Annotated in this window: 47 protein-coding genes (2 of these 47 only partly in view); 26 read left to right on the forward strand and 21 right to left on the reverse strand. The window is 72.0% G+C overall.

Features of this window, described 5'->3' with window-relative positions; genetic code table 11:
• The 3 genes from FCH28_RS32090 to FCH28_RS32100 form a co-directional block, all read left to right on the forward strand.
• Positions 1-76, forward strand: the 3' end of a protein-coding gene (locus FCH28_RS32090; protein WP_425472047.1) for a hypothetical protein. It extends 1,052 nt beyond the left edge of the window; only the last 76 of its 1,128 coding nucleotides appear in the window; its start codon lies beyond the left edge, outside the window; its stop codon occupies positions 74-76.
• A gap of 297 nt (positions 77-373) precedes the next feature.
• On the forward strand, positions 374-1,333 hold the full coding sequence (locus FCH28_RS32095) for a helix-turn-helix transcriptional regulator (protein ID WP_136743723.1): 960 nt from the start codon (positions 374-376) through the stop codon (positions 1,331-1,333).
• Between the two features lie 646 nt (positions 1,334-1,979).
• Entirely contained in the window at positions 1,980-2,195 is a 216-nt protein-coding gene (locus FCH28_RS32100; protein ID WP_136743724.1) for an I78 family peptidase inhibitor, read from the forward strand.
• A 103-nt stretch (positions 2,196-2,298) separates the two neighbouring features.
• Here FCH28_RS32100 and FCH28_RS32105 read toward each other — a convergent pair whose 3' ends face one another.
• The gene (locus FCH28_RS32105) at positions 2,299-3,336 is read right to left on the reverse strand and encodes a phosphatase PAP2 family protein (protein WP_187363977.1); all 1,038 of its coding nucleotides are present in this window, start codon (positions 3,334-3,336) and stop codon (positions 2,299-2,301) included.
• 251 nt (positions 3,337-3,587) lie between these two features.
• A complete protein-coding gene (locus tag FCH28_RS32110) occupies positions 3,588-4,781 on the reverse strand; it encodes a glycosyltransferase family protein (RefSeq protein ID WP_136743725.1) in 1,194 nt (397 codons plus the stop codon).
• A gap of 211 nt (positions 4,782-4,992) precedes the next feature.
• Between FCH28_RS32110 and FCH28_RS32115 the strand changes: the two genes are divergently transcribed.
• Together FCH28_RS32115 and FCH28_RS32120 are read left to right on the forward strand one after the other, a co-directional pair.
• A complete protein-coding gene (locus FCH28_RS32115) occupies positions 4,993-6,636 on the forward strand; it encodes an MFS transporter (protein WP_136743726.1) in 1,644 nt (547 codons plus the stop codon).
• Positions 6,637-6,773: 137 nt separating this feature from the next.
• Entirely contained in the window at positions 6,774-7,988 is a 1,215-nt protein-coding gene (locus FCH28_RS32120; protein ID WP_136743727.1) for an acyl-CoA dehydrogenase family protein, read from the forward strand.
• Positions 7,989-8,099: 111 nt separating this feature from the next.
• Here FCH28_RS32120 and FCH28_RS32125 read toward each other — a convergent pair whose 3' ends face one another.
• Positions 8,100-8,543: a cell division protein SepF gene (locus tag FCH28_RS32125; RefSeq protein WP_136743728.1), complete on the reverse strand. Its 444-nt coding sequence runs from the start codon at positions 8,541-8,543 to the stop codon at positions 8,100-8,102.
• Between the two features lie 353 nt (positions 8,544-8,896).
• Here FCH28_RS32125 and FCH28_RS32130 point away from each other — a divergent pair, with 353 nt between their 5' ends.
• The 4 genes from FCH28_RS32130 (at position 8,897) to FCH28_RS32145 (ending at position 13,571) form a co-directional block, all read left to right on the forward strand.
• On the forward strand, positions 8,897-9,682 hold the full coding sequence (locus tag FCH28_RS32130; RefSeq protein ID WP_136743729.1) for a DUF1684 domain-containing protein: 786 nt from the start codon (positions 8,897-8,899) through the stop codon (positions 9,680-9,682).
• Positions 9,683-9,969: 287 nt separating this feature from the next.
• Positions 9,970-10,878 (forward strand): S1 family peptidase, encoded by a 909-nt coding sequence (locus FCH28_RS32135; protein WP_136743730.1) that lies wholly within the window; start codon positions 9,970-9,972, stop codon positions 10,876-10,878.
• A gap of 197 nt (positions 10,879-11,075) precedes the next feature.
• Positions 11,076-11,999 (forward strand): slipin family protein, encoded by a 924-nt coding sequence (locus FCH28_RS32140; RefSeq protein ID WP_136743731.1) that lies wholly within the window; start codon positions 11,076-11,078, stop codon positions 11,997-11,999.
• 504 nt (positions 12,000-12,503) lie between these two features.
• Complete coding sequence (locus FCH28_RS32145) at positions 12,504-13,571, forward strand: S1 family peptidase (RefSeq protein WP_246103422.1); 1,068 nt, start codon at positions 12,504-12,506, stop codon at positions 13,569-13,571.
• A gap of 128 nt (positions 13,572-13,699) precedes the next feature.
• Here FCH28_RS32145 and FCH28_RS32150 read toward each other — a convergent pair whose 3' ends face one another.
• Positions 13,700-14,140, reverse strand: coding sequence for a subtilase-type protease inhibitor (locus FCH28_RS32150; RefSeq protein ID WP_136743733.1), 441 nt, complete (start codon positions 14,138-14,140; stop codon positions 13,700-13,702).
• A 367-nt stretch (positions 14,141-14,507) separates the two neighbouring features.
• Positions 14,508-15,593 (reverse strand): ABC transporter permease, encoded by a 1,086-nt coding sequence (locus FCH28_RS32155; protein WP_136743734.1) that lies wholly within the window; start codon positions 15,591-15,593, stop codon positions 14,508-14,510.
• Positions 15,594-15,853: 260 nt separating this feature from the next.
• On the opposite strand from FCH28_RS32155, the gene FCH28_RS32160 reads away from it, so the two are divergent.
• The gene (locus FCH28_RS32160; RefSeq protein WP_136743735.1) at positions 15,854-19,642 is read left to right on the forward strand and encodes a DNA polymerase III subunit alpha; all 3,789 of its coding nucleotides are present in this window, start codon (positions 15,854-15,856) and stop codon (positions 19,640-19,642) included.
• The gene (locus FCH28_RS32165; RefSeq protein ID WP_136743736.1) at positions 19,639-20,754 is read left to right on the forward strand and encodes a DNA polymerase Y family protein; all 1,116 of its coding nucleotides are present in this window, start codon (positions 19,639-19,641) and stop codon (positions 20,752-20,754) included. The genes FCH28_RS32160 and FCH28_RS32165 overlap by 4 nt, the downstream gene beginning before the upstream one ends.
• Before the next feature lie 83 nt (positions 20,755-20,837).
• Here the strand turns inward: FCH28_RS32165 and FCH28_RS32170 are convergent, their stop codons facing one another.
• On the reverse strand, positions 20,838-21,476 hold the full coding sequence (locus FCH28_RS32170) for a pyridoxamine 5'-phosphate oxidase family protein (RefSeq protein WP_187363978.1): 639 nt from the start codon (positions 21,474-21,476) through the stop codon (positions 20,838-20,840).
• A 400-nt stretch (positions 21,477-21,876) separates the two neighbouring features.
• On the opposite strand from FCH28_RS32170, the gene FCH28_RS32175 reads away from it, so the two are divergent.
• On the forward strand, positions 21,877-22,734 hold the full coding sequence (locus FCH28_RS32175; protein ID WP_136743737.1) for an esterase/lipase family protein: 858 nt from the start codon (positions 21,877-21,879) through the stop codon (positions 22,732-22,734).
• Positions 22,735-22,937: 203 nt separating this feature from the next.
• On the opposite strand, the gene FCH28_RS32180 is transcribed toward FCH28_RS32175, so the two are convergent.
• Entirely contained in the window at positions 22,938-23,558 is a 621-nt protein-coding gene (locus FCH28_RS32180) for a TetR/AcrR family transcriptional regulator (protein ID WP_136743738.1), read from the reverse strand.
• A 159-nt stretch (positions 23,559-23,717) separates the two neighbouring features.
• Between FCH28_RS32180 and FCH28_RS32185 the strand changes: the two genes are divergently transcribed.
• A complete protein-coding gene (locus FCH28_RS32185) occupies positions 23,718-24,200 on the forward strand; it encodes an SRPBCC family protein (protein ID WP_136743739.1) in 483 nt (160 codons plus the stop codon).
• A 167-nt stretch (positions 24,201-24,367) separates the two neighbouring features.
• Here FCH28_RS32185 and FCH28_RS32190 read toward each other — a convergent pair whose 3' ends face one another.
• A complete protein-coding gene (locus FCH28_RS32190; protein ID WP_246103423.1) occupies positions 24,368-25,663 on the reverse strand; it encodes an APC family permease in 1,296 nt (431 codons plus the stop codon).
• An 80-nt stretch (positions 25,664-25,743) separates the two neighbouring features.
• Between FCH28_RS32190 and FCH28_RS32195 the strand changes: the two genes are divergently transcribed.
• Positions 25,744-26,211 carry an Lrp/AsnC family transcriptional regulator gene (locus tag FCH28_RS32195; RefSeq protein ID WP_136743740.1) on the forward strand — a complete coding sequence of 156 codons (468 nt, stop codon included), beginning with the start codon at positions 25,744-25,746 and terminating at the stop codon, positions 26,209-26,211.
• Between the two features lie 126 nt (positions 26,212-26,337).
• Here FCH28_RS32195 and FCH28_RS32200 read toward each other — a convergent pair whose 3' ends face one another.
• On the reverse strand, positions 26,338-27,375 hold the full coding sequence (locus FCH28_RS32200; RefSeq protein WP_136743741.1) for a lytic polysaccharide monooxygenase auxiliary activity family 9 protein: 1,038 nt from the start codon (positions 27,373-27,375) through the stop codon (positions 26,338-26,340).
• 732 nt (positions 27,376-28,107) lie between these two features.
• On the opposite strand from FCH28_RS32200, the gene FCH28_RS32205 reads away from it, so the two are divergent.
• Both FCH28_RS32205 and FCH28_RS32210 read left to right on the forward strand, forming a co-directional pair.
• Positions 28,108-29,349, forward strand: coding sequence for a DNA sulfur modification protein DndB (locus FCH28_RS32205; protein WP_136743742.1), 1,242 nt, complete (start codon positions 28,108-28,110; stop codon positions 29,347-29,349).
• Between the two features lie 218 nt (positions 29,350-29,567).
• Positions 29,568-30,791 carry a methyltransferase domain-containing protein gene (locus FCH28_RS32210; protein WP_187363979.1) on the forward strand — a complete coding sequence of 408 codons (1,224 nt, stop codon included), beginning with the start codon at positions 29,568-29,570 and terminating at the stop codon, positions 30,789-30,791.
• 22 nt (positions 30,792-30,813) lie between these two features.
• Here the strand turns inward: FCH28_RS32210 and FCH28_RS32215 are convergent, their stop codons facing one another.
• Positions 30,814-31,743: a GNAT family N-acetyltransferase gene (locus FCH28_RS32215; RefSeq protein ID WP_136743743.1), complete on the reverse strand. Its 930-nt coding sequence runs from the start codon at positions 31,741-31,743 to the stop codon at positions 30,814-30,816.
• 212 nt (positions 31,744-31,955) lie between these two features.
• Between FCH28_RS32215 and asnB the strand changes: the two genes are divergently transcribed.
• The 4 genes from asnB to FCH28_RS32235 all read left to right on the forward strand — a co-directional run bounded on the left by asnB (position 31,956) and on the right by FCH28_RS32235 (position 36,364).
• Positions 31,956-33,899: an asparagine synthase (glutamine-hydrolyzing) gene (asnB, locus tag FCH28_RS32220; protein ID WP_136743744.1), complete on the forward strand. Its 1,944-nt coding sequence runs from the start codon at positions 31,956-31,958 to the stop codon at positions 33,897-33,899.
• A 201-nt stretch (positions 33,900-34,100) separates the two neighbouring features.
• Positions 34,101-34,490, forward strand: coding sequence for a GntR family transcriptional regulator (locus tag FCH28_RS32225; protein ID WP_136743745.1), 390 nt, complete (start codon positions 34,101-34,103; stop codon positions 34,488-34,490).
• Positions 34,491-34,606: 116 nt separating this feature from the next.
• A complete protein-coding gene (gene ddaH, locus FCH28_RS32230) occupies positions 34,607-35,383 on the forward strand; it encodes a dimethylargininase (protein ID WP_136743746.1) in 777 nt (258 codons plus the stop codon).
• A gap of 18 nt (positions 35,384-35,401) precedes the next feature.
• Complete coding sequence (locus FCH28_RS32235; protein WP_136743747.1) at positions 35,402-36,364, forward strand: pirin family protein; 963 nt, start codon at positions 35,402-35,404, stop codon at positions 36,362-36,364.
• Between the two features lie 82 nt (positions 36,365-36,446).
• On the opposite strand, the gene FCH28_RS32240 is transcribed toward FCH28_RS32235, so the two are convergent.
• The gene (locus FCH28_RS32240) at positions 36,447-37,574 is read right to left on the reverse strand and encodes a DUF5925 domain-containing protein (protein WP_136743748.1); all 1,128 of its coding nucleotides are present in this window, start codon (positions 37,572-37,574) and stop codon (positions 36,447-36,449) included.
• Positions 37,575-37,700: 126 nt separating this feature from the next.
• Here FCH28_RS32240 and FCH28_RS32245 point away from each other — a divergent pair, with 126 nt between their 5' ends.
• Positions 37,701-39,017, forward strand: a complete 1,317-nt coding sequence (locus tag FCH28_RS32245; RefSeq protein WP_246103424.1) for a glycoside hydrolase family protein — start codon at positions 37,701-37,703, stop codon at positions 39,015-39,017.
• Between the two features lie 24 nt (positions 39,018-39,041).
• On the opposite strand, the gene FCH28_RS32250 is transcribed toward FCH28_RS32245, so the two are convergent.
• The 6 genes from FCH28_RS32250 to FCH28_RS32275 form a co-directional block, all read right to left on the reverse strand.
• Entirely contained in the window at positions 39,042-42,575 is a 3,534-nt protein-coding gene (locus FCH28_RS32250) for a lipopolysaccharide biosynthesis protein (protein WP_425472049.1), read from the reverse strand.
• A 43-nt stretch (positions 42,576-42,618) separates the two neighbouring features.
• Positions 42,619-43,422, reverse strand: coding sequence for a polysaccharide deacetylase family protein (locus tag FCH28_RS32255; protein WP_136743750.1), 804 nt, complete (start codon positions 43,420-43,422; stop codon positions 42,619-42,621).
• Positions 43,419-44,465 (reverse strand): glycosyltransferase family 2 protein, encoded by a 1,047-nt coding sequence (locus FCH28_RS32260; protein ID WP_136743751.1) that lies wholly within the window; start codon positions 44,463-44,465, stop codon positions 43,419-43,421. Before FCH28_RS32260 ends, FCH28_RS32255 begins: the two co-directional genes overlap by 4 nt.
• Positions 44,462-45,310, reverse strand: coding sequence for a glycosyltransferase family 2 protein (locus FCH28_RS32265; RefSeq protein WP_136743752.1), 849 nt, complete (start codon positions 45,308-45,310; stop codon positions 44,462-44,464). The genes FCH28_RS32260 and FCH28_RS32265 overlap by 4 nt, the downstream gene beginning before the upstream one ends.
• Positions 45,311-45,722: 412 nt before the next feature.
• Complete coding sequence (locus tag FCH28_RS32270; protein WP_136743753.1) at positions 45,723-46,832, reverse strand: GNAT family N-acetyltransferase; 1,110 nt, start codon at positions 46,830-46,832, stop codon at positions 45,723-45,725.
• Position 46,833: 1 nt separating this feature from the next.
• Positions 46,834-47,259, reverse strand: a complete 426-nt coding sequence (locus FCH28_RS32275; RefSeq protein WP_246103425.1) for a hypothetical protein — start codon at positions 47,257-47,259, stop codon at positions 46,834-46,836.
• Between the two features lie 211 nt (positions 47,260-47,470).
• Here FCH28_RS32275 and FCH28_RS32280 point away from each other — a divergent pair, with 211 nt between their 5' ends.
• The gene (locus FCH28_RS32280) at positions 47,471-48,178 is read left to right on the forward strand and encodes a YoaK family protein (protein ID WP_136743754.1); all 708 of its coding nucleotides are present in this window, start codon (positions 47,471-47,473) and stop codon (positions 48,176-48,178) included.
• A 31-nt stretch (positions 48,179-48,209) separates the two neighbouring features.
• Here FCH28_RS32280 and FCH28_RS32285 read toward each other — a convergent pair whose 3' ends face one another.
• Positions 48,210-49,457, reverse strand: a complete 1,248-nt coding sequence (locus FCH28_RS32285) for a S8 family peptidase (protein ID WP_136743755.1) — start codon at positions 49,455-49,457, stop codon at positions 48,210-48,212.
• A gap of 320 nt (positions 49,458-49,777) precedes the next feature.
• On the opposite strand from FCH28_RS32285, the gene FCH28_RS32290 reads away from it, so the two are divergent.
• Together FCH28_RS32290 and FCH28_RS32295 are read left to right on the forward strand one after the other, a co-directional pair.
• On the forward strand, positions 49,778-50,584 hold the full coding sequence (locus tag FCH28_RS32290; protein WP_136743756.1) for an SGNH/GDSL hydrolase family protein: 807 nt from the start codon (positions 49,778-49,780) through the stop codon (positions 50,582-50,584).
• Between the two features lie 281 nt (positions 50,585-50,865).
• Positions 50,866-51,129: a hypothetical protein gene (locus FCH28_RS32295; RefSeq protein WP_136743757.1), complete on the forward strand. Its 264-nt coding sequence runs from the start codon at positions 50,866-50,868 to the stop codon at positions 51,127-51,129.
• A 100-nt stretch (positions 51,130-51,229) separates the two neighbouring features.
• Here the strand turns inward: FCH28_RS32295 and FCH28_RS32300 are convergent, their stop codons facing one another.
• The 3 genes from FCH28_RS32300 to hmgA all read right to left on the reverse strand — a co-directional run bounded on the left by FCH28_RS32300 (position 51,230) and on the right by hmgA (position 54,925).
• Positions 51,230-52,477, reverse strand: a complete 1,248-nt coding sequence (locus FCH28_RS32300) for a type ISP restriction/modification enzyme (RefSeq protein ID WP_136743758.1) — start codon at positions 52,475-52,477, stop codon at positions 51,230-51,232.
• 323 nt (positions 52,478-52,800) lie between these two features.
• Positions 52,801-53,547 carry a GntR family transcriptional regulator gene (locus FCH28_RS32305; RefSeq protein ID WP_136743759.1) on the reverse strand — a complete coding sequence of 249 codons (747 nt, stop codon included), beginning with the start codon at positions 53,545-53,547 and terminating at the stop codon, positions 52,801-52,803.
• A gap of 43 nt (positions 53,548-53,590) precedes the next feature.
• Entirely contained in the window at positions 53,591-54,925 is a 1,335-nt protein-coding gene (hmgA, locus tag FCH28_RS32310; RefSeq protein ID WP_136743760.1) for a homogentisate 1,2-dioxygenase, read from the reverse strand.
• Between the two features lie 135 nt (positions 54,926-55,060).
• Here hmgA and FCH28_RS32315 point away from each other — a divergent pair, with 135 nt between their 5' ends.
• Together FCH28_RS32315 and FCH28_RS32320 are read left to right on the forward strand one after the other, a co-directional pair.
• On the forward strand, positions 55,061-55,771 hold the full coding sequence (locus FCH28_RS32315) for a TetR/AcrR family transcriptional regulator (RefSeq protein ID WP_246103426.1): 711 nt from the start codon (positions 55,061-55,063) through the stop codon (positions 55,769-55,771).
• 127 nt (positions 55,772-55,898) lie between these two features.
• On the forward strand, positions 55,899-57,671 hold the 5' portion of the coding sequence (locus FCH28_RS32320; RefSeq protein WP_136743762.1) for a molybdopterin-dependent oxidoreductase. 462 nt of this gene lie beyond the right edge of the window; the window shows 1,773 of its 2,235 coding nt (coding positions 1-1,773); its start codon is at positions 55,899-55,901; the stop codon falls past the right edge of the window.

Genomic DNA, 57,671 nt, shown 5'->3' on the forward strand with positions numbered 1-57,671 from the left:
CATAAGGGTCGCCGGCCCGGACGACGCCCCCAGCGAGAGCAGTGAGCAGGACACCAGGGCGGCAACCGGGAGCTGACAGCCAGTCAGAATCTCGCACCATCTCGACTACAGCCCGTGGGAATGAATCACGCTCCGTGAGCGTTGCTGAAACTAGTGGAGGCGGCAAGCGGGAAGCGGGGGTGAGCCGGGGGAGCAGGGCCGCGCCGGAATGCGGCCCGAGCGGGCAGGCGGGCGCGAGCGAGAAGGGGCACGCGGCAAAGGGCGCGAGGGAAGGGCACGCAGAAGGGCGAGCGGAAGGGCAAGCGGGGCGGGCATGCACCCCCACCCGGCTTCGCGGACCGGGGCTGTCCGCAATCGCTGCGAGACTCGGAGCATGTTGGACACCTCGGCACGGCTGCTCCGCCTGCTCTCACTGCTGCAGGCCCACCGCGACTGGTCGGGCGCGGACCTCGCCGACCGGCTCGGCGTCACCCCGCGCACCGTCCGCCGCGACGTCGACCGGCTGCGCGAACTCGGCTACCCCGTGCACTCCACCCCGGGGACGGCCGGCGGCTACCGGCTGGGCGCCGGTGCCGAACTCCCGCCGCTGCTGCTGGACGACGAGGAGGCGGTGGCCGTCGCGGTCGGGCTCCGTACCGCCGCGGCCGGTGGCGTCGAGGGCATCGAGGAGACGTCCGTGCGCGCCCTGGCCAAGCTGGAGCAGGTCCTGCCGCACCGGCTGCAACGCCGGGTCGCCGCGCTCAACGCCTTCACCGTCCCGATGCTCGGGACGCCCCGTGACTCGCGGGTGGACGCCGACACCCTGTCCGAACTCGCGCACGCCTGCCGGGACAGCCACCGGCTGCGGTTCGAGTACGCCGCCCACGACGGCACCCTCTCGCGCCGCACCGTCGAACCGCACCGCCTGGTGTCGGCGCGGCGCTGCTGGTACCTCGTCGCCTGGGACGTGGACCGCGCGGACTGGCGCACCTTCCGGGCCGACCGCATCACCCCCACGCCGCCGCACGGACCGCGCTTCACGCCCCGAACGCCGCCCGCCGAGGACCTCGCGGCGTATGTCTCCGAGGGCGTCTCCACCCGTGCGTACGCGGACCGGGCGACGGTGCTGCTGCGGGTGCCGCTGGCGGAGGCCGCGGACCGCGTCAGCCCGTACGCGGGGGTGCTGGAGGCGGTCGACGAGCACAGCTGTCTGCTGCGCACCGGGGCGCACGGCCTCGACGCGATGGTGATCCACATCGTGCTGCTGGGCTTCGACTTCGAGATCCGTGAGCCGCCCGAGCTGCGCGACCGGGTGCGGGAGGTCAGGGACCTGCTGTCCCGGGCGCTGGGATAGCGGGCGGATGGCGCCGGACGGTGGACGGTGGACCGCGGGCGGATGGTGGGCGGCTCCTTGGCGCCGTGGCGCGGCGGCCGGGTCCGCAGGGTCGCGTACGGCGCGGCGGCCGGCCCGGTGCGCGAGGGATCGTTGTGGAGACGCCCTCGGAGACCCTCGGAGGCAGGGCCCGGGTGCGCCGGGGTGCCCCGGTCCGTCCGTCGCGGTGCTCCCCCCCCCCGCGGGGCCGTACGCACACCGCTTCCCGGCGCCTCGCGCGGGCCGGCGGCGGAGGCAATGTGCGGGAAATGTGTGTGACGTGTGTCGCGCTGGCCAATTACCGGCTGGCCGATAAAAGGCTTCGGGTATCCGGATTCCATGGCCGGTCGGGGATTAATTTCCGGAAACTGTCCGGCTTTGCCCGAGGTGCGGGTGCCCGTTTCCGTATTTGATCAAGGTGGAATTCCGGCCGCTTTGTTTTCCACCCGGTTGTCGCAACACACGGCACGTACGGGTGACGGAAGTTACCGCAAACGCAGCAGTCTTGGCTGTGACACAAGTGTGACCAATGAAGGACGGGGAAGTCACCGAGGTGTGCGCCGGAAGGGCCTTCCCCTGTCAACGAAGGGCCTTCCCTGTGTCGACGCGGGCACCTACCGTGGCTGTCATGCCTCCAGAACCTCTCCTCCCGAACGAACCCCAGGACGACCCCGAGTCCTATGTCGGGCTCGCCCAGCAGGACGCCGAGGACCGGGCCCGTGCACGTGGCTGGACCGCCGTCCGTTCGCTGGCGCCGGGCACCGTCATCACCATGGAATTCCTGAGCGGCCGGCTCAATTTCGAGGTCAAGGACGGGCAGGTGCACCGCGCCTGGAAAGGCTGACGGGCCCGAACGGACGAAGGCCCCGGCTGCTCCGGAGGGAGCGGCCGGGGCCTTCGGCGCGGGGAAGCGGGTGTGCGTACCGGCCCCGCGGGTCGTGGACGGGTCAGCCGGTGCCGTTGCGGCCGCGCCCGGACGTCGGGCTCAGCGGCGCGCTGCGCGGGGCGCGGTCCGCGTGCGGCGGCCGCCGGCTGCCCACCGGGGTGACCGGCGAACGCTCCGAGCGGGAGGTGTGCGGGCGTGGCGGGTGGTGCGGCCAGCCCTCCGGGGCGCGGGTGGCGCCGATCCGGCCGCCGGTGCCGGCGCCGATGGTCTCGCGGACCAGCACCTCGCCGTCCGGCGCGACACGCTGCCGGGAGACCCCGGGGGCCATCGCGCCGACCGGGAGCGGGCCGCGCAGCGAATCGGGGCGGGTGCGCAGCCACAGCCGCAGCAGGATGCCCATGAGGCGGTCCTCCACCCAGGTGATGCCGGGCTCCAGCCACGGCATCGTCAGCAGCACCAGCAGGCCGGCGGCCCAGCCGAGCAGCACGTCGCTGACCCAGTGCGTACCGAGGTAGACGGTGGTCATGCCGACGCCCAGCGCGCCCAGCGCGGCGATCACCGACAGCGTGCGCCGGCGCAGCGGGGTGGTCGCCAGGTAGGCCAGGACGCCCCAGGTGACCACGGCGTTCGCGGTGTGACCCGAGGGGAATATATCGCCGCCGAGCCCCATCTCATTGGCGCCGACCGTCGTCGCGTAGTGCGGGCCGAGCCGGCTCATGCCGAGCTTGGCGGCGCCCACGGTGATGTTCAGCAGCAGCAGCGAGGCGCCGAGCACCAGCAGCGGGTGGAGGTTGCGCTGCCGCCAGCAGCGCCAGCCCAGCCAGGCCGCCACGGCCACCGCGGTCGGTCCGCGCTGCCCCAGAACAACGAAGTAGTCGAGGAAGGCATGGATCTCCGGCCACTGCTTGTACGGCCTGAAGAACATGACTTGCCAGTCGAATGTGACCAGCCATGAAGTGGTCAGCACTCCAACCACGATCGCCGCGTACACCGCCAGCGTGCCGCCGAAGAGGTACAGGCGGGTCCGGGTCATCTGCGGTGGTCGGGCGCGATCGGTCGGGCGCTCCTCCATCTGGTCGAGCTTGTCATCGGTACGCACTCAATCGACGTTACCGCGTGTGATGTAGCAGCTTGGTCAAACTGCGCGCTTTGTAATGACGATGTGATGTGGAATGGGTCTCAAACGGGGCTCCGGCGCACGGATTTGGAAGGGAATTCCCAGTGATTCGGATTCCCGTCCCGGCATCCGCGTGTCGCCGCCGCAAGTGCTTTATCTGCTTTTCGTGGCCGGAGTTTATCCCCGATTCGCCCGGCGGTCGCACGGAGTTTCCCGGTCGGACGCGGATCCGCTCACGGCGGCCCCGACCCGTTGAGCCAGAACGCCCCGTACGCCGCCGAGCCGGTCGCGATCAGCGCGATGACCAGCCAGGCTCGTGTGCGGGGCCAGTGCGACAGGCCTGCCGCGAGGGGCAGGAGCAGTGGGTAGGCCGGGAGCATCAGCCGTGGCTTGGAGCCGAAGTAGCCCTTCGCGGTCAGTGCCAGCAGCAGCACCGTACCGCCGTAGACCAGCAGCGGCAGCGGCTGGCCCTGCCGTACGCCGCGCGCGTACAGCCAGATCACCAGCGCGACACCGACGAGCAGTCCGAGGCCGGCGGCGAACGCGGGTCCGGACAGCTGGTGCCAGATGAACGTGCCGAACGCGATGCCGCCGTCGAAGCCGTTGCCCCAGCTGCCCTGGACGTCCAGATAGCCGGTGGGGCTGCCCTGCCGGGCGCCCACCCACACGAAGTAGCCGAGCCAGCCGAGCGGTGCGAGCAGGACGCCCGGGAGCATGCCCCGGTGCCGGCCGCGGAGGATCGCCCGCAGGTTCGCGCCGCCGGCCCGTTCGTCGCGTACGGTCACCGCGGCGGTGACCCACACCGCCGCGACGACGGCCACGCCCACCGGCCGGGTCAGCCCGGCCAGCGAGGCCAGTACGCCCGCCCACACCCAGCGCCCGGTCAGTACGCAGTACACGCCCCAGGCCGCGAGCGCGGTGAACAGCGACTCCGAGTACGCCATCGACTGCACGATGCCGACCGGCAGCACCGCCCACAGCGCCACCAGCGCCATCCCCGCCCGCGGCCCGTGCAGCCGCTCGCCCGTCGCGTACAGCGCCCAGGCCGCGCCCAGCGACGCCAGCCAGGCCACCACCATCCCGGCGTCCGCCGCGGACAGCGGGGAGATCGCGGACAGGCCGCGCTCCAGCCATGGCAGCAGCGGGAAGAACGCCAGGTTGGAGTGCACATCGCCGTTGGGCAGCTGCACGCTGTAGCCGTAGCCCTGCTCGGCGACGCGGGTGTACCAGAGCGAGTCCCAGCGGGCGGTGAGCAGCGTGTGCCAGTTCTTGCCGTTGGCCGCCGACCAGACCGCGAGCACCGTGACGCCCAGCAGCCGGACCGCCGCGTACGCCGCGAGCGCGGGGGCGGCGCGGCGCAGTGCGGCCCGGAGGGTGGGGGCGCACGGCGTCCGGCCGGGGGCGGCGGTAGCGGCAAGATCGTTCACCCGGTCGATTATCCAGGTGGCCGAAGTGCGCCCGTCCACGGCGGGTGCGGGAACGCCGGGCCCTGCGATGAGCGTCTCATCGTGAGGTGAGCCACGCGGGACCTCGGGCGACTCGCGTAGTCTGACGTCTCAACTCGCCCGTGCCACCGGTTTCCCCGGGGCGTTTTCGCGCCCTGCTACGCGGCCGCGAGAGCATGACAGGAGGTACTGCATGTCCGGGACGACCACGTCCGGCAGTGGACGGACGACTGGTGTTCCCCGGCTTTCAGGCGGCGGCGTCAACCGCTGGACCGTGCTGATCGTGCTCTGTGTCAGTCTGCTGTTCGTCGCGCTGGACACCACGATCCTTTACGTGGCCGTGCCCTCCGTCACCGAGGACCTGCGGCCCGGTCCGGTGGAACTGCTCTGGATCGTCGACGTCTACCCGCTGATAGCGGCGTCGCTGCTGATCCTCTTCGGCACTCTCGGCGACCGCGTCGGCCGCCGTCGCATCCTCCTCCTCGGCTACGGCCTCTTCGGTCTGGCGTCGGCGGCCGCCGCGCTCGCGCCCAACCCGCAGATCCTGATGGTGGCGCGCGCCCTGCTCGGCATCGGCGGCGCGATGATCATGCCCGCGACGCTGTCGATCCTGCGCCAGGTCTTCCCCGACCGGCGGGAACGCGCGGTCGCCATCGGCGTCTGGAGCGCGGTGGCCGCGGTCGGCGCCGCGGTGGGTCCGGTCCTCGGCGGCTTCCTCGTGGAGAACTTCTGGTGGGGCTCGGTCTTCCTCATCAACATCCCGATGATGGCCGCGATGCTCCTGATAGGCCGCTGGCTGCTGCCGGAGTCGCGCGGTGAGCGCAACGGCCCGTGGGACGTGATCGGCGCGGTTGTCGCGGCGCTCGGTGTGCTGGGCATCGTCCTCGGCGTCAAGCGGATCGGCAGCGGGGCCGCGGTGGTCGGCCTCACCACGCTCGTGCCCATCGTCGTCGGTGTGCTGCTGCTGGTCCTCTTCGTACACCGGCAGCGCCGTCGCGCACACCCGCTGATCGATATGCGGCTGTTCGCCCGGCCCGCGTTCGGCACCTCCGTCGGCTGCATCGTGCTGGCGATGCTGGCCCTGGTGGGGCTCCAGCTGATCGCCGTCCAGTACCTCCAGCTCGTCCTCGGGCTGAGCCCGCTGGAGACCGGTGTGCGGATGCTGCCGCTGGTCTTCGCCGCGATGGCCGCCGGCCTCACCGGCTCGCGGATGCTGCAGGCCCTCGGCCCGCGCGCGATGGTCTCCCTCGGCTTCACGTTGACCGCCGTCGCGGTGCTGTGCCTGCTGATGATGAGCAAGGAGGACCGCGTCTGGCTGCTGGCCCTGGGCTTCGTCCTGCTCGGCTTCGGCTTCCAGTCCACGCTGTTCGGCGCCTACGAGTCCATGCTCAGTGAGGCGCCCGCCGAACAGGCCGGCGGCGCCGCCGCCCTCGGCGAGACCTCCTACCAGCTCGGTGCGGGCATCGGCGTCGCCCTGCTCGGCAGTGTCATGAACGCCGCCTACGCGCCGGGCCTCGCACATGTGCAGGGCGTGCCCGGCCGCGCCTCCGCCGCGGCGTCGCATTCGCTCGGCGAGGCGTACAAGGTGGCCGCCGACCTCGGTGACTCCGCGAAGAGCGCGCTCCGCGTGGCCGCCCGGGACTCCTTCATCCACGGGCTGCATGTCACCCTGATCGCCAGCGCCGTGCTGCTGCTGATCGGCGCGGGCATCGCGCTGCGCCTGCCGCGCCGGGCCGCGGAATCCACCGAGCGGGCCGAGGGCGGGACGGCCGTTGCGGAGAGCACCCTGGCCGCCGCCCGTGACGTGGAACCGGCCCCGGCGAGCTCCGGCCGCTGACGCCTGCCGGTCGAGCCTTACGGCCGGGTGCTACCGGCGGTGACCCTTGCCGGGCGGTCGGGCGGACCGTACCGTCGGACGCGCATAACTACCACCGCTAGTTTTCGCGCGAGCGCCGCACCCGCCGGAGGCCACCCATGCCAGCACAGCCGTCCGCAGCTTCCGCAGCTTCCTCGACGGTTCCGCCGTTCGACCCCCGCGATCCGCTGGGCATCGACGACCTGCTCACCGACGAGGACCGCGCGGTCCGCGGCACCGTCCGCCAGTGGGCCGCCGACCGCGTCCTGCCGGACATCGCCGACTGGTACGAGCGCGGCGAACTCCCCGGTATCCGCGAGCTGGCCCGCGAGCTCGGCGCCCTCGGCGCGCTCGGGATGTCCCTGACCGGCTACGGCTGCGCGGGCGCCTCCGCCGTCCAGTACGGCCTGGCCTGTCTGGAGCTGGAGGCCGCCGACTCCGGCATCCGCTCGCTGGTCTCCGTCCAGGGTTCGCTCGCCATGTACGCGATTCACCGTTTCGGGTCCGAGGAACAGAAGCAGCGGTGGCTGCCGGGCATGGCGGCCGGCGAGATCATCGGCTGCTTCGGCCTCACCGAGCCCGACCACGGCTCCGACCCCGCCGGCATGCGGACCTACGCCAAGAAGGACGGCACGGACTGGGTGCTGAACGGGCGCAAGATGTGGATCACCAACGGGTCGGTGGCCGGCGTCGCCGTCGTCTGGGCCCGTACGGACGAGGGCATCAGGGGCTTTGCCGTGCCCACCGACACCCCGGGGTTCGCCGCCCCCGAGATCAAGCACAAGTGGTCCCTGCGCGCCTCGGTGACCAGCGAACTCGTGATGGACGACGTGCGGCTGCCGGCCGACGCGGTCCTTCCCGGCGTCACGGGTCTGCGCGGCCCGCTCAGCTGTCTCAGCCACGCCCGCTACGGCATCGTCTGGGGCTCGATGGGCGCGGCCCGCGCCAGCTTCGAGTCGGCGCTGGAGTACGCGAAGACGCGCGAGCAGTTCGACCGTCCCATCGGGGGCTTCCAGCTCACCCAGGCCAAGCTCGCCGACATGGCCGTCGAGCTGCACAAGGGGATTCTGCTGGCCCATCACCTGGGGCGGCGGATGGACGCGGGGCGGCTGCGCCCCGAGCAGATCAGCTTCGGCAAGCTGAACAACGTGCGCGAGGCGATCGAGATCTGCCGCACCGCCCGGACGATCCTGGGCGCCAACGGGATCTCACTGGAGTACCCCGTCATGCGGCATGCGACCAACCTCGAATCGGTGCTGACGTACGAGGGCACCGTCGAAATGCATCAGCTGGTGCTGGGCAAGGCGCTCACCGGTCTCGACGCCTTCCGGTGAGCCGGAGGGCGCGGGGGAGGTGCGGACGGGCGTGCGGTGAGCGCCCCGATCAGCGACATGCTGCATTACCCCGGGGGGCGACCCCCGGACCCCCAGCCGAAACGATGACGCTCAGCTCTGGTTGAAGAATCCGCCGGGCCGGCGGCCCTCGCCGCTGACCACCTTGTAGTCGGCGGGGGTGAGCAGGAAGACCCTGGTGGCGACCCGCTCGATCGAACCGCGCAGGCCGAAGGTCAGGCCGGCCGCGAAGTCCACCACGCGCTTGGCGTCGGCGGGCTCCATGGACGTCAGATTGACGATCACCGGGACGCCGTCCCGGAAGAGCTCGCCGATGCCGCGGGCGTCGCGGAACCCGTCCGGGGTGACCGTGGCGATGCGGGTGCCCTGGTCCTGGGCGGCCTCGTCGGCCACCCGGATCCGGGGGTCGGTCACCCAGGAGTCGTCGCCCGGGTTTCTGGCCTCGGGGCCCTCGGCGTAGTCGTCGTCGTAGTAGCGCTCGTCATCGTTGTCGTCGACGAGGCCAAGCCAGGCACTCGCCTTGCGCACCGATCCCATTGACGCCTCCTCTCACCCGTGTGTCTGTGTTCCGCCTCTCTATGGTCGTCCATGATGCGGAGGGTGTGCCAAGTGGATAGCCGCCGCACGGGGGGTTCGTGACACATCTGGTGCAAAGAGGTTGGCGTGTCATCAGATCCCGTGTCCTGGACGGGAACTGACAGTGCGACGGATGTCACGGTCGGTACGCATCCGGCAGGTCGACAGCTGGTCGGGCGGAGCCAAGATCGTACCGTGAGGTCGGTTCGGGCATGAGACCAGGGCATATGTCCAGGGTTGGGATTGACGCCTGACTGATAGGCCGATGATCGGGCGATCGCCGCTCCCGCCCAGGTGTGGAAGGGTTGACCGCCATGAGCGACTCGCGACTCCAGGAGTGGCAGGACTGGCACGAGCGGCGCCTTGCGACCGTCTCCGCGCCGTACGGCCCGCTCGCCCTGACCGGCACGTACTGGCTGTCCGACCACCCGGACGGCCATGTCGAGGGCCTGCCGGGCGTCTGGACGCCGGAGGGTGACGGGGTCGTCCTGCGGGCCGCCGCCGAGGACCGGCTGACCGTCGACGGCAGGCCGCTGACCGGCGAGGTCCGGCTCGGCCAGGACACCGCGCCGGACGCCACCCGGGTCGCGCGGGGCGGGCGCCATCTGCTGGTGCTGTGCCGCGAGGGCCAGTGGGCGGTTCGCGACTTCGACCCGGATTCCGCCGCCCGCCGTACGTTCGCCGGCATCGACGTCTACGACCACGACGAACGCTGGGTGCGACCCGGCCTGTTCCGCCCGTACGCGCAGGGGCGCACCGTCCGGGTCCGCAACGCCGACGGAGAGCGGCGCGGCCTCGGTCTGGCCGGCGAGCTCGTCTTCACCCTCGACGGCGACGAACACACCCTCCAGGTCGCGGTCGAGGGTGACGGTTCCCTGTGGGCCGTACTCGCCGACGCCACCAGCGGCACCGACACCTACCGCTTCCGGTTCCTGCGGCCGCCCGCGCCCGCGGAGGACGGCACCGTCACCGTCGACTTCAACCGGGTCCTGCTGCCGCCGTGCGCCTTCGCGGACCACTTCATCTGCCCGTTCCCGCCGCCCGGCAACACCCTGCCGATCGAGCTGCGGGCCGGTGAGCGGAACCGCCGCACCGACTGACCCGTCCCACCCCCGACCGAGGGGGTCGACACGCCGCCCCGGCAGCCCCGAAACAGGCTGCCGGGGCGGCGTGTTGCGCGTATCGATCATGTGGGACGGCAGCGGTTTGTGTCGGGCGGAAGACATTTGTGTGGCCCTCTTGCGCTGCGGGGCCGGCGCGCCCGACACTCCGGATCAAGCGCTTGTCAGGGACACGCGGAAGCGGAACGTGCGGATTCCCGCGTGCCCTTCGGCTGCGCCTCACGGGCCGCCCACAGGTGGCCCCCCGATCCCCCTCGGAGGAATCAGTGAGGAACGAGCGCACCACCCCCCGCAGCGGCGTAGCGAGACGCACCCGGCTGATCGCCGTGGCGTCCGGGCTGGTGGCCGTCGGAGCCATCGCCATCCCCCACGCCAATGCCCAGAACCCCGCACCCGCCCGGACGTTCAGTGCCACCCAGCTCGCCGCCGCCGGTGACGCGGTGCGCACCGCCGATGTCGCGGGCACCGCATGGCACGTGGACCAGGCCACCCACACCCTTGTCGTCACCGCCGACAGCACCGTCTCCCAGGCCGGGATAGCCAGGATCGAACGGGCCGCGGGCGGCAACGCCGGCGCGCTGCGCATCGAGCGCGTCGCGGGCACGTTCCGCAAGTTCATCTCCGGCGGCGACGCCATCTACGCGCCGAGCTGGCGCTGCTCGCTCGGTTTCAACGTCCGCAGCGGCAGCACCTATTACTTCCTGACGGCCGGGCACTGCACCGAGGGCAACCCGGGCTGGTACACCAACTCCTCGCGCTCCACGAGCATCGGCCCGACCGCCGGCTCCAGCTTCCCCGGCAACGACTACGGCATCGTGAAGTACACCAACACGTCCCTGTCGCACCCCGGAACCGTCGGCGGCCAGGACATCACCAGCGCGGGCACCCCGAGCGTCGGCCAGTCGGTCACCCGCCGGGGCTCCACCACCGGCACCCACAGCGGCCAGGTCACCGCGCTGAACTCCACCGTCAACTACGGCGGCGGCGACATCGTCTCCGGACTCATCAAGACCACCGTCTGCGCCGAGCCCGGCGACAGCGGCGGCCCGCTCTACTCCGGGACCAAGGCCCTCGGCCTCACCTCCGGCGGCAGCGGCGACTGCACCTCCGGCGGTACGACGTTCTTCCAGCCCGTCACGGAGGCGCTCAGCGCGTACGGCGTGAGCGTGTACTGACGGCCTGCGCACCCGACCGTCCGACCGGCGCCGGACCGGTCGGCCGCAAGGGCCCCCGTCAGCCGGCGGACGGGGGCCCGGCGGGCCCTACCGCGTACCTCGACCGCCCTTCGAACCGGGCATACCATGGCAAGTGAGAGCGACTCGGGCGGCAGACGCGGTAGACAGCGGCGGACGGCAGACGTCAGGGGGCCGTGATGGTCGAAGAACTGGTGACGGCCGGAGTGGCGCTGGCATGCACCGGCGCCGTGTATCTCATGGCGGCGGCGCGGGTGGTCAAGCAGTACGAACGCGGTGTGGTGTTCCGGCTCGGCCGGCTGGCCTCCGCGGTACGCGGTCCGGGCTTCACCATGATCGTTCCGGGCATCGACCGGATGCGCAAGGTCAACATGCAGATCGTCACGATGCCGGTGCCCGCCCAGGAAGGCATCACCCGCGACAACGTCACGGTCCGGGTCGACGCCGTCGTCTATTTCAAGGTGGTGGACGCCGCCGACGCGGTCATCCGGGTCGAGGACTACCGCTTCGCGGTGTCGCAGATGGCACAGACCTCACTGCGGTCGATCATCGGCAAGAGTGAGCTGGACGATCTGCTGTCCAACCGGGAGAAGCTCAATCAGGGGCTGGAGCTGATGATGGACAGCCCGGCCATCGGCTGGGGTGTGAGCGTCGACCGGGTGGAGATCAAGGACGTCTCGCTGCCGGAGACGATGAAGCGGTCGATGGCCCGCCAGGCGGAGGCCACCCGTGACCGGCGGGCCCGCGTGATCAACGCCGACGCCGAGCTGCAGGCGTCGAGGAAGCTGGCCGAGGCGGCCCAGGCGATGTCCGATCAGCCCGCGGCGCTGCAACTGCGGCTGCTGCAGACCGTGGTGGCGGTCGCCGCCGAGAAGAACTCCACGCTCGTCCTGCCGTTCCCGGTGGAGCTGCTGCGGTTCCTGGAGCGCTCCGGCCTGCAGGCCCAGGCGCAGACGGCGAAGGCCGAGGCGGAGCGGGAGCGGGAGCGGGCGTCCGGCCCGGTGGTCGCCGAGCCGTCGCCGCCGCGCGCGGTCGCCGTCGCCGATGAGATCGAGCTGCCGCCGACGCTGGAGGACCTGCCCGAGGCGGAGAACCTGGTGTAGGTGTAGGTGTAGGTGTAGGGGCCGGGGGAGCCAGGCCCTGGGGGGCCGGGGTCGAGGCGGCGCCGGACCCGGACCCGGACGAGACCTGATCGCCGTATATGCCCGGTAAAGCCGGTCGTATACGGCGATTCCGTTTGCTCGTGCATTCCCTCCGGGCCCGCCCCAGGGGTGCTTTCCGGACAGATGCGAGCCCCCGTAGCCCTCACCCGGTGCCTCCCGCCCGCTGTCCCGCGTGGCCGTCGGTGTCCGCACGGGGAAACGACGTGCGCGGATACCGGTGTGACCGGCGTGTGAGGGAACGGTGAACTCCCGCACTCGAGACCGGAACTCGGTCTTGTGGACGAGTGAGAGGGGTGGGAATACTCTCCTCCGCACGTTGGCATGGACGCGACTCCCCGAGGTGCGGCTACGAGGGGCGGACCCGTTCGTGTCCTCATTCCTCACACTCTCCGGGCCCGTGTTCTCCCCACAGAGCGGGCCCATCCCCCCACGGGAGGCTCTGAGTTGAAGCACCGACGCATACCCAAGCGACGCGCTGTTCTGGCCGGCGCGGGAGCGCTGGCCCTCGCCGCCACCGCCACCGTCACCCTGGCCAACGCCAACGCGGCCCCCGCCCCCACCCCGCTCGCCAAGCTGTCCTCCGCCGCCGCGAGCACCCTGGCGTCCCAGCTCAAGACCGGCACGGCCGGCGCCTTCTATGACGCCAAGGCCAAGAAACTCGTGGTCAACGTCGTGAACGAGGCCGCGGCCGAGACCGTCCGGGCGAAGGGAGCCGAGGCGCGACTCGTCAAGCACACGCTCGCCCAGCTCGACGCGGCCCGGCAGACGCTCAAGTCGAAGGCGACCATCCCCGGCACCTCCTGGGGCATGGACCCGACCAGCAACAAGGTCGTGGTCACCGCCGACCGTACGGTCAAGGGCGCCAAGCTGGACCGGCTCGCCGAGGTCACCAAGAGCCTCGGTGACCGGGTCGAACTCCGGCACAGCAAGGGGGAGTTCAAGCCCTTCATCGGCGGCGGCGACGCGATCTGGGGGAGCGGCGCCCGCTGCTCCCTCGGCTTCAACGTCGTCAAGGACGGCCAGCCGTACTTCCTGACGGCCGGGCACTGCGGCAACGCCGTACAGAGCTGGTCCGACCAGCAGGGCGGCTCGGAGATCGCGACCACCGAGGACTCGAAGTTCCCGGGTGACGACTACTCCATCGCCAAGTACACGGGGGACACCGCGCACCCGAGCGAGGTGGACCTCTACAACGGCAGCACCCAGAAGATCACCCAGGCCGCGGAGGCGACCGTCGGCGAGAAGGTGCAGCGCAGCGGCAGCACCACCCAGGTCCACGACGGCGAGGTCACCGGCCTCAACGAGACCGTCAACTACCAGGAGGGCTCGGTCGAGGGCCTGATCAAGACCACCGTCTGCGCCGAGCCCGGTGACAGCGGCGGTGCGCTCTTCGACGGCGAGTCCGCGCTGGGTCTCACCTCCGGCGGTAGCGGAGACTGCTCCGGCGGAGGTGAGACCTTCTTCCAGCCGGTCCCGGAGGCCCTTGAGGCCTACGGCGCACAGATCGGCTGACCCGCACAGCGCGGTCGACCCGTGGAGCACGTGGCACGGTCGACCCGTGGAACGCGGTGAACGGTGCCGGCCCCTGGACGTATCGATGGGCGTATCGATGTCCGGGGGCCGGTGCCGTTCCGGACCGGTCAGAATTCGAAGACCAGGCCCTTGCCGTCGTTCATCGCACAGGAGTTGGCGAACGTGTAGGTGTAGGAGACCCTGCGGCCCTCCCAGACACCGTCCGCGGTGACCACGATCGGGTTCCACTCCTTGGTACACACCCGGTTCGACACCACTCCGGTCACCTTGCCGAAGTCGCCGGAGGCCGCACGCAGTTGGGCGCAGGCGGCCCGCGGCGCCGGGTGGCTCCCGGTCGCGGTGGGCCGGCAGCTGAGGGTCGCCGCCCGCTCGATCGTGGAGGTCGCGCGGCTGTCGCCGTGGCCGACGGTCAGTACCAGCTCCGACTGGGCGTAGAGGCCGCCGCTTCGCGAGGGCTGCGCCGGGGCGGCGGTGGCCTGTGCCGTGGTGGCCAGGGTGCCGAGAACCAGTGCCGCGCCGAGCGCGATCCCCCCGGTGATGTACCGCATTGACGAACTCCTTTGTTCGAAGGTTCAGATGCCGGACGGGAGTCTGGCCCAACCGAACTTCAAACGCATCCCATGCGATCACTTTGAGTCGATAGATGAAAGCTGTGGGTAATGGCGCGAACAATGCGGCGATTTTGTGGGGGTGTGGTGTGCCTGTCGTGTGCGGCCAGCGGGGACAGGGCGCCTGCGGCCGCCCGGGAGGGGTGCCCGTCCGGTCCGGAGGGAATGAATCCGGCCGCCGACCGGTCGTTCGGGTGGGAGTCGATCTCCGGCGATTGGCCGAAGAAAGGGCAGGACGACACCTCCGTATCGATTCACGGATGTTTCGGAACGAAGTCGGGGGTGTTGCGGGGTGCCCCGGCGCGCCTCAAGCCGGCAGCCGCTGTCCCTCCCCGCCCGCGCTCCCGTCCCGCTCCCTCTCCCCGCCCCGGTTGTTGATCTTGCGGAGCATCGCGAGGCCGACCGTGACCACGGCGCCGGCCGCCGCCCAGGCGGAGAGCACCAGGAGCGGACCGGTCACCGCGTTGCCGCGGAAGTACGCGACGGAGCGCGCCGTCCAGGTGCCCGCGCCCGTCGGCAGCGCGGGGCCGAGCGCCCGCCAGAACGGTGGCAGCAACGGATACGGGTAGGCGCCGCCCGCGCTCGGATTGCCCAGCACCACGATCACCAGGATCGCCAGGCCGATGCCGACGATGCCCAGCAGCCCCTGGAAGGCCAGGGTCATGGCGCCCACGGCGAAGACGACCAGGGCGCCCAGCCCCCACAGCCCGCAGAGGCTGCCGGGCAGCGCGCCCAGGACCGGGCCCACGACCACCGCGCCCGCCAGGCCCGCGAGGATCGCGTAGAGCGCGAGCGCCGACAGCCGGATGACCGCCCGCGCTCCGTTGGCGGGGCGTGCGCCGTGGCTGATCGCGAAGATCGCGGCGCACAGGTACCCGCCCACGCACCAGCCCACGACGAGGTAGAAGGACGACAGGCTGCGGCTGTCACCGCGGTCCGCCGGCGTCACATCCACCGTGCGTACGGTCCGCTTCCGGGCCTTCTCCGCGGCCGTGACGACCGCTTCGACCGCCTGTGACAGCGAGGCCCCGCCGCCGCTCGCGACGAGCAGCCGGTCGGTGCTGCCGCGCGGATCGACGATCAGCGCGCCGTCGACCGTCCGGTCGTCGATCTGTCGCCGCGCCTCGCGTTCGGACGGCGCCGCGCGCGGGTCCAGCGGCGAGCCGGGCAGCCGGTCCAGCTCCGTCACCAGCTGTCCGGCGGCCTGGGCCGGCGCCACCACGGCGAGGGGCACGTCGGTCGGCCTGGGGTGGTGGAAGGCGCCGGTGTACGACGTGATGAACGCGATCATCAGGCCCAGTACGCCGGTCACCAGCAGCGCGGCCCGGGGCGTCACCGCGCTCTTCACCTCCCCGAGGAAGGTGGTGCGGGTGCTGTCTTCCAGCGTGGGCATGCGCCGCTCCTCGCCACATTCGTGCCGGCTCGGCCAGGACCGTCCCTGGCTCCTGCCGGTGTCCCAAATCTTCCGGTCGGCGGCGGGATCGCGCAGATCGGGCGGGCTGATCGATGGACGCCGCGGCCTGATCGGTGGAGGCGGGCGACTGGCGTCGCGAGCTGCGCGCGTTCGTACGAATGTTCGATGGAGGGGTATGGTGGAGAGAGAAACGAGGGACTCAGGATCAGCTGGGGGCGGATGAGGTGCAGGAGGTGCGGATGCCAGGGTTCACGCATCTGCACACCGCTTCGGGGTTCTCCCTGCGCTACGGCGCCTCCCACCCGGAACGGCTCGCCGAGCGCGCCGCCGAACGGGGCATGGACGCCCTCGCGCTGACCGACCGGGACGGCCTCTCCGGCGCCGTCCGGTTCGCCAAGGCCGCCGCCGAGGCCGGTATCCGTCCGCTGTTCGGAGCCGAACTGGCCGTCGAGGGGCGCGAGTTGGGCCCCGTGGAAGGCGCCGCCACCGTGCGGCGGCGTACCCCGGTGCGCGGCGGCGCCTTCCTCGACGAGTCCGCCGCCCGTGTCGTCTTCCTGGCCCGCGACGGAGCGGCCGGCTGGGCCGCCCTGTGCCGGCTGGTTTCGGCCGCCCACGCCGACCACTCCGGGTATGCCGCCCACGCCGACCGCCCCGGGCCTGCCGCCCGTGCCGACGGTTCCGGCCGGCCCGTCCTCCCATGGACCGCTCTGGAGTCGGCCACGGACGGGCTGAACGTACTGCTCGGACCGGACTCCGAGGTCGGCCGGGCGCTGGCCGTCGGCCGACCGGACCGCGCCGCCCGGCTCCTCGTCCCCTGGCGCGAGCTGTACGGCGACGCGCTGCGCCTGGAGGTCGTCGACCACGGGCGGACCGGCAGCGGCCCCGGCTCCCAGCGGCTGGCCGCCCGCACCCTCGGCTTCGCCGTCGACCAGGGCGTCCGCGCCGTACTGACCAACGCGGTCCGCTACGCCGACCCCGGCCAGGGCCCGGTCGCCGACATCCTGGACTCCGCCCGCCGCCTGGTACCGGTGGACCGGCACCACCCCGAGACCTGGGACGGCGGCGAATGCTGGCTCAAGGACACCGCCGAGATGAGCCGCCTCGCCGGGCGGATCGCCGAGGCGGCCGGATTCCGGCGCGGCCTCGCCCACCGGCTGCTCGCCATGACCGAGGAGACCGCCGGCGGATGCCTGGTCGACCCGGAGGACGACATCGGACTCGGCCGCGTCCACTTCCCCGAACCCCGGCTGGTCGGCGCCGGGCACCGCACCGCCGCCCGCGTACTGCGCTCGCGCTGCGCCGCCGGGATGGTGCTGCGCGGCTACGACCGCGACCGCGAGCGCTGGGCACGGCTGCACGACGAGCTCCGTACGATCGAACGGCTCGGCTACCCCTCGTACTTCCTGACGGTGGCTCAAGTCGTGGACGACATCCGGGAGATGGGGATCCGTGTCGCGGCCCGCGGGTCCGGTGCCGGATCCCTGGTCAACCACCTCCTGGGCATCGCCCACGCCGACCCCGTCGAACACGGGCTGCTGATGGAGCGCTTCCTGTCCGAGCGGCGGGCCGCGCTCCCGGACATCGACATCGACGTCGAGTCCGCCCGCCGGCTGGAGGTCTACCGGGCGATCTTCGACCGCTTCGGCGCGGAGCGGGTCGCGACCGTCTCGATGCCCGAGACCTACCGGGTGCGGCACGCCGTACGGGACGTCGGCGCCGCCCTCGGCATGGACCCGGCGCAGGTGGACCGCCTCGCCAAGTCCTTCCCGCATATCCGGGCCCGCGACGCGCGCGCCGCGCTCGCCGAACTCCCGGAACTGCGCGGCGTCCGCGAAGCCGGCGGCGAGCGGCTGTGGCAGCTGGTCGAGGCGCTGGACGCGCTGCCCCGAGGTATCGCCATGCACCCGTGCGGGGTGCTGCTCTCGGACGCCACGCTGCTGGACCGTACGCCCGTCGTGCCGACCAGCGGCGAGGGCTTCCCGATGTCCCAGTTCGACAAGGACGACGTGGAGGACCTGGGGCTGCTCAAGCTCGATGTGCTGGGCGTACGGATGCAGTCCGCGATGGCGCACGCGGTCGCCGAGATCGGCCGGGCCACCGGGCGGCGCCTCGACCTGGACGACCCGGAGCAGGTGCCGCCCGGCGACCGGGCCACCTATGACCTGATCCGCTCCACCGAGACGCTCGGCTGCTTCCAGATCGAGTCGCCGGGCCAGCGCGACCTGGTCGGACGGCTCCAGCCCGCCACCTTCCACGATCTGGTCGTCGACATCTCCCTCTTCCGGCCGGGCCCGGTCGCCGCCGACATGGTGCGGCCCTTCATCGAGGCCAGACACGGCCGGAAGGCCGTCCGCTATCCGCACCCCGACCTGGCGGAACCGCTGCGCGAGACGTACGGGGTCGTGGTGTTCCACGAGCAGATCATCGAGACGCTGCGGATCATGACGGGCTGCCGGCGGGACGAGGCGGACGAGAAGCGGCGCGCGCTGTCGGACCCGGAGCTCCAGGGACGGGTGCGCGCCTGGTTCGCCGAGAGCGCCGAGCGCCGCGGATACTCGCCCGAAGTGATCGCGCACACCTGGGAGATCGTCGAGGCATTCGGCGCATACGGCTTCTGCAAGGCGCACGCGGTGGCCTTCGCGGTGCCCACCTACCAGTCCGCCTGGCTCAAGGCGCACTACCCGGCGGCCTTCTACGCCGGGCTGCTCACCCATGACCCCGGCATGTATCCGAAGCGGCTGCTGCTCGCGGATGCGCGACGGCGCGGGGTGCCGGTGCTGCCGTTGGATGTGAACCGGTCGGCGGTGGCACATCGAATCGAACTGGTGTCCGGTGGTGTGGCTGGTCGGGATGGTGCGGCTGGTCCGGGCGCCGGCCCCTCCGGTGACGGGGCGTCCGGTGGCGGGGCGTCCGGTGGCGGGGCGTCCGGTGGCGGGGCGTCCGGTGTCTGGGGGCTGCGGCTCGCGTTCTCCGACGTGCACGGGATGAGCGAGGCCGAGGCCCGGCGGATCGAGGCCGGGCAGCCCTACCGCTCCCTCCAGGACCTGTGGCAGCGGGCCCACCCGAGCCGCCCGGTCGCCGAACGCCTCGCCAGGGTGGGCGCGTTGGACGCCTTCGGCGCGAACCGCCGGGACCTGCTGCTGCACATCGCCGAGCTGCACCACCACCGACGGCACGCGCCCGGCGGCCAGCTGACGCTCCAACAGGATGCGGTGACCGTGGCCGATGTGGTCGAGCCGGTGGGCCTGCCCGACCTCAGCGACGTCGAACGGCTCAGCGCCGAGCTGGGTGTTCTCGGTATGGACGCCTCCCGCCATCTGATGGCCGACCACCAGGAGTTCCTCGCGGAGCTGGGCGCGCTGCCGGCCCGGCGGCTGCGGGACGTCGGGAACGGTGAGACGGTGCTGGTCGCCGGGGCCAAGGCGGCCACCCAGACACCGCCGGTCCGCTCCGGCCGCCGCGTCATCTTCACCACCCTCGACGACAGTACGGGGCTGGTCGACTGCGCCTTCTTCGACGACAGTCACGAGGACTGCGCGCACACCGTCTTCCACTCCTGGCTGCTGCTGGTGCGCGGCACGGTCCAGCGGCGCGGGCCGCGCAGTCTCAGCGTGGTCGGCGCGGCCGCCTGGAACCTCGCCGAGCTGGCCGAACTGCGCCGCGAGGGCGGCCTGGAAGCGGTCACCGCACGCCTCGCGGCAGGACCGGACCGGACGTCCGGCCGGCCGGACGGGGAGACCGGGGCACCGGACGGATCCGGTCACGGCCCGGCCGACCGCGCCGGTGGGGCGGACGGTTCCGACGAGGGCTCCGGCGGCCGCTCGGATGACCACTCCGACGACGGCTCCGACGACCGCTCCGGCGACGGCTCCGGCGAGGCGGAGAAGGTGGGTGCCGCCGCTCCGGGGCGCACCATCCACCTGGAGACCGGCTACGAGCTGCACCCGTGGGCCGACCTCCAGCCTCCGGGCGAACGCGCCGCCACCGGCCGCAAGTTGTGGCACTCCAGCCCCGGGAGCGCGGGATGAGCCCCGCGCCGAAGCCGCCCGCCACGCCACCGGAACCTTCCGGCACGCGGCCCCCCGGCATGCTCTACGTACGGTTCCAGACCGCCGACGACACCCCCCTGAGCGCCGAGGGGTACGAGCAACTCCTGCGGCTGCTGGCGCAGTTCACGCCGATGGTCGAGGCGCTGCCGCCCGACGCCGCGCTGGCCGATGTCCGCGGGGCGCTGCGCTACTTCGACCGGGACGCGACGGGCATCGCCGAGCTCGTACGGCTGCGCGCGCTGGCCTGGCACGGCGTACGCTGCACGATCGGGATCGGCACCAACCCGCTGCTCGCACGGATGGCCGCCCAGGAGATCCCGTCCGGGGAGATACGGGCCGTCCCCGGGGACACCGGATCCGTCGCCGCGTTCCTCGCCCGCCGGCCGGCCTCGGCGCTGTACGGCGTCGGGCCCGCGACCGCGCGCACCCTGTGCTCGTACGGGCTCGACAGCATCGACCGGATCGCCGCCGCCCCGCCCGCGACCCTGCAACGGATCCTCGGCGCGAAGACGGGCCGCGCGGTCTACGAGCGTGCGCACGGCATCGACCCCACGCCGGTCTCGCCGAATGCGTCCGCCCGCTCGATGGGCGCCGAACACCGCTTCGCCCACGACGAACTGGATCCGGCCAGGCGCCGCCGGGCGCTGCTCTCGCTCGCCGACGACCTGGGGGCCCGGATGCGCGCGAGCGGCCAGGTGGCCCGCGCGCTCACCCTCACCGTCCGCTACGCCGACCGCTCCACGACGACCCGCACCCGGCGGCTGGCCGAACCGACCGCGCACGGTCCCGCACTGACCGAAACGGCCTACGCGCTGCACGCCGCGCTCGGGCTGCAACGGGCACGTGTACGGTCCGTCGCACTGCGCGCCGAGGACCTCGGCCGCGCCGAACTCGCCTCCCGCCAGCTGACCTTCGACCCGGTCGACGACAAGGCACTGCGCATCGAGGCCGCCGTCGACCGCGCCAGGGCGCGCTTCGGGACCACAGCCGCACAGCCGGCGTCGAAACTCGAAGCGGCCGGCCGCCGGCCCCCATGGCCGACCCCGAAGCCCGGCCCCAAGACGGTCCCGGGGCTCAGGCGCAGAGGGTAGAGCGCGGCCGCTGCCTATGGCCGGGACCCTTCACCCCTCCATGACCCTTCACCCCTCCATGACCCTTCACCCAGCGCGGACCTTCACCCGTAGAGCCGCTCCGCATACCGCGGGCCGTAGTGCTCCTCCAGCGCTTCCAGCGGTATGTCCTTGGCTTCGAGACCCTTGACGATCCGGGCGCGTGAGGGCAGCGCCTCCGGCTCCCAGGTCTCCGGCTTCCACAGATCCGAGCGCAGGAACGCCTTGGAGCAGTGGTAGAAGACCTCTTCGACCTCGACCAGCAGCGCGAGCCGCGGGCGGTTGCCCTTGACCGTCAGGTCGTCGAAGAACGGCGCGTCGCGCAGCAGCCGGGCGCGGCCGTTGATGCGCAGGGTGTCGCCGCGCCCCGGCAGGACGTAGTTCAGGCCGACATGCGGATTGCTGAGGACGTTCAGAAAACCGTCCATGCGCTTGTTGCCGGGGCGGTCCGGGATCACGAGGGTGGTCTCGTCCAGGACGTGGGTGAAGCCCGCGGGGTCGCCCTTGGGCGAGACGTCGCAGCGGCCGTCCGCGTCCGACGTGGCTATCAGACAGAACGGCGACCGCGCCAGCCACTGGCGGTCGAGATCGTGCAATCGGTCGCGCGTCTTGTGCGCCGCATGCGCATTGGGCTCGCCGATCAGCTCACGCAGCTCCGCCTCGGAGGAAATCTCCGCGATCCCCGCCAGGTCCGTCGTCTCCACCGGTCTCTCCCCTCAGTGCACTTCCCCCGCCGACGCGCTCTGGACGCGCTTGTCGATGCGCTGCCGATGCGCCGTCGGCGGGCCGCTGACCAGCCGTCGACGGGACCGCCGACCGGCTGTCGACGTGCCGTTGACGCGTCTTCGACTGTACGGGACTCCACTGACAATGCAGCCGGCCGTGACGCACGGGGACACCGCGCAAGCACGGTTCGGCCGCCGCGCACCCCGGACGTCCGGTGAGGGTTCTGTGCCACTTCCTTCACCGTCACGCGGCTGGCCCTCACTGCTTACTCGGCCGTAACTTAACTTTCAGTCAACATCTTTGGCCCTTGCGATCCGGATCGCAGGTGAACGGCTCACCGAGCTCTTCGGAGTCCCCTCACCCCGCAAGGAGCATCGTATGCAGCTGCGCTGGTCGCGTACGCTCACCGTCCTTCCCACACTCGCCCTGGCCGTCGGTGTCACGACGGCCGCGCCCGCCGCCGCCGACGCCCCCACCGTCAGCAGCGGTTGGAACAACTTCTCCTGCAAGCCGTCCGCCGAACACCCCCGGCCGGTGATCCTGGCCCACGGCACGCTCGGCAACTCCATCGACAACTGGCTCGGCCTCGCGCCCTACCTGGTGGCCCGCGGCTACTGCGTCTTCTCCCTGGACTACGGCCAGTTGCCCGGTGTACCGCTCTTCCACGGCCTGGGCCCGATCGACGAGTCCGCGCGGCAACTCGCCGCGTACGTCGACCGGGTGCTGGCCGCCACCGGGGCACCGAAGACCGATATCGTCGGCCACTCGCAGGGCGGCATGATGCCCCGGGTGTACCTGAAGTTCTACGGCGGCGCGGACAAGGTGAACGCGCTGGTCGGACTGGCTCCCGACAACCACGGCACCGATGTGAACGGCCTGACCCGGCTGCTGGACCTGTTCCCCGGTGCCAAGGACCAGATCGACAAGTTCACACCGGGGCTGTCCGACCAGATCGCCGGCTCGGACCTCCTCAACCGCCTCAACGAGGGCGGCGACACGGTCCCCGGTGTGCACTATACGGTCATCGCGACCCGGTACGACGAGGTCGTCACGCCGTACAAGTCCCAGTTCCTGGACGGCCCCGACGTACGCAACGTCGTGGTCCAGGACCTGTGTCCGCTCGATATCGCCGAGCATCTGGCCATCGGACTCGCCGACCCGGTCGCCTTCCACGAAACGGCCAACGCCCTCGACCCGGCCCACGCGACACCGACGACCTGTACGTCTACGCGGTGACGGAACAGGACGGGTGACGCGCCTCCCCGCCGGGAGCGGGGGCGCGCCCCAGGGGCGGGTGAGCGGTGCGACCTGCGTGCGGGCCCCTACCCCGCCGCCCACCCGCCCCTTTTGTTTTTTCCCCGCCGCCCACCCCCCTTCGGGGGGTGGGCGGGTGTAGTGCGTCGGCTTTCCCTAGGGGGCTGCCCCCCAGGGGCGGAGAGTCACGACATGCGTGGCTTCCGCCCCGGAGAGTCGGCCGGCCGGTCCAGTAGTGCGTCCGTGCACTGTTCCACCAGTGCCTCCGCGTGTGGGGGCAGCGGGGTGCCGCCCCGTAGATGACGGCGAATCAGCGACAGCGGGATGTCGATGAGGGCGAGTGACACCCGTTCGACGTCCTGTGCGTCGCTCGCCCCCACGGCTTCGGCGAGTTCCCTGACGGACGTGAGTACCCGCCGGTTCCCCTCCTCCGCGCGTCGTAGATGCTCCGCCGACCAGTCGTCCTGTCCGAAGTCCCGGGCGCCGTACAGCAGCAGCGTGGCCTCGTCGGGGTGCGCGCGGCTCCACGCCACGACGTACCGGGACGCCGCCCGGCCCGCCGCGCGCGGGTCCTCGGACGACTTCAGTGCCGCGAAGTAGCCCTCCTGGAAGCCCTCCACGGTCCGCAGCCACACCTCGGCGAGCAGGGCGGAACGGCCGGCGAACCGGTGATAGAGCGAACCGCTGGGCGCGCCGGCGTACGCGGCGACCGCGGACATGGTGACGCCGGAGGGGCCGGACTCGGCGGCCAGCCGGACGGCGACGTCGAGGAGCAGCGGCGTATCGAAGCGGGGTGGCCTGGCCATGTTCTAGAGGGTACCCTCCAATTGTATTGGAGATTGGTCTCTAGAACATGCGGAGCGACTGCGCAGGGGCGCCCTGGGCTGCCCGGAACCATCGGGGCAGCCGGCCGGGATGCCCGGCGGGGCAGCGCTCTGCGCCCTCCGGACAGGAGCGTGTGAGTGATGGGTGTCTACAACGTGCACGAGAGGGTGCTGTCGGCGCCCAGGGCCGAGGTCGGGCTGCTGATCGACGGGCTGTCCGGCAGCGCCGACCGGCTGTGGCCGGGCGGCGACTGGCCGCCGATGGTGCTCGACGGGCCCCTGGGGCCGGGTGCCCGTGGCGGTCACGGACCGGTGCGCTACACCGTGGCGGCGTATGTCCCGGGCCAGTGGGTGCGGTTCACCTTCCGAGGGCCGCGCGGCTTCCACGGCTTCCACGAGTACACCGCGCACCCGCTGGACGAGGGCCGCACCGTGCTGCGCCACACCCTCGCGATGCGGGCCCGGGGTGCGGCCCGGTTCACCTGGCCGCTGGTCTTCCGGCCGTTCCATGACGCGGTCCTGGAGGACAGCCTGGACCGTGCCGAGCAGGCCTGCACCGGCACGGTCGCGCGGCCCTCCCGCTGGAGCCCGTACGTCCGTCTGCTGCGCCGGTTCGCCCGGTGATCCCCTCCGCGTCGTTCACCCGGTGGGCTTCTTCAGCGGCTGACCTGCCGCGGGTGACGGGTGACGGGTGACGGGTGACGGCGGGCGTACGGAGCCCCGGTGCCTCCCGAGTGCCCCGCGCCCCCCGAATATCCCGGTGCCTCCGTGAATGCCCTGCCGCCGCGTCCTCACCGACCAGCGAATCGACGCAGCGTCAGAAAGCAGAAGGAGGCGAGCGCCAGCGCCGTGGGAATCAGCAGCAGCCACCCGGAGAAGGCCAGCACCGCCGCCGTCAGTACGGAGCTTGCGAGCACGCCGCACCACAGGGGAGTGCGGCGCGGGAGCAGCACCAGCGCGGCGGCCAGCCCGGCGAGGGTCACCGCCGCCAGACAGGTGGCGGTCGCCCGCATCAGCGGTTCGAGACCGGCGCCGTCGGCGCCGCCGAAGCCGGCCGCCGTGGCCAGGAGGACGGCCGTCCCGCCCAGCACCGCGAGGGAGCGGCGCGGCGCCTCGCCCGGCCCGCCGCCCTTGGCCAGCCAGCGGGGCGCCGCCCCGTCCCGGCCGAGTGCCGCGCCGAGTCGGGAGGCGCCGGCCAAGTAGGAGTTGACCGCGCCGAAGGTGAGGAAGAGCGCCGCCGCGGCGGCCACCGGGCGGGCGGCCACGCCCACGCTCTGGGCGAGCAGCGCGGTCAGCGGGGTGTCGGTGTCGGCGGCGGCCGGCCCCAGCGCGCCGATCGTGGCCACCGCGAGCCCCAGGTAGAGCACGGTGATGACGGCGAGGGTGTAGCGGGTCACCCGCGGCAGGTCCCGCCCGGGGTCGGCGAATTCGCCGGACAGATGGCTCGCCGCCTCCCAGCCGGCGAACGCGAAGAACAGCACCGCCGCCGCCGAACCGACCGAGGTCCAGCCACCGGGCATGAACGGCGTGAAGTGCGCGGCGGTCACGTGGGGTGCGGCGGCCAGCACCGCGCACAGCAGCACCGCCGCCAGCAGACCGCCGAGCAGCAACTGCACCCGGCCCGACATCCGCAGGCCGACGGCGTTGGACGCCAGCGCCCCGGCGAGCACCAGCCCGCCGACCGCCGTCGCGCCCGCCTCACCCCAGCCGGCCGCGTCGGCCACGTACTTCCCGCCGATCCAGGACGCCGAGACGACACCGATCGGTACCGCCCCGTAGAACCACCAGCCGACGACCGCCGCCGCCCGCGGCCCCATCGCCCGGTGCACATACGTGGCCACGCCCCCGCCGTCCGGGAACCGTGCGCCCAGTGCCGCGAAGGCGGCGGCCACCGGGACGCACATGGCCAGCAGTACGACCCAGGCCAGGACCGAGGCGGGGCCCGCTGCCGAGGCGGCCAGGGACGGCAGGGTCAGAACGCCGGGACCCAGGACGGCGCCGGCGCACAGCGCGGTACCGCTCCCGATGCCCAGTTTCCGTACATCCGGATGTGCAGAAGCGGGGAGAGTTGTTTCTTGTACGGTCACAGTTGCTGAAGTTAACCGTCAGAGTGATCGATCGGGGCTCTCGCCGAATGAAATTCGGTGGATGACGCACCATGGATGCCATGGACGACATTGATTCGGCGATTGTCCGCGAACTGCAGCGCGATGCGCGGCAGACCAATCGCGAGCTGGCCCGCCTGCTGAACATCGCCCCCTCCACCTGCCTGGAGCGGGTCCGCGCGCTGCGCGCCCGCGGCGTGATCACCGGATATCGCGCGACGGTGGACCTGCGCGCCCTGAACCGCCCCGTCCAGGCGCTGCTCACGGTCCGCATCCGCCCCATGAACCGCGAGGTCATCGAGCGTTTCAAGGCGTTCCTGACCTCCCTGCCCGAGGTCCTCAACGTCTACGTGGTCGCGGGCGGCGACGACTTCCTCGTCCATGTCGCCGTCCCGGATGTCGACCGGCTGCACGCGCTTCTGATGGACCAGGTCTTCAAACGCCGCGAGGTCGTCGACTGCCGCAGCTCGGTGATCTATCAGCATGTCGCCAACGACATCATCGAGGCGCTGCCGCCCAACGGGTCGTGAGGCCGGGCCCGAACCGTGCGACGCCGCCCCTGGCGCAGATCAGGGGCGGCGTCGCGGGGAACCGGGAGCTGTCGCGGTCAGCCCCCGGCGGGACCCGTACCGACCGGACCGGTCGGTACGGCGGGATCAGCCGCGGTGCCGGGCGGCCTTGCGGCGGGCGGTGGTGAACAGGAACGCGGCGCCGACGGCGAGTACGGCGGCGCCGGCGATGGCGATCGGGCCGGTGGAGGAGTCCCCACCGGTCTCGGCCAGCCGCTGGCCGTCGACCGGCTTGGCGGCGCCGTCCGGGTGCGGGCCGCCGGCGTCGTGGCCGCCGCCCAGTGCCGGGTCGTCCGCTCCGGCCGCCTGGGCCGCGTCGGTGTGGCCGGTGGCGCCGTGGTTGGTGGCGCCGTGGTCGTGGTGGCCCGTGCCGATGGACGACTTTCCGGCGCCCGCGGCTATCTGGGTGTCGGTCGGGGCGGAAGCGGAGGGAGCGGGGGCGGGCGCGGCGGCGGAGCCGGCCGAACTGCCGCTGCCCGAACCGCCGTTGTCCTTGCCGAAGACGACGTCGGAGCAGGTGTAGAACGCCTCGGGGCTGTCCGACCGCTGCCAGATGCTGTAGATCAGGTGCCGGCCGGACTTGGCGGGGACCTTGCCGTCGAAGACGTAGTCACCGTTGGTGAGCTTCGGGTCGACGACCTTCGCGAACGGCTTGGACTCCAGGTCGGACCACTTCAGCGGCTTGGTCGGGTCATAGCTGTCCTTGGTGATGTACAGCTCGAACGAGCCCTTGTGCGGGGCGGTGGCCTTGTAGCGGAACGTGTGCTTCCCGGCCGCCAGCTTGGAGGACGGCCAGTCGGCGCGCGGCAGGTCCAGGCCCTTGTACTCGGGGCTGTTGGCGCTGCACAGCTTGCCGTCCGGGATACGGGTCTTGGACTGGCCGCCCGCGTTGCCGTCCCGTACGCCGTTCCAGTCGTAGAGCGCCTGGGCTCCGCCGACCTGCACGGCGGCCTTGCACGCCGCGGACCGGGGGCTCTCGGGGCCCTCCGCGTAACAGGCCGAGACCCGGCTGACCGGGTCCGTCATCGAACCGTGCGCGGCGGCCGGGCTCGCGGCGAGAGCGGTGAGCGCGAGCGGGGCGATGCCGACCAGAGCGATCCCGGTGGCCTTGCGACGAGCGGTCATCGTGGGGGTCTCCTTCATCAGGTTCATCAGGTTCATCAGGTGCGTCAGGGGGGTGGGACGGGGCGGGGGCAGGAGCCGGAAGGCGGTGGGGGAAGGCGGTGGGGGGTCGGAACACGTACGCCGGTGCCGCCCCCCGTCGAGCGGCGCCGACGGCACGCGAGTCCGCCTTGCGAGAAGCACGCTAGCCGTGCTGACCAGCGGATTTGAGAGCCGAAGGCGGATCGGGGGGATCTTTATGGTGGCGTTAAGACGGCACTAAGCGGGGGCACAGGCAGGCGGGGAGGAAACGGGCATCGTGGGTTGGGCGTGGCGTGTCCGCCGTCCTCAACTGTCCAAGCCAGTCCGCTGGGATCTGCCGTTGGTGGCTCCCAACGCGCTCCCCGGCGGCTTCCCCGTGGCTCCCCGGCAGTGTCACGGGGAAGCCGGCGCGTGTTGGCGGGCGTCCGAGTTTGCGCTGATGCGCTTCGGCGGTCGGTTCTAGTCGCCACCAACACCAACACCAACACCAACACCAGCAACATGCAGGAGCTGCGCAGAAACTTCCATCAACTACGCGGGAAATTACCTTCGCTACGCATCACTTGCTCTCTTTTGATCGAGGCCGGCCGTCAATTGACCAGCTTAAAAAGATGAATTGCTGGTGGCCTTCTGGCGTATTAGCTTCATATCTACGCGCTGACGACGAATCAGTTCCCGAGTGGGGACTTCGCCGGCGTGCCCAAGGAGGCAACCTTGCCTAAGATCCACATTCCGGTGATCGGCTACACACAGGGTGGGCGTCAGATGATGACCACGGCGATGAGTGCGCCTGACCTGGTGACGATGGTGACAAAGCCGGCCGCGTGGAATCCGGTCAAGACGGACGCTCATGGCAACCGTCCTCGCGACACCAATCACCTCAAGGGAATTGTGAAGTACCTGGAGGATGAGGAGCACTTTGTCCTCGGTGCTGCGGTGCTTTACCTCACTTCGAAGGAGGCCACGTTCACGCCGCACGCGATCCCTGGCGTCACGACCGAGTACGACGCAGCTCAGGTCGGCCTCCTTTCGGTCGACATCGGTGCCAAGTTCGACATCGGCGACGGGCAGCACCGGATCGGCGCGTACGAGGACGTCGTGCAGAACCGTGACGACGATGACCCGATCATTGAGCGGCTCAAGGAATCGGGCCAGCCTCTGATCATCGTCATCGAAGACGATCACAAGCGGCGGGCGCAGGACTTTGCCGACCTGCAGCGCAACGTCAAGGCGCCGACTCAGTCGCTCGGCCAGTCCATGGACCGCCGCCAGGCGATCAACCGGGAGCTCAGCGACCTGTTCGACACCATCCCTGTGTTCCAGGACCGGGTCGAGTACCTCAAGGACAACCCCGGGAAGCTCTCCGCGAAGTTGTTCTCCTTCAAGACTGTTCGCTACGTCTCCGGGCTGCTCCTGGTGGGCAACAAGTACCGCACGCCCACGACGATGGACAAGGCGGTCAATGATCGCTTCGAGGGGGAGGACGCGACGGAGGCGCGTGATGAATTGATCGCCTACTGGACCGCCCTGGGCGAGATGGCGAGGTTCGCCGATGTGATCGAGGGCGAGGTGAAGGGCGCGGAACTTCGTGAGGCGACCTACCTTCTGTCGGCCGGCGTGCTCTACGCCATCGCCTACGCCGTCTACTCGATCAAGAGCGCGGCCGCGGTCTTGGCCGACTCCGCCACCCCGGACTTTAAGGAGAAGATCGCGAACATCATTCCGCTGGCCGTCAGGGCCCTGGACGACGTCGACTTTGCGCGCATCCCTGACGAGAAGATCAAGAAGGCCACTGCGGACGATCCTCTGACCGAGGACGACAGCATCTTCGTCGGTAACCTCATCGAGCCCGCGACCGGGAAGCTGGCGGCCGGCCGTACTGCGTGGGAAGGCGCGGGGATGAAGCTGGCGCGCGTCATCCTGGACAACGACGAACTGTCCTTCCTGACGAAGTAACCACAGCCGTGGTGCCCGCTCTTGCTTGAGATCCCTGAACGGGCACCATCTTGGCCAGTGTGGTGTGGTCAAGCGCTGTGTCGTCTTGCCACGCTGCTCGTACGTGGTCGAGCACGGCTGGATCAACGTGGATCACATGCCGCAAGAGATCGCGGGGGTGCGCCTGTTGTCCATCCGCCGTCCGGGCCGTTGTCAGTGGTCGCTGGCACCATCGAGACATGAGCACCGACCAGACCGCCGATCAGCCCGCCGACTCGCCCGCCGTCCAAGGTGGTTCGCCGCTGCCGACTGTCGACGCCGCCTACTGGGAAGCCGCTGCCGAGGCTTTCGATGACGAGCCCGATCACGGGCTGCGTGATCCTGTCGTCCGTGCCGCCTGGGACGCCCGGCTGCGTTCCTGGCTGCCGGCCGTGCCCGCCCGGATCCTGGATCTCGGCTGCGGTACGGGGAGCCTGGCCCTGCTCGCCGTTGAGCAGGGCCACCAGGTCACCGGCGTGGACCGCTCACCCGGCATGATCGCGCGGGCGCGGGCCAAGCTCGCGGGGCGGGACGCCGGGTTCCTGGTCGGTGATGCTGCCGAACCGCCGGTGGGGGAGCGGCGGTTCGATGCCGTCCTGGTACGCCATGTGCTGTGGGCGCTGCCCGATCCGGCGGCCGCGCTGCGTCGCTGGGCCGGTCTGCTCGCACCCGGCGGCCGTCTGGTGCTGATCGAGGGACGCTGGGGCGAGGCCGACCCGATAGGCATCCCGGCGGGCGAACTGGTCTCCCTCGCCGCCCCGTTGGCGGAGCGTACGCATCTGGAGGAGCTCTCCTATGACTCCGCTCTCTGGGGCAAGGAGGTCAACGACGAGCGGTACGCGCTGATTGTTCATCTGGGGGCGGGCGCGGCCATGTCCAGGGCCGTGACCACGGTCTCCGACCGGGCGGCGGCCGTCCGCCACACCGAAGTCGTCGACGTCCACCTGGTGTTGCGACGTGGCGATGAGGTGCTTCTCGCCCGCCGGTCCGGCACCGGCTATGCGGACGGCCTGCTGCACGCCCCTTCGGGCCATGTCGAGGACGGTGAGGACGTCCGGGAGGCGATGATCCGCGAGGCGGCGGAGGAACTCGGGCTGCGGCTGGCGCCCGAAGACCTCCGTGTCGTCCTGGTGATGCAGCACCGCGCCCCTGATCCGGCGGCGCGGCCCCGGATCGGCTGGTTCTTCGAGGCGGCGTACGGGGCGGGCGGCGAACCGTGGAACCGTGAGCCGGACAAGTGCTCGCAGCTGGCGTGGTTCCCGATGGCGGAGCTGCCCGATGACATGGTCGCGTACTGCCGGGCGGGGCTGGACGGGCTGCGTGCCGGCCACCGTTTCCTGATCCACTGGCACCGGCCCGGCGACTCCATAGCCCACGATCCGTCAGCCCCGGGCCGGGTGGTGGCTCTCGACGACGCGCGCTAGGCGGCCCCGCCTTCCTCCCTCCTCACCCCCGTCCCAGCTCCCGTACGCACCGCCATTCGGCGCCCGCCGGCCGGTAGCCGAAGGCGTGGTTGATCGCGAGCATCGGGGCGTTGTCGGCGTCGTTGCCGGTGAAGGCTTCGGTGCAGCCGGCGTCCCGGGCGCGGCGCAGGGAGTCCGTCTTGGCGAGCCGGGCCAGCCCCCGGCCCCGGTGGGCGCGGCGGGTGCCGGTCATGCCCGAGGAGTAGCGGCCGAGGCCGTCGGTCGAGGCCAGGCTGTACGCCGCGATCTCGCCGTCGACGGTCACCACCGAGGTGAGGTCCAGGTCGATGTCGGGGTGCTCCCAGGTGTGCTGCAGCCAGTCCTCGTAGGTCATGGCGTCGCTCGCCACATCACCGGGCTCGTCCGCCGCGGCCTCGGAGTCCGCGGCGAACAGCGGATAGGGGTCGGCCCCGAAGTCCGCGCCGGTGCACAGCCGGACGCCGGGCGGCAGGGCGTCGGGGAGCTGCGGCAGATCGGCGGTCGTGAGGTCGAGCCGCAGAAAGCGGGCGCTGCGGGTGCGCCGGTAGCCGTGGCGTTCCGCGAAGGAGAGCGCGCCGGGCTCGTCGAGCACCCAGGCGAAGACATGGGTGGCGCCGACCGCGGACAGATGCTCCTCGGCCGAAGCCAGCAGCGCGCTGCCGATGCCCCGGCCCCGGTGGTCCGGGTGCACCTGCGGCATGGTCGCGCCCTGGCCGGGGACGCTGCTGTCGTGCAGCAGATGGCCGCGGACCGCGCCGACGACCCGGCCGTCCTGCTCGGCGACGAACTGCCGTTGGCGTTGCGCCGCCGGGGCGGTGGCGATCCGCCAGGCGATGCCCTGCGGCGTGGAGATCAGCGACGGCAGCGCGGCGCGCCGCAGGTCGGCGACGGCCTTGGCGTCGGAGGGCTGGTAGTCGCGCACGGTGATCGTCATGGCCGCGGACGGTACGCCGTCGCCTGGCCCGCTGCCTCTCATTTTCCGCTGAGCGGTGCGCGGGTGGCTCGTTCGGGTGGCTCGTTCCGGACGGTCCGGCGCGGACACCCTCAGCTATATGTGGCACCTACACCTATTCCGGCGTACCGTGATCGTCGCAGGCCATCGCCGGTACGCGATGGCCCGCCGCAGACGAAGGAGGAGCCGCGACCATGTGCGGAATCACCGGATGGATCTCCTACGACAACGACCTCACCACACAGCGCCGCACCCTTGACGCGATGACCGGCACGATGGCCTGCCGCGGCCCGGATGCCGCCGGCATCTGGCTCGGCACGCACGCCGCATTCGGCCACCGCCGGCTCGCCGTCATCGACATCGACGGCGGCAGGCAGCCCATGAGCGTCGAAGCGGACGGCCGCACCCCGACGCGACCCACAAGTGCCGAACGCGACGGCCGTGCCCCCGCACAACCCAGCCCCGCACAACCCACCAGCATCGAACACGACGGCCGCACCCTGCTCGTCACCACCTACAGCGGCGAGGTCTACAACTACCGCGAATTACGTGCCGAGTTGGAGAACCTGGGCCACACCTTCCGTACGCAGAGCGACACCGAAGTGGTGCTGCACGCCTACCTGGAGTGGGGCGAGGCCTTCGCCCAGCGCCTGAACGGCATGTACGCCTTCGCGCTCTGGGACCCGCGGACCGAGGAACTCCTCCTGGTCCGCGACCGGATGGGCATCAAGCCGCTCTACTACCACCCCACCCCCGACGGCGTCCTCTTCGGCTCCGAGCCCAAGGCGATCTTCGCCCACCCGGCGGCGCGGCCCGTCGTGGACGCCGAGGGCCTCGCCGAGCTGATCACCTTCACCAAGACCCCCGGCCACGCCGTCTACAAGGGCATGCACGAACTCCGTCCCGGCCACCTCGTCCGGGTCACCCGTCGCGGCCTGACCATCAAGCGCTACTGGGCACTTGAGGCCCGCGAGCACACCGACGACCTCGACACCACCATCGCGCACATCCGCGAGCTGCTGGACGACATCGTCGCCCGCCAGCTGATCGCCGACGTGCCGCTGTGCACCCTGCTCTCCGGCGGCCTGGACTCCTCGGCCATCACCGCCCTCGCCGCCCGCGCGCTCACCGCGGCGGGCAGCGGCCCGGTCCGCTCGTTCGCCGTGGACTTCACCGGCTACACCGAGAACTTCAAGGCCGACGACCTGCGCGGCACCCCCGACGGGCCGTACGCGCACGCGCTCGCCGAGCACGTCCGCTCCGACCACCACGACATCGTCCTGGACACCGCCGCCCTGATGGATCACGGGCACCGGGCCGCCGTCCTGGCCGCCCGCGATCTGCCCAACGGCTTCGGCGACGGCGACACCTCCCTCTTCCTGCTCTTCAAGGCGATCCGCGAGCAGTCGACGGTCGCCCTGTCCGGTGAGTCCGCAGACGAGGTCTTCGGCGGCTACAGCTGGTTCCACAACCCCGAAGCCGTCCATGCGGATACGTTCCCCTGGGCCGCGGCGGGCGTCGCCGGCCGGTTCGCCGGCGGCACGGCCACCCGTGAGGCGCTGCTGGACCCCGGACTGCTCGGCAAGCTCGACCTGCCCGGCTACGAGGCCCGCCGCTACCGCGAGGCACTGGCCGAAGTCCCGTACCTGGACAGTGACACGGGGCTCCAGCGCCGGATGCGGGAGATCAGCTACCTCCATCTCACCCGCTTCGTGCAGATCCTGCTGGACCGCAAGGACCGGGCCAGCATGGCCGTCGGCCTGGAGGTCCGCGTCCCGTTCTGCGACCACCGTCTGGTCGAGTACGTCTTCAACACCCCCTGGTCGATGAAGACCTTCGACGGCCGTGAGAAGTCGCTGCTGCGCGCCGCCGCCCGCGACGTACTGCCGGACGCGGTGGCCGACCGGGTCAAGAGCCCCTACCCCAGCACCCAGGACCCGCGCTACGCCGAAGCGCTGCGCGCCGAGCTCAAGGATCTGCTGGCGGACCGCGACGCCCCCGTGCGCCCGCTCCTGGACGCCGACACCGCCGCACGGGCCACCGCCGACGGCGCGACGTCCGACATCCGCCCCGGCGCCGAACTCGTCCTCGGGATGGATGCCTGGCTGCGGACCACCGGGACGACGCTGGAGCTGTGACGGAGGAGCGGTCACCGCTTCGGCCACCCCCGACGCGTGGACCGCCCAGGCCTGCCGGCCCGTAGGCGGAACGCCCGGTTTCCGGCACGGAGGGCGCTCCTGGCGCACAATGGGTGCGACAAACCGCGCACCGACGGGTACGTGCACTCAGGTGCGTCTCACGTACCCGCCCGCCCCACCACCAGCACCAGGAGCGCCACCGTGTCCCCGCAGACCCTCACGATCACCATCGACCCGGACGCGGCCGACGCGCCGTTCGAGCAGGTACGCACCCAGATCGCCGACCAGGCCAGGGACGGCGGCCTGCCCGTCGGCTACAAACTCCCCACCGTCCGCGGCCTCGCCGAAGAGCTCGGCCTCGCCGCGAACACCGTCGCCAAGGCCTACCGCGCCCTGGAGGCCGACGGCGTGATCGAGACCCGGGGCCGCAACGGCAGCTTCGTCGCGGCAGCGGGCGACGCCGCCGACAAGGAGGCCGCCGCGGCCGCCGACAGCTACGCCCGCCGCGCCCAGCGCCTCGGCCTGGACCGGCGCGCCGCCCTCGCCGCCGTCGAGGACGCCCTTCGCGCGACGTACGGAACGGACAGCTGACCCTGCCCCGCCCCGGCGACAGGCAGCGCCCCTCCCGCGTCACCCACCCCACCAACCGACCATCCCACCAACCGACCACCCCGCCACTGCCCACCCCACCCACCCGAAAGAAGCGCATGCCCAGCCAGCACGCTCTCGTCCGCCGTCCCGGCCCCCGCCTCGCCGAAGGGCTGGTCACCCATATCGACCGGCGGCCGGTGGACCCCGCGCGCGGACTGCGCCAGTGGGAGGGCTATGTCCAGGCGCTGCGCGACCACGGCTGGCGAACCACCGAGGTGGCCCCCGCCGACGACTGCCCGGACTCGGTCTTCGTCGAGGACACCATGGTCGTCTTCCGCAATGTCGCGCTGATCGCCCGCCCGGGGGCGGACTCCCGCAGGCCCGAGACCCGTGGCGCACGCGAGGCGGCGGAGGCGCTCGGCTGCTCCGTCAACGAGGTCCGGGCGCCGGGGACGCTCGACGGCGGGGACGTGCTGAAGATCGGCGACACCGTCTACGTCGGACGCGGCGGCCGTACGAACGCGGACGGCGTACGCCAACTCCGCGCCACCTTCGAGCCGTTGGGCGCCCGGGTCGTCGCCGTGCCGGTGCGCAAGGTGCTGCACCTGAAATCCGCGGTCACGGCCCTGCCGGACGGCACCGTCATCGGCTACCCACCGGTGGTCGACGACCCCGCGGCGTTCCCGCGCTTCCTGCCCGTCCCGGAGGAGTCCGGCGCGCATGTCCTGCTGCTGGGCGGCGGCCGGCTGCTGATGTCCACCAGCGCGCCCAGGACCGCGGAACTCCTCGCCGACCTGGGATATGAGCCCGTGCCGGTGGACATCGAGGAGTTCGAGAAGCTGGAGGGCTGTGTGACATGCCTGTCCGTACGCCTGCGCGAGCTCTACGCCTGACCGCCATATCGTGACCGCATGAGCAACCTCGATCTCAAACCGACACCCAGCCTGTGCGGGGGCAACACCCGCACAGGACCGGTGCGTGACGTCCAGCCCGGCAGACAGGTGCCGCTCGGTGAGAGCACCGTCGTCCGCCGGCTGCTGCCCAACCTCGGCCGGCGGATGGTCGGCGCCTGGTGCTTCGTGGACCACTACGGGCCCGACGACATCGCCGACGAGCCGGGAATGCAGGTGCCGCCGCATCCGCACATGGGCCTGCAGACCGTCAGCTGGCTGCGCGAGGGCGAGGTGCTGCACCGCGACAGCCTGGGCAGCCTGCAGACCGTACGGCCGCGCGAGTTGGGGCTGATGACGTCGGGGCGCGCCATCGCGCACTCCGAGGAGTCGCCCCGCGACCATGCGCCGATGCTGCACGGCGCCCAGCTGTGGGTGGCGCTCCCCGGCGAGCACCGCAATGCCGCTCCGGACTTCGAGCACCACACCGACCTGCCGGTGATCACCGGTGGCGGCGGCCTCTCCGCCACCGTCATCCTCGGCGAACTGGCCGGCGCCGCCTCGCCCGGCACCACCTACTCGCCACTCGTCGGCGCCGACCTCACCCTCGCCGCCGGCACCGACACCCGGCTGCCCCTCGACCCCGATTTCGAGTACGCGGCCCTGACCATCTCCGGCGAGAGCGAGGTGGACGGCGTACGACTGGCACCCGGCGCACTCCTCTACCTCGGCTGCGGCCGCGCCGAGTTGCCGCTGCGCGCCGACGCCGACAGCAGCCTGATGCTCCTCGGCGGCGAGCCGTTCGAGGAGGACATCGTGATGTGGTGGAACTTCGTGGGGCGGTCGCACGAGGACATCGCCACGGCCCGCGCGGACTGGATGTCCGGCGCCCGCTTCGGTGAGGTGCGGGGCTATGACGGGGACCGGCTGGCCGCTCCCGACCTCCCGCCGGGGCCGCTGAAGCCGCGGGGGCGGGTGCGCTGAGCCGGCGGTGTGGCCGGCACACCCGCGGACACGGACACCCCCGGACACGCACACCCGCAGACACGTAGACCCGCAGACCCGCCTACAAGTACATCCCCGCATCCACCCCCGCGTCCTGGGCCGGCACCGAGGCCGGGCGGGTGCCGCGGCGCAGGGCGTACAGTTCGGCGAGCGAGGCACCCTCGCGGCCGATGGCGTCCTCCCGGCCGCCGGCCTCCCTGCCGAGCCAGTTCACCGCTTCCGTGCGGGTCAGCGGCCCGACTTCGATACGGGCCAGACAGCGTCCCGGACGTACCACCGCGGGATGCATCCGCTCCAGGTCCTCGTTGGTGGTGACGCCGACCAGGACGTTGCGCCCCTGCCCGAGCAGCCCGTCCGTCAGGTTGAGCAGCCGGGACAGCGCCTGGCCCGCGGTGTGCTTGGCCTCGCCGCGGATCAGTTCGTCGCAGTCCTCCAGGAGCAGCAGCCGCCAGCGGCCCTTGCCGGTGCTGTCGTCCTCGCCGATGGCGATGTCCATGAGGTAGCCGACGTCGTTGAAGAGGCGTTCCGGGTCCAGTACGCAGTCCACCTGGCACCAGTCTCGCCAGGAGCGGGCCAGCGTGCGCAGCGCGGAGGTCTTGCCGGTGCCGGGCGGGCCGTGCAGCAACAGCAGCCGGCCGGCGATCTCGTCCGGTGCCACCTTCATCAGCCGGTCCATCGCCTCGGCCACCGGCGCGGTGTAGTTGGGCCGGATCTCCTCCCAGGTGCCGGCCGAGATCTGCCGGGAGGTACGGTGCGGCCCGCGCCGCGGCGAGTAGTACCAGAAGCCCATGGAGACGTTGTCCGGCTGCGGCTCGGGGTCGTCCTCCGCGCCGTCGGCCGACTGCCGCAGCACCTTCTCGGCCAGTTCGTCGCTGACGGCGGTGACCGTCACATCGGCGCCGCGGTTCCAGCGGGAGATCAGCAGCGTGAAACCGTCGCCCTCCGCCAGGGTGGCGCTGCGGTCGTCGTCGCGCGCCGAACGCAGGATCCGCGCGCCCGGCGGCAGCAGCGTCAGGCCGGACTTCACCCGTTCCACGGAGCGGCTGCGGGCGTACGGCTGGTGGCCCTTGGCGAAGCGCCCGAGGAAGAGCGCGTCGACGACATCGGAAGGGGAATCGCTGTCGTCCAGGTTGAGACGGATCGGGAGGGACTCGTCGGTGGCGGGGGGCTGGACGTGTTCGGCGCACATGCGGCCATGATCCGGCACATGGCCCGCCTCGTACACGCATTATCGCGGCTAGTCTTGTCCGTTGTGCGACGCCTTGGTGGGGAACGTCAGCGACGGGGCAGGGCCCGAGCGGCTCGTGTGGTGGCGGTGGTCGCCGGAATCGGGCTGGCCGTCCTGGGGACGCTGCTGGTGAGGTACGGAATTCCCTCCGATGCGAAGGCGCCGCGCGGGGCGGGGGCCGCCGGAACCGATGTCGGCTGGGGATTCACCCACACCCAATTCAGCGCCGACCGTGGCACGGACCGTTCCGTCGAGCGGGCCGAACGGCTGCTCTCCGCCCACTCGATGCCGCAGAATCAGCACATCATGGGCTGGGGCGCCCGGAATCCCGAACCGAGTCCCGGGCACTACGACTTCACGGACCTGGACCGTCGTATCGGACTCATCCGCCGCACCGGCGGCACCCCCGTACTGACCCTGTGCTGCTCACCGGACTGGATGAAGGGCGGCGCGGCCGGACACACCGACTGGGGCGCGCTGGAGAAGGCACCCGACCCGGCGCATTACGCGGACTTCGCCGCCCTCGCCGGAAAGATCGCCCGGCGCTATCCGGACGTCCGGCACTTCGTCGTCTGGAACGAATTCAAGGGATTCTTCGACGACAGGCGGGGGCGCTGGGATTACGAGGGGTACACCCGGCTCTACAACCTGGTCCACCGGGAGCTGAAAAAGGCGAACGAGAAGAACTTGGTGGGTGGGCCTTATCTGGTGATGGACAGTGAGGGCGGCAGCGGCGCTTCCGGGTCGCCGTTGAAGGGGGCATGGGGGAATATCGACCGGCGGACGCTCGACGCCCTCGTGTACTGGGACCGGCACAAGGCGGGCGCGGATTTCGTCGTCGTCGACGGGTCCAGTTACAGCAAGGACGATCGCCATGTGCCGGGCCCGTTCGCGGCCACCCGGAAGTTCGCCGACGTGGGGCGCTGGATCCGCCGGGAGACCGGGCTGCCGCTGTGGTGGGCCGAGTGGTACGTCGAGGTCGCGGACGAGAACGACGACCGGGCCGGCTGGAGCGAACGGAAGCGGACCGCGGCGCAGGCCGTCGCGCTGATCGAGATGACGCTGGGCGGGGCCGACGGCGGTTTCTACTGGAATCCGCAGAACGAGGGATCGGGGAGCGGCGACTGCCCGGGGTGTTTGTGGAGTGGCACCGAACTCGGAGGCGGTGGACGGGAGTTGCCGATGATGCGACTGCTGTCCCGGTTCTCCCGGGCCTTTCCGCCGGGGACGCGGCTGCGTGACGTGGAGGTCGCGGGCGGCGGCCGCTCGGCGGTCCGGGTGCTGGCGGACGACCGTACGGCGATGGTCGTCAACACCTCGGGGCGGCGGAGCCCGGTGACGGTCGACGGGCGGGAGCTGGCGCTCGACGGATATCAGGTGCGCTGGCTCCGGCGGGCTTCCTGACGAAGCCGAGTTCCGGGGCGCCCGTCACGACATCGTCGTGAAGCGATGTATCAGGGACGCCAGGAAGACGAGCAACGGCGGGACCGCCAGCCAGAAGGTGCCGCGCAGCCGGCGTTGCCGGCGCGGGCCGGGCGGGCCGGCCACCCGCAGTGCCTCGCGCGCCGCCAGCACCAGCATCGCCGCGAGCGCCGCCAGCGCGCCGGTCACCGACCAGGGTGTCCACGTCACCTGCGGCCCGGCCGGGCCGGGACGCGGCGCCGGTACCTCGCCCGCCGGTGGCCGGGCCGCCTCGTACACCGCCGCGTGCTCATTGGACAGCACCCGCCGCAGCTCGGGCCGCCCGTCCAGGGCCGTGCGCAGCCGTTGCTCCCAGTGGTTCCCGTAGCCGGCGTCCAGCCGGAGCGACTCCGACTGCCCGTGGTTGACGATGAGGTACGACCGCGGCCCGGCGTTCCGCAGGGCCGTGACGACGGGGGTGACCAGCGCCGGTTTCCGGGGCGCGAGGACCGGCTCGTACCGCACCCGTTCCATGTCCTCGGCGCCCCAGGGCAGCGCCGGGGTGACACTCTCGACGGGGTCGTCGGTCAGCCACAGCAGCCGGACCGTCGGCCGGTCATGGGCGTAGACGTACTCCATCGCCGCGACCTCGCCCGGCCGTACCCGCTCGAAGGGCTCGTTGCCCCAGCGGGCGACGAGGAAGCCGAAGGCCAGGAACATGCCCGCGAGCAGCGCCGCGAGCGGGCCGAGCCCCGGCCGTCGGCGCGCGCTCGCGGCGCCGGGGGTGCGGCTGCCGCCGACGCGCGGGAAGAGTGCCAGCGCCGCCAGCACGCAGGCGCCGGGCAGCGCGAAGAGGAAGACGCGGAGCGCCATTTCGCCGCCGTAGGACTGCATGCCGAGGGCAAGGAAGGGGACGAAGGTCAGGGCCAGCAGGGGGCGTTCGGTGAAGCCGGCCGCTCGCCGGCGCAGTACGCCCCAGCAGGCCAGTGCCAGCACCGCACCCGCCAGCGCCACCCGGGTGTAGAGGACCAGTTGGTGGGTGCCGTCGCCGCCGATCCGGTCCGTCACGGAGGAGGAGACATTGCCGCCGAGGCCGCCGAGACCGCCGAACAGCTCGTCGAAGTGACCCGACCAGTACGGTTCGGCCAGAAAACCGACCCACGACGCCACCATGACGGCCAGCAGCAGCGGCAGGCCGCGCAGGGTGCAGCGGCGGACCAGCACCAGGGCCGCGAGGACGCCGAGCATCACGAAGGGGGTCAGCTGGTGGGCCGCCACGGACGCGGCGAACAGGGCGATCAGCACGCCCAGCAGGAGCGCGAGCCGGCCGCGGTCGGCGGCGGGCGCCGTCTCCCGGAACCACACCAGCACGATCGCCACGAAGGCGAGATAGAGGAGATAGGTGAAGCCCTGGGGTGAGAAGTAGTCCTGTCCCACCCAGCCGCACAGGGCGAACAGCCAGACCGCGCACCACTTCGCCCGCCAGCCCGCCCGTATCGCCCTCAGCAGGAGGAACAGCGGTGGCAGGCAGAGCAGTTGGAGGACCAGCGGCCACCAGCGCAGTACCTCGGTGAAGTCGGTGATCCCGCATGCCCCGGCGACGAACCGGGCTGCCGCGAAGAACCCCGGCCAGCTCCAGCGCGCGTCCAGGTCCGGCACCGCGGAGCCGGTTCTGCCGAGGTAGTCGAGGAAGCCCAGGTGCTGCCAGGCGGTCGGGAAGCGCGGCTCGGTCTCCAGAAGGGCGGGCAGCGTGTGCAGGGCCGCCACCGTCAGCAGGAGGGTGGCGGTCAGCAGGGCGCGTCGCGGCCGGGGCAGCGCGAGGGCGCAGCCGAACGCGGTGACCAGCAGGGCCACTCCGGTGAGGGTCGCCGCGGGCAGCACGGAGATCAGTCCGAGGCCGGTCATCCGGTCGAGGTCGGCGTCGTCCATCCCGCGCAGCGGCAGCCAGACCAGGGCAAGCGCGGCGGCCAGCAGGACCCAGACCGCGGGCTCGACGTGGTGGGGGAGTACGGCGCGGGGCGCCGGCGCGGCGCGCGGGGCCTCCCGGCGCGGTGCGGCGGCCGCCACACGGGGGCCCGCCCCGTACGCCCCGACCCCGTCCCCCAGACCCCTGTCCCTCAGGCCTCCGTCCCCGAGATCCCCGTCCCCCAGGTCCCCGTACACCGCCAGATCGGCCAGGTCGCCGTCCGGGGCCAGGCTGCCCCGCGGGATCCGGGCCAGCGGTGCGTACGGATGGCCGCGCAGCACCCGGCGGAGGCGGCCGGCGGCGATCCAGACGACCGGCGTCAGGGCGCAGACCTCGGCGACGCCCGCGCCCGCCAGCCCCATGCGCGGCAGCAGCATCAGCGTCAGACCGAGCACCAGGGCGCACAACAGGCCCTGCATATAGGCGAGTCCGGTCGTGCGGCTCTGCGCGCGCAGCACCGCGAAGTAGACCTCCATGACGACCCGCAGCACCGCCCCCACCGCGAACCAGCGCAGCAGCGGCGTCGCCGCCTCCGCGTACCCCGGGCCGAAGACACCGAGCAGGTACGGCGCGAAGACGAAGAGGAAGAGGCAGGCGGGGAGCATGATGCGGGCCATCCGCAGCAGCGCGGCGCGGGTGTGCTGCGCCATCCGGGCCGGATCGTGCGCCCCCTCGACGGTCAGCGAGGCGCCCATGTTGACGGCGAGCAGATTGACGGTGCTGCCGATGGTGGCGGTGATGTAGAAGTAGGCGTTGTCCGACGCGCTGACCTGCGAGGCCACGAGTACCGGTACGAGATGGACGACGGCGAGCGAGAACAGGGACCCGGTGTAGTCGCCGGCCAGGAAGCGGCCGATCTCGCGCAGGGACGGCGGCCGGGCGGTCCGTTCCGTCGCCCGCGCGTGCCGGGGGACCAGCCGCCGGAACACCAGCCGGCCCAGGGGGATCACGGACGCCGCGATGGCCACGACCCAGGCGACGAACACCCCCGCCGTGGGAAGCGCGGCGGCGAACACCACCAGCAGCCCCAGCTTCGCCGCCGAGAAGAGAAGGTTGCCGACCGGCACCCACAGCGCGCTGCGCAGCCCGGTCAGTACCCCGTCCTGGAGGGTGAGCAGCGACCAGCCGACAACGGCCAGGACGAAGCCGAGGCCGCTCAGCGGGCCGTGCAGAAACCGGTAGGAGGGCCCCCACAGATCGAGGGTGAGCAGGAAGACGCTCGCGGCGACCGCCACGACGGCCGAACTGCCCGCGTAGGTACGGAAGACGAGCCGCCCGGTGCCGCGCCCGGCGACCGGCAGGAAGCGGGTCAGCGCACCGGTCAGGGTCAGCGCCGTGAGCCCCGCCAGCAGCTTCATCGCGGCGATGGCCGCCGAGCCCTGGCCGACCGCCGCCTCGGTGTAGTAGCGGGCCGCGACCAGCCAGAACGCGAGGCCGAGCAGCCCGGAGACACCGGTGTTCAGCATCAGCGCATAGGCGTTGCGGATCAGCGGACTCCGGGCACCCCGCGCCGGTCCGTCCGGCTCCTGGCCGCCGCCCTGCCGTTCCCGTGCCCTGCGCTCGCGCTCATCGGGCTGGGTGGTCGTGTCGGTCACGGGCTCCGCCGCCCTCCCCTCCGCCGAAGGCACGCCCGGGTGCTCAGCCCCCGGGCGCGCACAGCCGGACCGCTTGCCGCGCCCTGCGGACCACTGCGTACCCCTTGGTGAGCACCCGGTCCCCGGCGAAGGTCCGACCGATGCTCCGGCCCTCGACGATCCGCGCGAACTCGTCGGCCCCCATGCCCTGCCGCACCGTCAGCCGGGTCAGCGCGTACGGCCCCTGGCGGCGGTCCGCGAGCGCATTGCCCACCGCGAGCGCCTGCCGGAAGCCCAGCCCGCGCACCATCCGCCGTACCCGCCGGCTGGAATGGCCATACGGATACGCGAAGGACTCCGGCGCTGTCCCGGTCTCCTCGGCGATGATCTCCTTGCAGCGCAGCACCTCACGCCGCAGCCGCTCGTCCCCGAGCGAGTCCAGCTGCGGATGGCGGTGGCTGTGCCCGCCGATCTCCACACCGGCCGCGGCCAGTTGCCGCACCTGGTCCCAGCCGAGCATGGTGTCCGGGGTGCCCCCGGTGGCGTACCGGCCACGCAGCCAGCCCGTCGCGACGAAGAGGGTGGCGGGGAAACCGTGCACGGTCAACGCCGCCAGCGCATGCCGGTGGACGCCTTCGTAGCCGTCGTCGAAGGTGATCAGCACCGGTCTGGCCGGCAGCGGGCCGCCGCGCCGCCAGGCCGCGGCGAGTGCGGCGGTGGTCAGCGGGGTGAAGCCGCGGTCGGCCAGCACCGCGAGCTGTTCCGCGAAGGCCGCGGGCGTCACGGACAGCCTCCGTACGGCGGGTGCCGGCGTCGCGGTCACCGCGTGGTACATCAGAACCGGCACCGGACGGCCGCCCCCGGTCATGCCGCCGCCTCCTCGACTTCCGTCCAATGTCCCTCAACTCGCCTAGGCAACAAGACAGTTGAATGCCGACGCGCCTGAGTCCTGCCCCGGACATAGCCACCGGCCGCGCAGGCCAACCCCGCCACGATCGCCCCGGCCCTTCCCGCGCCGCCCGGTCGCAGCAGCAGCGCGTCACGCACCCCGCGCAGCACACCCGCCGGCAGCACCCGGGTCGCGTAGCGCCGCTCCGTCGCCAGGCCGTCCCGCGCGCCGACGCTCCGCGCCACCAGCGCCTTGGACAGCCCCTCCGCGTACGTCCGGCGGCGGAAGTAGCCGAAGCGCCGGCGCGCCGCCGGGACCCGGTGGTGGATGACCGACCGGTCGTCGATCAGCAGCACCGCCTGCGGCATCGCCCGGACGATCCGGATGCACAGTTCGGTCTCCTCGCCGCCCAGCGGCCGCCGGTCGCCGCCCCGTCCGATGCCGTGCGCGAACCCTCCCGCCACGTCGAACACCACCCTGCGGAACGAGGCGTTGCCGCCCAGCACGTTGCGGACCCGGACCTTCCCCGGCGGCAGGCCCCGGTACGTACAGCCCACCACCCAGTCGAACTCGGCGGGGAACCACACCGGCCTGCGGCCCGACACCCACACCGGTTCCGTGCGCCCGCCGACCGCCATCACCGCCGGGTCCGCATAGCCCTCGGCGAAGTACCGCAGCCAGTCCCGCTCGGCCACCGCATCGTCGTCGAGAAAGGCGATGATCTCGCCGCTCGCGGCCGCGATACCGGTGTTGCGGCCGGCGGACAGCCCTCGCGGCCCCGAATTGGCCATGATGCGGAGGGGAGTCGAGGGGCGTGCGGCCGGCCCAGAGCGGCCCCGGCCTCCGGTCCTGCTCGCGAAGTGGGTGCGCAGCCGGCCGAGCAGCGCCGGATGGTGGTCCACCACGAGCAGCAGTTCATGGGCGGGGTGGGACTGGCCGTCCACGGAGGCGACCGCGTCCAGGATGTCGGCCCAGCGGTCCTCGGTGTGGACGCAGACGACCACGGAGATCCGGCGGCTCACAGCGCTTCTCCGGTGATCAGCGCCGGCCGGGGCGTCCGCTTCCGTCTGCCGCCGCGCTCGCGCAGGATCACCTTCAGTACGCGTATCCCGTCGCGGACCGCCCGCAGATTGCTGACGCCGTGGATGCGCAGGTACTCGTGGCTGGGGATCTCCTGCACTCGCAGGCCGGCCTTGACCACCCGGATGTTCATCAGCGTCTCGACCTCGAACCCGGCGCAGTCCAGGGCGATCTCGTCCAGACAGCGCCGCCAGAAGGCGTTGTAGCCGTAGCAGAGATCCGTGTAGCGGGCGCCGAACTTGGCGTTGACGAGGGCGGTCAGCACCCGGTTGCCGAGCTTGCGCACCGGCGTCATGTCGTCCGTGCCGCCGCCGTTGGCGAAGCGGGAGCCCTTGGCGAAGTCGGCCCCGGCGACCAGCGCCGAGACATAGCTGACGATCTCGTTTCCGTCGGCCGACCCGTCGGCGTCGACCATCACGATGATGTCGCCGGTGCAGACCGCGAAACCGGTGATCAGCGCGTCGCCCTTGCCCTGGCCGCGCTGCTGGACGACCGTGACGTCCGGCCGTAACGCACGGGCGGTACGGACGGTGTCGTCGGTGGAGTTGCCGTCGACCAGCACCACTTCATGAATCCAGTCCGGCAGCGTCTTGAAGACGTACGGGAGATTGGCCGCCTCGTTCATCGCGGGGATCACGACGCTGACGGGCGGAGCGATGGCCAGGTGCGAGGAGACGGGCCGGTAGACGCGTCGGTCGGACGGTGGCGGCGTCGGCTGCGGCTCGGTCACGCGGGGTTCGGTCGGGTGCGGCTCGGTCGCGTCGGCAGGGCGGAGGAACGAGCTCATGGGTGGGTTCCCTCCCGGTCCGGTGGACCGCCCGCCCCCGGGCGGTCCGGCTGTGTGTCCGGTCGAAAGGGGGGTTCACACCGTGCTCAGGACGACGGGACCGCCGTGCGAACAGGGTGAGCTGGCATACGTGGTTCCGGCCGCGCGGGACCCCCCACCGCGCTTCGCACGGACCGTTCACCGTGTCGCCCGGTCCCTGCCCAGGAGCGGCTTGACGATGATCGTCCCGATGCGAGTGGATCTGCGACGGTATTGATGCATGCGACTTTATGGCAAGATCTCGGGCCGCAAATCCTCTTTGGTGGAATTGGCCTGTACGGAGCGAAGTGCGGGGTGATGTACGTGATGACGGGCGTGCCGCCGCGCGCCCTCCTTCACGCCCTTCGCGCGCCGGGCTGTACGGCCCCGCGCCTCACCGTGCCGTGCCCGAGCGGCCCGACCGGATGCCGCCCATGTGATGGAGCAGCCGGCTCGCCCGCCTGCGCAGCTCCGGGCGGGCCAGTACGGCATCCCGCAACGCCCGTACCGGAGCCCGCCGCGCCCAGTGACCCAGTGCCACGGGATGCGGGCGCATCACCCAGCCCTCCGCCACCCGGAGTTCCCGGGTCTTGAGGGAGTCCTTGTACCGGGCGTCGCCGCGCCCCAGATCGAAGTACGCCATCGAGGCCGCGGCCGCCGCCTCGGCCATCCGCAGATGCAGCACCAGGCCCGGCGAGTACTTCGCGTACTCCCGGTCGTACGCGGGGAACCAGGAGCACAGCACGGACCCCGAGCGCGGCCCGAAGTGCGCCGCGACCGGCCGCTCGCCGGCGTACAGCACCGACAGCAGGCCCGCGAAGGAGTCGTTGCGGGTGTGGAAGAGCTCCCGGACGAGCCGCACGATCCAGTCGTGCGCGAAGCGGTCGCTGCGCCCCGTCCTGCGGTACTGCGCGGACTTCCAGCGGATGAGCGTGCGCAGCGCCGCCGGATCGCGCTCGTCGTGGACATAGCGCAGCGGCCCGACTGCGCGGCCGAGCCTGCGCCCCCGGGAGAGGGTGGTCCGGACGAACGTCGGGGACTTCGCGCGGAGTCGCTCCAGATAGTCCTCGAACCCCTGGTCCAGATCGATGACGGGAGAGGGATGGGGCCTCAACGTCCCGTTCTCGAAAGGGTGTTGACCCGCCACCAGATGATCGAAGTCCAGCACCGACAGTCCGCAGGCGTGCAGCAGCTCCCCGGCGTCCCACCGGAACCCCGGCCGGTGCACCAGCCCCTGCGCATCCGAGACGCCGAGGCCGATCGCCCGGCCCACGCCGAGCGCCGACCGCTGGAACGGCAGAAACGCCGCCGGCCGCCCGTCTTCCCGGAACACCGCGATCCGCACCCCGCCGCGGCACCGGCCGACGGCCAGCGCGAACTCGGGGGAGAGGAACGGGTTCGCCAGATGCGGTGCGCCCAGTGCCGGCGCCGCACTCTGGAGGGCGGTCCAGGCGGCCCGGTCGGCGGCGGTCAGCTCGTCGGGGTGCAGCACCGCGATGTCCACGTCAGGCCGCCCGGTCCGCGGTGCCGCGCGATGCCCTCCTGCGGGCCGCCGTCATCATCAGCACGGCACCGGTGAGCACCGCCACGGTCGCCACCCCGCCGCGGACCGACCACATGTGCAGCGCCAGCATGGCCTGCGCCACCAGCAGATCGACGGCCAGCGCCCCGGCCGCCGCGACGACGGCGCGGCCGAGCGGATCCATCGTGCCGAGCGCCCGGCCGATCGCCAGGGCCGGCGCCACGAGGAGGACGAAGAGGACGCACGGCGCGCGCAGCGGCGAGTCGATATCGACCAGCGTCAGCACCAGCCCCAGCGCGGCGATGCCGAACCCGGCGACGGTCAGGGGCGCTGCCGGGCGGCTCGGCGGCGGGGCGTCCGGCAGCGGCATGCCCACCGGACCGTCCCGGTTGATGGTCTTGGTCTGCATTGGCAGCCTTGCCTCCCATAAGCGTCGGATGCCGGGGTTCAATGTCACGCGGTGTTCCGACACCCGTCAAGACGGTGCGGCGGGAGCGGCCGGGGTGGCGCGAGCCGCAGCGGGGGCGCCCACGGTCGGCGCAATGGCGGCACCGCGGACCGGGCGTCCGGAGACTGGGCGGCGACGCGAGGTGAGGAGCCGGGAGGAAGGAGCCGCGTCCGTGGAGCCGCCGAGCGGAACCGCCCTGACCGCGATCCTGCTGTGTCTGACCGTGACCACCGGTGTGCTCGACGCGGTCAGCTTCCTGACGCTTGGTCAGGTGTTTGCCGCGATGCAGACCGGCAATCTGCTCTTCCTCGGCTTCGGCATCGCGGGGCAGGGCGGCCTGCAGGTGGCCTTGACCGCCGTCTCGCTCGGCGCCTTCGCCCTGGGCGCGGTCCTCGGCGCCCGGCTGGAGTCGAGCCTGTACGCGCGGCAGCACTGGTGGTTCCCGTACGGGCTGCTGGCGGAGGCGGTGCTGCTGGCCGGTGCGGCCGCGGCCGCGTCGGGGGCCGGACCGTCGCCCGGTCTGCCGCTCGGCCGGCGCTGCGTCGTCATCGGCCTGATGGCGGTGGCGATGGGCTTGCGGAACGTCACCGCCCTGCGGGTCGCCGCCCCCGGTCTCACCACCACCGTGCAGACCCGGGTGATCACGTCCCTGGCCGGCGGCTCGGCGCTGGGGCACGACAGCAGACTGGGCTACGGCGGGCACGCCGTGGGCCGCCGGCTGGCCTCGGTCGGCGCGCTGCTCGCCGGTGGCCTGCTCGGCGCCGGGCTGCTGGGCCTGGGGACCCGGCCGACGCTGGTGCTGCTGCTGGCGGCGGCGTTCATCGCGGCCACCGCACTGGTGGTGCCCGCCCTGGCCCGCCGTCAGAACACCGTGGGCTGACCGGTCCCCCTGGCGGGACCGGTCGCCGCACTTACGGGACGATCTTCAGGAGCTTGTCGGGCGAGCCGGCGCCGGCGTCGGTGACGGCTCCGGAGGTGGCGCCGTCCGTGAGGGCCGTGGCGACCTGTGCCGGGGTGGCGGACGGGTGCCCGGCGAGATAGACCGCGACGGCGCCGGTCACATGCGGGGTGGCCATCGAGGTGCCGGAGATGGTCTTGGTGGCCTTGTCGGTGGTCTTCCAGGCGCTGGTGATGCCGCTGCCCGGCGCGAAGAGGTCCAGCCGGGAGCCGTAGTTGGAGTAGCCGGCACGCGCGTCGTCGGAGGCGGTCGCGCCGACCGTGAGGGCCTCGGGGACGCGCGCGGGGGAGAAGCCCTGTGCGTCCGTCCCCGAATTGCCGGCGGCGACGGCGTAGGTCACCCCGCTCCTGATGGAGTTCTGCACGGCCGTGTCCAGGGCGGCGTCGGCGCTGCCGCCCAGCGACATGTTCGCCACCGAGGGCCCGCTGTGGTTCTTGGTGACCCAGTCGATGCCCGCGACGACCTGGGCGGTGGTCCCGGAACCGGAGTTGTTCAGCACCCGCACCGCGACGATCTTCGCCTTCTTGGCGACGCCGTAGGCGGTGCCGGCCGCCGTCCCCGCGACATGGGTGCCGTGGCCGTTGCCGTCCTGCGCGGTGCTGTCGTCGTCCACGGCGTCGTAGCCGTACGTCGCCCGCCCGCCGAAGTCCTGGTGGGTGATGCGTACGCCGGTGTCGATGACGTAGACGGTGGCGCCGGAGCCGGCGGTGTCCGGGTAGCTGTACTTCTGGTCGAGCGGCAGCTGTGCCTGGTCGATCCGGTCCAGGCCCCAGGACGGCGGGTTGGTCTGGGTGCCCAGGGCGTGCACCGTGCGGTCCTGGAAGACCCGGTCGACGGCCGGATCGGCGGCCAGCCGTCTCGCCTGGTCCGCGGAGAGCGCGGCGGAGTAGCCGTTGAGGGCGGCGGTGTAGGTCCGCCGCACCGTGCCGCCGTACGCGGATATCACGCTTCTGCCGTCCGCCGACGCGGCCTTGAGGCCGCTGCCGCGCTTGAGCGTGACGATGTAGCTGCCGTGCACCGCGTTTGCCGCGCCGGCTCCGACGACGGTGCCCTCGGCGGGCGCGGCGTGGGCGGACGCGGCAAGGGGGACAAGGCCGGCGAGGGTGCCGAGGGTGGCTGCCGCGGCGAGTGCGGCGGTGATCCGCGGCGTCGCCGAACGCCTCGGGGTGGTACGCGGGGTGGTGGAACGCATCACTGCCATCGCGAGGTGGTCCTCCTCATCGGTGGAGCGCCGTGGTGCGCGCGCCAAAGGGGGGAAGTGGCGTACGGGTCGTACGCAACGGGCGTTACGGGGGATTCCGTTGACCGCCCGTCAAAAGATTCGGGGAGCCGCCACCGCGCGACAAGGTTTCCGACGGGATGTCATATGCACGTCACGGGCAGGCAATGCCAGGAACGTGAAGATCTGTACGCATCGGTGGATTTGCCGTGAAGTCTCCACCAGTTTTGGCATGGACACTTCCAGCTACTGACGAGTTTTGCTACGACGGATGAGGCAGAGGTCCTGCTATGGGAGGTTCCATGAAACTGTCCCGTTTTGCGGCCATCACATCCGCTTTCTCCCTCACCTCGGTGCTCGCGCTCACCGGCGCGAGCGCCGCCGCATCCCCCCAACTCACCGAAGCCACCGGCTATGTGGCCCTCGGCGACTCCTACTCCTCAGGCGTCGGCGCCGGCAGCTACGACAGCTCCAGCGGCTCCTGCAAGCGCAGCACCAAGGCCTATCCGATGCTCTGGAAGGCCGCGAACACCCCCTCCTCCTTCTCCTTCACCGCCTGTTCCGGAGCCCGTACGGGTGACGTCCTCAACGGACAACTCGGCCCCCTCGGCAGCTCCACGGGCCTGGTGAGCATCACCATCGGCGGCAACGACGCCGGATTCGCCGACACCATGACGACCTGTGCGCTGCAGGGAGAGAGCGCATGCCTGGCGCGGGTCGCCGAGGCGGTCGAGTACGTCGACACCGTGCTGCCCGGCAAGCTCGACACCGTCTACAGCGCGATCTCCGCCAAGGCCCCGGCCGCGCACGTCGTCGTCCTGGGCTATCCGCGCTTCTACAAACTCGGCGGCAGCTGTGCGGCCGGCCTCTCCGAGAAGTCCCGTGCCGCGATCAACGGCGCCGCCGACGAGATCAACGGCGTCACCGCCAAGCGTGCCGCCGACCACGGCTTCACCTTCGCCGACGTCAACACCACCTTCGCCGGCCATGAACTGTGCTCGGGCTCCCCCTGGCTGCACAGCGTGACCTTCCCCATCGAGAACTCCTACCACCCCACCGCCGCCGGCCAGTCCGGCGGCTATCTCCCGGTGTTCGACTCCGCTGCGTAATTCGCCACACTCCCGGCGCCGTGGAGGGGCCGCGACCCGGACCCTCCCGGCGCCGTCCGCCGGCCCGTCAGGCGCCCACCAGGCGCCCGCGAAACCGCCCGTTTCCGGCCCGACGGTCGCTCAACTCGCCCTGGTCTACGCCGTGTACGCGATGTTCCGTATGGTGTTCGACAACATCAAGGCGAGGCAGGTGAATCCGTTGACCGGTCTGCACGCGTGTCCTCCAAGAGAGATAGGGTTACCCTGCCCGGGCCGGGTGCCCTCGTAGGGTGGGGAGAGTCATGGAACAGATAACAGTGCGCAGCAGGGCGAGAGTCCCTGCGATCAACTGCGGAAGCAGCGCCTCCAGTGCGCGTCTGGAGCGTCATCTCGCGGTGCTGGGCGGTCCCGCCGTCCCACAGCGCGAGGTGGAGGGCGCGACCTCGCTCATGCAGGAACTGACCGCTCGTGACCACTCGCGTACGAGGAAGAGCCGCGGCGCCCGGGTGTCGCTGTTCGCGCCGCTGCGCAGGCTGCGGCGTTCGCTCTTCGGAGGCCACGGCTGACAGCAGGAGTCCCTGCCCCCAAGGCCCGGGCCCGACTCTCTCGCCACCCGTCCTTTGCGGCGGGTGGTTTCCTGCGTTCGGGAGGGGAACGCGCGCAGCCTCACAGCAGCACGAACTGCCCCTCGGGACCCTCCTCGTGATGGTCGAGGACGGACGCCGGGCGGCGTGCGGCGGCCGGGGCCGGCACGATGCCCGCCGCGCGCAGTTCGACCCTCCCGATCGCCGGCCCGTCGGCCGTCCGCTGCCGCAACTCCTCGCCCCGCGGCGCCAGTTCGGCCAGCAACGCCAGTACGGTGATCAGCTCCAGCAGCTCCGACGTCCACTCCTGCGGCCAGGACGTGGGACGCAGCGCCGCCAGCGAACCGGGCTCCGGCGGCTCCGTTTCCGCACCGCCGCCGGTCCGCTGTGCGAACCACTCTTCCAGGACGCGTACCCCGCCCGCGTGGAACTCCCAGGCGCCCGGCGGCACCGGCGAGATCCGGCCGCCGCCCAGCAGTAGCGCCTCGTCCTCCGGGTCGTAGCCGATGGTGTCCGGCAGCCCGCGGGCGGGGAGCGCCGCCCGTACGTAGGGGCGGCGGCCCCCCGGCATCCGCGGCCGCTCGCCGGCGCCCCCGCCGGGGGAGTACCCGCCATGGGTCTGCAGCCACAGCAGCCGCTCGCCGAGCGCGACACCGCTGTCCCAGACCGCCGGATCGGCGGTGAGCGGCACCGTGCAGCCGTCGGGGGAGTGGTGGGCGGCGGCCACGATCCAGGCGAGCACGTGCACCGGTTCCACCGGGCGGTCCAGGCGGCGGGCGAGGAGGCCGGACAGGCCCGGTGCGAGGTTCGGCTCGCAGCCGCCGGGCCGCCGGTAGAGCGGGCGGATCCGGCCGGGGCGGCCGGCCGGTGACCGCCCGTCGGGCAGCAGCGCGGAGCACACCACCGCGGGCCCCGGAACCTGCGGCAGCTGCCCGCACTCGACCGCGAACAGCTGCCGCCCGTCCGCCACCCGCCACAACTCCGGCCGCGCCGCGTCGATCAGCCGCTGGTCGGGCAGCAGCCACTGCCGGTCGAAGGGGCCGTGCAGCACCCGTACCGGCTCGGGGCACGGGCCGTCCGCACGGGCCAGCCGCCCGGTGGGCGTCGCCTGCCCCGGCAGCTGCCCGACGGCGGAGTGCAGGGTGCGGGCCCGGGACGGCCGGAACAGCCGCTCGCGCACCGCCGCGTCCTCGGCCGCCACCAGCGCGTTCCAGCGGGCGCGCAGGGCCGCCGGATCCGGCCCCATGACCCAGGAACGGCCGAGCCGCAGCGGCGCCACGGACCACGGCATCAGATCGGACAGCCGTGGCGCGTCCTGCTTCGCCGTCACGCGGAGCCCCTCCCGGACCGTTCGGTTGACCCCGGCATGGTAGTCGCTGCGCTTTGCGTGGACCGGCTTGGTTGCTCGCCGTTGTCGGCTGTCCGCTGCGCTTTGCCTGAGCCGCCTTGATTCCCGCCGTTTTCGCCTGTCCCGCCGTGGGGGTTTGCCGCCGTTGCGCCTGCGGCCTGTCCCCTCCCGTGGGTGGGTGGGTGGAGGAGGCGGTGGGGGCGGGCGTCGAGTGTCCAGTTCCCACACGAATCGCCCACTCGGCGCGCGTGATCGATGACGTGCGCCCAACGGGGCATCCGGGCCGGCTCAGCCCGAGCGCGGCGTCACGCGTCCAGGGTGACCGTGAAGGAGAACCGGTCGCCGCGGTAGTGGATCCTGGCGACGTCGACCGCCTGGCCGGTCTCGTCGTAGGAGATGCCCGTGTAGTGCAGGATCGGGCTGAGCAGCGGGATCTGGAGCAGGCCGGCGGTCTCCGGGTCCGCCAGCCGCGCCTCGACGGTGTCGGTGATCCGGCTGATGCGTACGCCCACCGCGTCCCGCAGCACCTTCGTCATCGGCCAGCGTTCCAGGTCCGCCGGGTCGATCCGGGCGGCGACGTCCGGCCGCACATAGTTGCGCGCGTGGTTCGTCGGCTCGCCCGTCTCCTCGTCGCTGCGCAGCCGCCGGAATCCGGCCACCTCCGCCAGGTCCGGGAAATACTCGGACAGTTCGGGCGGTACGGGCACGGTGTCGTGCTCCAGCAGCTCCGTGCTCATTCCGGACTGCTGGGCCACGATCGCGTCCACCGAACCGAGCAGCCGCACCGGCGCCGCGCGTTGCGCGCCCGGCTCGATGAACGTGCCCCGCCGCCGGTGCCGGCTGATCAGCCCCTCCGCCTCCAGTTCCTTGAGGGCCTGGCGCATGGTCAGCACGCTCACGCCGTAGTGCGCGGCGAGCGCGTCCTCGGTGGGCAGCCGCAGCGGCGCGTCGGGGGCGCGGCCCAGTATGGAGGCGCGCAGCGACTGCGAGACCTGGTACCACAGCGGCAGCTTGCGGTTCAGGGCGAGCGAGTCGGGAGCGAAGGTGGTCACAGAGCGTTCCCCGGTGTGCTGAGGGTGCAGGGCGGGCCCGGCGTCAAGGGCGGAAGTGGCGCTGGAGACCCTGCCACACGTCGTCGTAGCGGCGCTGGAGGTGTTCCGCATCGCGGGCCTGCTCGGTGAGCGTCAGCGGCCAGCGGGTCTCGAACATGAAGGCCAGACCGTCGTCGACCTTCTGCGGCTTCAGCTCGGCGGCGCTCGCCCGGTCGAACGTCTCCCGGTCGGGGCCGTGCGCCGACATCATGTTGTGCAGCGAGCTGCCGCCGGGCACGAAACCCCCCTTTCCGGCCGTCTTGGCGTCGTAGGCGCCCTCGATGAGCCCCATGTACTCGCTCATGACGTTTCGGTGGAAGTAGGGCGGGCGGAAGGTGTCCTCACCGACCAGCCAGCGCGGCGCGAAGACCACGAAGTCGACGCCCGCGAGACCCGGGGTGTCGGACGGGGAGGTCAGGACGGTGAAGATCGACGGGTCGGGGTGGTCGTAGCTGATCGACCCGATGACATTGAAGCGGTGCAGGTCGTAGACGTACGGGACGTGGTTGCCGTGCCAGGCGACGACATCCAGCGGCGAGTGGTCGTAGGTCGCCTTCCAGAGGTTGCCGCAGAACTTGTTGACGACCTCGAAGTCCCCCTCGACGTCCTCGTACGCGGCGACCGGGGCGAGGAAGTCCCGCGCGTTGGCCAGGCCGTTGGCGCCGATCGGCCCGAGGTCGGGCAGCTGGAAGGGCTGGCCGTAGTTCTCGCAGACATAGCCGCGGGCGTCCGCGTCCAGCAGCTCGACGCGGAAGCGGACGCCGCGCGGGATCAGCGCGACATGACCGGGCTCGGCGCGCAGCAGGCCCAGTTCCGTACGCAGCAGCAGCCCGCCGCGCTCCGGGACGATCAGCAGCTCGCCGTCCGCGTCGCTGAACACCCGCTGCGTCATGGAGGAGTTGGCGTAGTACAGGTGCACGGCCATACCGGTGCGCTGGGTGGCGTCGCCGTTGCCGCCCAGCGTCCACAGGCCGTCCAGGAAGTCGACCGGTCCGGTGGGCTCGGGGAGCGGGTTCCAGCGCAGCCGGTTGGGGTCGGGGACGCAGTCGGTGAACGGCGCCGAGCGGATCGCGCCCTGCTCGGCGCGGACGAACGGCGGGTGCGCGGCCGAGGGGCGGATGCGGTAGAGCCAGGAGCGGTGGTTGTGCCGGCGCGGCTCGGTGAACGCCGACCCGCTGAGCTGCTCCGCGTACAGCCCGAGGGGGGCGAGCTGGGGGGAGTTGCGGCCCACCGGGAGTGCGCCGGTGACGGCCTCCGAGCTGTGTTCGTTTCCGAAACCTGAGGAATAGGCGAGCCCCTCGGCCGTCTTCCTCGCCTGCTCGTTGCCCGTGCCTGCCATCGCGCGCTCCCGCCGCTCAAGGAATCCTATGCAAGACCTTAGGATTCCGGCCGGGGCGCGTCAACGATGCGGGTGGCTCGCGGAAGGGCGATCGTCGGGCTGCCCGCCGGGTCGGTCGGCGGGCAGGATGGACGGGTGCAGCCGACTCCCCAGCCCGCCCCGCGGCCCGCCCCGCACTCCGCCCCGCTCCGCCGCGTCCCCGTCCAGCAGCGCAGCGCCGACCGCCTCGCCCGCATCCTCGACGCCTGCGCCGAAGTGCTGGAGGAGACCGGATACGACGAGCTCAGCACCCGTGCGGTGGCCGGCCGCGCCGAGGTGCCGATCGGCTCCGTCTACCGCTTCTTCCCCAACAAAAGAGCCATGGCCGAGGCGCTGGCCCGGCGCAATCTCGACGCCTACGCGGACCGGATCACCGCCCGCCTGACCGCTCCGGACGAACCGGTGGCGTGGCGGCACGCGATGGATGTGGTCGTCGACGAATACCTGGCCATGAAGCGGACGGTGCCGGGCTTCGCCCTGGTGGAATTCACCGTCCCGGCTCCGCGCGAATCCCGGCAGGCCAACTACGTGGTCGCCGACCGGCTGCTCACGCTGCTGGCCGGACGGCTCGGCCTGGACACCGCCGACGAGCGGCTGCGCACCGCCTTCCTCGTCGGCGTCGAGACCGCGGACGCCCTGCTCCAGCTGGCCTTCCGTGCGGATCCGGCGGGCGATGCGGCCATCGTGGCCGAGACCAAGGTGCTGCTGCGGGCCTATCTGGCGCGGTATCTGGACGGGTCGGGGCCGGATCCGGACGTGCCGTCGACGGTGGCCGGGGCGGAGGCGCCCGGAGAGGCGGAGGGCTGACCGCGGTGCCCTCCTGACCTGCCGCTTCCGGCGGATTTCGGCCGTGGGGCTGCCATCATGCCTACCGGTCGGTATGGTCGGTCCCGCACGTGCATCCCACCACCGGCACCGTCCCCGGGAGGGACCGATGAGTCGTACCGCCCTGCGTATCTGCCCGCTCTGCGAGGCCACCTGCGGACTGAGCGTGACCCTGGACGGTGACCGGGTGACCGCGGTCCGCGGTGACCGCGACGACGTCTTCAGCAAGGGCTTCATCTGCCCCAAGGGCGTCGCCTTCGGTGAGCTGGACGCCGACCCCGACCGGCTGACCGGGCCCCTGGTCCGGCGCGACGGGGTGCTCCAGGAGGCCACCTGGGACGAGGCGTTCGCCGCGGTGCAGGCGGGGCTGCGGCCGGTGATCGAGGAGCATGGCGGCAATGCCGTGGGGGTGGTGCTCGGCAACCCCAATGTGCACACCGTCGCCGGCGCCCTCTACCCGCCCGTCCTGCTCGCCGGCCTGGGCTCCCGCAATGTCTTCAGCGCCTCGACCGTCGACCAGATGCCCAAGCATGTCTCCAGCGGACTGCTCTACGGCGACGCGCTGGCCATCCCCGTACCGGATCTGGACCGCACCGACCACCTCGTCGTCATCGGCGCCAACCCGCTGGACTCCAACGGCAGCCTGTGCACCGCCCCCGACTTCCCCGGCCGGATCAGGGCGCTGCGCCGCCGCGGCGGCCGGCTGACCGTCATCGACCCGCGGCGCACCCGTACCGCCAGGCTGGCCGACGAGCACCTCGCCGTCCGGCCCGGCACCGACGCGCTGCTGCTCTTCGCGATGGTGCGGGTCCTCTTCGAGGAGGGCCTGGTGGACCTGGGGGAGCGGGCCGCGCACCTGGGCCGGGCCGACGAGGTGGAGCGGCTGGCCGCCGACTTCACGCCCGAGGCGGTCGCGCCGCTGTGCGACGTGCCGGCGGACCGGATCCGGGGGCTGGCCCGCGAACTGGCCGCCGCCCCCACCGCCGCGGTCTACGGGCGGATCGGTTCGACCACCGTCGAGTTCGGCACCCTCACCAGCTGGCTGGTCGACGTGCTGAACATCCTCACCGGGAACTTCGACCGGCCCGGCGGCATCATGTTCCCGCTCTCCGCGACCGGCGCCGCGCCCCGCCCGGCCGGACCGGGACGCGGGTTCGCGCTCGGCCGCTGGCACAGCCGGGTCTCCGGTCACCCGGAGGCCAAGTCCGAACTGCCCATCGCCGCCCTGGCCGAGGAGATCGACACCCCCGGTGAGGGCCGCGTCCGGGCGGTCGTCGCGATCGCCGCTAACCCGGTGCTCTCGGTCCCGGACGGCGACCGGCTCGACGCCGCGTTCGCCTCCCTGGACTTCATGGTCAGCGTCGACCCCTATCTCAACGAGACCTCCCGGCACGCCGACGTCGTACTGCCGCCGCCCCCACCGTCCCGCAGCGCCCACTTCGACTTCGCCTTCAACGCGCTGGCCGTCCGCAACCAGGTCCGCTACAGCCGCCCCCTGCTGCCGCTCGCGGCCGGCACACAGAATCAGCCCGACGAGTGCGAGATCCACGCCCGGCTGATCCTGTGCGTCGGCGGCCAGGACGGCGCGGACCCCGGCCTGGTCGACACGATGGTGATCGACAGGACGCTCGGCAAGGCCGTCGCCGACCCGAACTCCCCGGTGTGCGGACGTCAACCGGCCGACCTGGCACGGGAGTTGAGCGGGCTCACCGGTGCCGAGCGGCGGCTGGACATGATGCTGCGCCTCGGCCCGTACGGCGAGGGCTTCGGCGCCGACCCCGAGGGGCTGACCCTCGACCGGCTGCTGGACCACCCGCACGGCATCGACCTCGGCCCGCTCGCGCCGCGCGTGCCGGGCGTCCTCAACACCCGCAGCGGCGTC

The organism is Streptomyces piniterrae (assembly GCF_005048155.1).
GTDB classification, from domain to species: domain Bacteria; phylum Actinomycetota; class Actinomycetes; order Streptomycetales; family Streptomycetaceae; genus Streptomyces; species Streptomyces piniterrae.

Excerpts from the sequence above, each read along its gene's own strand:
- FCH28_RS32175 (WP_136743737.1), top strand. The coding sequence starts at position 21,877 with ATGCAGCTGCGCTGGTCGCGTACGCTCACCGTCCTTCCCACACTCGCC.
- FCH28_RS32255 (WP_136743750.1), bottom strand. The coding sequence starts at position 43,422 with ATGACCGGGGGCGGCCGTCCGGTGCCGGTTCTGATGTACCACGCGGTG.
- FCH28_RS32180 (WP_136743738.1), bottom strand. The coding sequence starts at position 23,558 with ATGGCCAGGCCACCCCGCTTCGATACGCCGCTGCTCCTCGACGTCGCC.
- FCH28_RS32200 (WP_136743741.1), bottom strand. The coding sequence starts at position 27,375 with ATGACCGCTCGTCGCAAGGCCACCGGGATCGCTCTGGTCGGCATCGCC.
- FCH28_RS32120 (WP_136743727.1), top strand. The coding sequence starts at position 6,774 with ATGCCAGCACAGCCGTCCGCAGCTTCCGCAGCTTCCTCGACGGTTCCG.
- FCH28_RS32160 (WP_136743735.1), top strand. The coding sequence starts at position 15,854 with ATGCCAGGGTTCACGCATCTGCACACCGCTTCGGGGTTCTCCCTGCGC.
- FCH28_RS32210 (WP_187363979.1), top strand. The coding sequence starts at position 29,568 with ATGAGCACCGACCAGACCGCCGATCAGCCCGCCGACTCGCCCGCCGTC.
- FCH28_RS32140 (WP_136743731.1), top strand. The coding sequence starts at position 11,076 with ATGGTCGAAGAACTGGTGACGGCCGGAGTGGCGCTGGCATGCACCGGC.
- FCH28_RS32165 (WP_136743736.1), top strand. The coding sequence starts at position 19,639 with ATGAGCCCCGCGCCGAAGCCGCCCGCCACGCCACCGGAACCTTCCGGC.
- FCH28_RS32215 (WP_136743743.1), bottom strand. The coding sequence starts at position 31,743 with ATGACGATCACCGTGCGCGACTACCAGCCCTCCGACGCCAAGGCCGTC.
- FCH28_RS32130 (WP_136743729.1), top strand. The coding sequence starts at position 8,897 with ATGAGCGACTCGCGACTCCAGGAGTGGCAGGACTGGCACGAGCGGCGC.
- FCH28_RS32290 (WP_136743756.1), top strand. The coding sequence starts at position 49,778 with ATGAAACTGTCCCGTTTTGCGGCCATCACATCCGCTTTCTCCCTCACC.
- FCH28_RS32275 (WP_246103425.1), bottom strand. The coding sequence starts at position 47,259 with ATGCAGACCAAGACCATCAACCGGGACGGTCCGGTGGGCATGCCGCTG.
- FCH28_RS32235 (WP_136743747.1), top strand. The coding sequence starts at position 35,402 with ATGAGCAACCTCGATCTCAAACCGACACCCAGCCTGTGCGGGGGCAAC.
- FCH28_RS32265 (WP_136743752.1), bottom strand. The coding sequence starts at position 45,310 with ATGAGCTCGTTCCTCCGCCCTGCCGACGCGACCGAGCCGCACCCGACC.
- FCH28_RS32150 (WP_136743733.1), bottom strand. The coding sequence starts at position 14,140 with ATGCGGTACATCACCGGGGGGATCGCGCTCGGCGCGGCACTGGTTCTC.
- hmgA (WP_136743760.1), bottom strand. The coding sequence starts at position 54,925 with ATGGCAGGCACGGGCAACGAGCAGGCGAGGAAGACGGCCGAGGGGCTC.
- FCH28_RS32115 (WP_136743726.1), top strand. The coding sequence starts at position 4,993 with ATGTCCGGGACGACCACGTCCGGCAGTGGACGGACGACTGGTGTTCCC.
- FCH28_RS32155 (WP_136743734.1), bottom strand. The coding sequence starts at position 15,593 with ATGCCCACGCTGGAAGACAGCACCCGCACCACCTTCCTCGGGGAGGTG.
- FCH28_RS32095 (WP_136743723.1), top strand. The coding sequence starts at position 374 with ATGTTGGACACCTCGGCACGGCTGCTCCGCCTGCTCTCACTGCTGCAG.
- FCH28_RS32185 (WP_136743739.1), top strand. The coding sequence starts at position 23,718 with ATGGGTGTCTACAACGTGCACGAGAGGGTGCTGTCGGCGCCCAGGGCC.
- FCH28_RS32240 (WP_136743748.1), bottom strand. The coding sequence starts at position 37,574 with ATGTGCGCCGAACACGTCCAGCCCCCCGCCACCGACGAGTCCCTCCCG.
- FCH28_RS32195 (WP_136743740.1), top strand. The coding sequence starts at position 25,744 with ATGGACGACATTGATTCGGCGATTGTCCGCGAACTGCAGCGCGATGCG.
- FCH28_RS32100 (WP_136743724.1), top strand. The coding sequence starts at position 1,980 with ATGCCTCCAGAACCTCTCCTCCCGAACGAACCCCAGGACGACCCCGAG.
- FCH28_RS32285 (WP_136743755.1), bottom strand. The coding sequence starts at position 49,457 with ATGGCAGTGATGCGTTCCACCACCCCGCGTACCACCCCGAGGCGTTCG.
- asnB (WP_136743744.1), top strand. The coding sequence starts at position 31,956 with ATGTGCGGAATCACCGGATGGATCTCCTACGACAACGACCTCACCACA.
- FCH28_RS32125 (WP_136743728.1), bottom strand. The coding sequence starts at position 8,543 with ATGGGATCGGTGCGCAAGGCGAGTGCCTGGCTTGGCCTCGTCGACGAC.
- FCH28_RS32295 (WP_136743757.1), top strand. The coding sequence starts at position 50,866 with ATGGAACAGATAACAGTGCGCAGCAGGGCGAGAGTCCCTGCGATCAAC.
- ddaH (WP_136743746.1), top strand. The coding sequence starts at position 34,607 with ATGCCCAGCCAGCACGCTCTCGTCCGCCGTCCCGGCCCCCGCCTCGCC.